General features: G+C 60.0%; 45 protein-coding genes (2 of these 45 only partly in view). 31 read left to right on the forward strand and 14 right to left on the reverse strand.

The features are described 5' to 3' along the window. The 6 genes from GSF27_RS14400 to ispB all read right to left on the reverse strand — a co-directional run. Positions 1–616, reverse strand: the 5' end (the start) of a protein-coding gene (locus GSF27_RS14400; RefSeq protein ID WP_160970355.1) for an intermembrane transport protein PqiB. 920 nt of this gene lie to the left of the window's left edge; 616 of the gene's 1536 nt are visible here — the first part of the coding sequence; the start codon lies at positions 614–616; its stop codon lies off the left edge, out of view. Further along, a complete protein-coding gene (locus tag GSF27_RS14405) occupies positions 613–1869 on the reverse strand; it encodes a paraquat-inducible protein A (RefSeq protein WP_160970357.1) in 1257 nt (418 codons plus the stop codon). Before GSF27_RS14405 ends, GSF27_RS14400 begins: the two co-directional genes overlap by 4 nt. A 6-nt stretch (positions 1870–1875) precedes the next feature. Further along, positions 1876–2028, reverse strand: coding sequence for a hypothetical protein (locus GSF27_RS14410; protein ID WP_160970359.1), 153 nt, complete (start codon positions 2026–2028; stop codon positions 1876–1878). Positions 2029–2114: 86 nt separating this feature from the next. Continuing rightward, on the reverse strand, positions 2115–4244 hold the full coding sequence (gene dinG / locus GSF27_RS14415) for an ATP-dependent DNA helicase DinG (RefSeq protein ID WP_160970361.1): 2130 nt from the start codon (positions 4242–4244) through the stop codon (positions 2115–2117). 98 nt (positions 4245–4342) lie between these two features. Further along, positions 4343–5983, reverse strand: a complete 1641-nt coding sequence (pgi, locus tag GSF27_RS14420; protein WP_160970363.1) for a glucose-6-phosphate isomerase — start codon at positions 5981–5983, stop codon at positions 4343–4345. 44 nt (positions 5984–6027) lie between these two features. Further along, the gene (ispB, locus tag GSF27_RS14425) at positions 6028–6996 is read right to left on the reverse strand and encodes an octaprenyl diphosphate synthase (RefSeq protein WP_160970365.1); all 969 of its coding nucleotides are present in this window, start codon (positions 6994–6996) and stop codon (positions 6028–6030) included. Between the two features lie 358 nt (positions 6997–7354). Between ispB and rplU the strand changes: the two genes are divergently transcribed. From rplU to GSF27_RS14450, 5 genes are all read left to right on the forward strand, one after another. Further along, a complete protein-coding gene (gene rplU, locus GSF27_RS14430; RefSeq protein WP_160970367.1) occupies positions 7355–7666 on the forward strand; it encodes a 50S ribosomal protein L21 in 312 nt (103 codons plus the stop codon). A gap of 16 nt (positions 7667–7682) precedes the next feature. Next, positions 7683–7940 (forward strand): 50S ribosomal protein L27, encoded by a 258-nt coding sequence (rpmA, locus tag GSF27_RS14435; RefSeq protein WP_160970369.1) that lies wholly within the window; start codon positions 7683–7685, stop codon positions 7938–7940. A gap of 206 nt (positions 7941–8146) precedes the next feature. After that, positions 8147–9352: an Obg family GTPase CgtA gene (gene cgtA / locus GSF27_RS14440; protein WP_160970371.1), complete on the forward strand. Its 1206-nt coding sequence runs from the start codon at positions 8147–8149 to the stop codon at positions 9350–9352. A gap of 92 nt (positions 9353–9444) precedes the next feature. Beyond that, the gene (proB, locus tag GSF27_RS14445; RefSeq protein WP_202410469.1) at positions 9445–10566 is read left to right on the forward strand and encodes a glutamate 5-kinase; all 1122 of its coding nucleotides are present in this window, start codon (positions 9445–9447) and stop codon (positions 10564–10566) included. A gap of 50 nt (positions 10567–10616) precedes the next feature. Next, positions 10617–11675 carry a histidinol-phosphate transaminase gene (locus GSF27_RS14450; protein ID WP_160970373.1) on the forward strand — a complete coding sequence of 353 codons (1059 nt, stop codon included), beginning with the start codon at positions 10617–10619 and terminating at the stop codon, positions 11673–11675. A gap of 157 nt (positions 11676–11832) precedes the next feature. Here GSF27_RS14450 and rpsT read toward each other — a convergent pair whose 3' ends face one another. After that, a complete protein-coding gene (gene rpsT / locus GSF27_RS14455; protein ID WP_160970375.1) occupies positions 11833–12099 on the reverse strand; it encodes a 30S ribosomal protein S20 in 267 nt (88 codons plus the stop codon). Positions 12100–12444: 345 nt separating this feature from the next. Here rpsT and murJ point away from each other — a divergent pair, with 345 nt between their 5' ends. The 12 genes from murJ (at position 12445) to GSF27_RS14515 (ending at position 28100) form a co-directional block, all read left to right on the forward strand. Further along, positions 12445–13989 (forward strand): murein biosynthesis integral membrane protein MurJ, encoded by a 1545-nt coding sequence (murJ, locus tag GSF27_RS14460; protein ID WP_255493853.1) that lies wholly within the window; start codon positions 12445–12447, stop codon positions 13987–13989. Between the two features lie 156 nt (positions 13990–14145). Then, entirely contained in the window at positions 14146–15117 is a 972-nt protein-coding gene (ribF, locus tag GSF27_RS14465; RefSeq protein WP_237457579.1) for a bifunctional riboflavin kinase/FAD synthetase, read from the forward strand. Between the two features lie 57 nt (positions 15118–15174). After that, the gene (ileS, locus tag GSF27_RS14470) at positions 15175–17970 is read left to right on the forward strand and encodes an isoleucine--tRNA ligase (RefSeq protein WP_160970379.1); all 2796 of its coding nucleotides are present in this window, start codon (positions 15175–15177) and stop codon (positions 17968–17970) included. Next, positions 17970–18467 carry a signal peptidase II gene (gene lspA / locus GSF27_RS14475; protein WP_160970381.1) on the forward strand — a complete coding sequence of 166 codons (498 nt, stop codon included), beginning with the start codon at positions 17970–17972 and terminating at the stop codon, positions 18465–18467. The genes ileS and lspA overlap by 1 nt, the downstream gene beginning before the upstream one ends. A 17-nt stretch (positions 18468–18484) precedes the next feature. Beyond that, positions 18485–18934, forward strand: coding sequence for a peptidylprolyl isomerase (locus GSF27_RS14480; RefSeq protein WP_160970383.1), 450 nt, complete (start codon positions 18485–18487; stop codon positions 18932–18934). A 23-nt stretch (positions 18935–18957) separates the two neighbouring features. Further along, positions 18958–19905, forward strand: coding sequence for a 4-hydroxy-3-methylbut-2-enyl diphosphate reductase (gene ispH / locus GSF27_RS14485; protein WP_160970385.1), 948 nt, complete (start codon positions 18958–18960; stop codon positions 19903–19905). Between the two features lie 166 nt (positions 19906–20071). Next, positions 20072–20677, forward strand: coding sequence for a GspH/FimT family pseudopilin (locus GSF27_RS14490; RefSeq protein WP_160970709.1), 606 nt, complete (start codon positions 20072–20074; stop codon positions 20675–20677). Further along, complete coding sequence (gene pilV, locus GSF27_RS14495) at positions 20668–21189, forward strand: type IV pilus modification protein PilV (protein WP_160970387.1); 522 nt, start codon at positions 20668–20670, stop codon at positions 21187–21189. The genes GSF27_RS14490 and pilV overlap by 10 nt, the downstream gene beginning before the upstream one ends. Further along, the gene (locus tag GSF27_RS14500; protein WP_160970711.1) at positions 21186–22301 is read left to right on the forward strand and encodes a PilW family protein; all 1116 of its coding nucleotides are present in this window, start codon (positions 21186–21188) and stop codon (positions 22299–22301) included. Before pilV ends, GSF27_RS14500 begins: the two co-directional genes overlap by 4 nt. Before the next feature lie 2 nt (positions 22302–22303). Continuing rightward, entirely contained in the window at positions 22304–22825 is a 522-nt protein-coding gene (locus tag GSF27_RS14505; protein ID WP_160970389.1) for a PilX N-terminal domain-containing pilus assembly protein, read from the forward strand. 20 nt (positions 22826–22845) lie between these two features. Then, positions 22846–27636, forward strand: coding sequence for a PilC/PilY family type IV pilus protein (locus GSF27_RS14510; RefSeq protein ID WP_160970391.1), 4791 nt, complete (start codon positions 22846–22848; stop codon positions 27634–27636). A 44-nt stretch (positions 27637–27680) separates the two neighbouring features. Next, positions 27681–28100: a type IV pilin protein gene (locus GSF27_RS14515; protein WP_237457580.1), complete on the forward strand. Its 420-nt coding sequence runs from the start codon at positions 27681–27683 to the stop codon at positions 28098–28100. 51 nt (positions 28101–28151) lie between these two features. On the opposite strand, the gene GSF27_RS14520 is transcribed toward GSF27_RS14515, so the two are convergent. From GSF27_RS14520 to GSF27_RS14530, 3 genes are all read right to left on the reverse strand, one after another. After that, complete coding sequence (locus tag GSF27_RS14520) at positions 28152–28712, reverse strand: GspH/FimT family pseudopilin (protein ID WP_255493850.1); 561 nt, start codon at positions 28710–28712, stop codon at positions 28152–28154. 87 nt (positions 28713–28799) lie between these two features. Continuing rightward, positions 28800–30173: a sigma-54 dependent transcriptional regulator gene (locus tag GSF27_RS14525; protein WP_160970397.1), complete on the reverse strand. Its 1374-nt coding sequence runs from the start codon at positions 30171–30173 to the stop codon at positions 28800–28802. A gap of 8 nt (positions 30174–30181) precedes the next feature. After that, the gene (locus tag GSF27_RS14530; RefSeq protein WP_160970399.1) at positions 30182–31768 is read right to left on the reverse strand and encodes a PAS domain-containing sensor histidine kinase; all 1587 of its coding nucleotides are present in this window, start codon (positions 31766–31768) and stop codon (positions 30182–30184) included. A 96-nt stretch (positions 31769–31864) separates the two neighbouring features. Between GSF27_RS14530 and GSF27_RS14535 the strand changes: the two genes are divergently transcribed. Further along, positions 31865–33493 (forward strand): NAD+ synthase, encoded by a 1629-nt coding sequence (locus GSF27_RS14535; RefSeq protein ID WP_160970401.1) that lies wholly within the window; start codon positions 31865–31867, stop codon positions 33491–33493. Between the two features lie 174 nt (positions 33494–33667). On the opposite strand, the gene GSF27_RS14540 is transcribed toward GSF27_RS14535, so the two are convergent. Next, the gene (locus tag GSF27_RS14540; RefSeq protein ID WP_160970403.1) at positions 33668–34585 is read right to left on the reverse strand and encodes an outer membrane protein assembly factor BamD; all 918 of its coding nucleotides are present in this window, start codon (positions 34583–34585) and stop codon (positions 33668–33670) included. A gap of 156 nt (positions 34586–34741) precedes the next feature. On the opposite strand from GSF27_RS14540, the gene rluD reads away from it, so the two are divergent. The 4 genes from rluD to GSF27_RS14560 all read left to right on the forward strand — a co-directional run bounded on the left by rluD (position 34742) and on the right by GSF27_RS14560 (position 43501). Next, positions 34742–35716, forward strand: a complete 975-nt coding sequence (rluD, locus tag GSF27_RS14545; protein WP_160970405.1) for a 23S rRNA pseudouridine(1911/1915/1917) synthase RluD — start codon at positions 34742–34744, stop codon at positions 35714–35716. 48 nt (positions 35717–35764) lie between these two features. Further along, positions 35765–36523 (forward strand): peptidoglycan editing factor PgeF, encoded by a 759-nt coding sequence (pgeF, locus tag GSF27_RS14550; RefSeq protein ID WP_160970407.1) that lies wholly within the window; start codon positions 35765–35767, stop codon positions 36521–36523. 157 nt (positions 36524–36680) lie between these two features. Then, complete coding sequence (clpB, locus tag GSF27_RS14555) at positions 36681–39299, forward strand: ATP-dependent chaperone ClpB (RefSeq protein WP_160970409.1); 2619 nt, start codon at positions 36681–36683, stop codon at positions 39297–39299. A 695-nt stretch (positions 39300–39994) separates the two neighbouring features. Next, positions 39995–43501, forward strand: a complete 3507-nt coding sequence (locus GSF27_RS14560; protein ID WP_160970411.1) for a PAS-domain containing protein — start codon at positions 39995–39997, stop codon at positions 43499–43501. A gap of 823 nt (positions 43502–44324) precedes the next feature. Here the strand turns inward: GSF27_RS14560 and GSF27_RS14565 are convergent. Then, positions 44325–45011, reverse strand: coding sequence for a response regulator (locus GSF27_RS14565; protein WP_370462613.1), 687 nt, complete (start codon positions 45009–45011; stop codon positions 44325–44327). Between the two features lie 544 nt (positions 45012–45555). On the opposite strand from GSF27_RS14565, the gene GSF27_RS14570 reads away from it, so the two are divergent. The 6 genes from GSF27_RS14570 (at position 45556) to GSF27_RS14595 (ending at position 52243) form a co-directional block, all read left to right on the forward strand. Next, a complete protein-coding gene (locus tag GSF27_RS14570) occupies positions 45556–46785 on the forward strand; it encodes a DcaP family trimeric outer membrane transporter (RefSeq protein WP_202410471.1) in 1230 nt (409 codons plus the stop codon). Positions 46786–46915: 130 nt separating this feature from the next. Continuing rightward, positions 46916–47182, forward strand: a complete 267-nt coding sequence (locus GSF27_RS14575) for a DUF4212 domain-containing protein (protein WP_160970413.1) — start codon at positions 46916–46918, stop codon at positions 47180–47182. Positions 47183–47196: 14 nt separating this feature from the next. Further along, positions 47197–48927, forward strand: a complete 1731-nt coding sequence (locus tag GSF27_RS14580) for a sodium:solute symporter family protein (RefSeq protein ID WP_160970415.1) — start codon at positions 47197–47199, stop codon at positions 48925–48927. Between the two features lie 177 nt (positions 48928–49104). Continuing rightward, positions 49105–49611 (forward strand): hypothetical protein, encoded by a 507-nt coding sequence (locus tag GSF27_RS14585; protein ID WP_160970417.1) that lies wholly within the window; start codon positions 49105–49107, stop codon positions 49609–49611. 39 nt (positions 49612–49650) lie between these two features. Continuing rightward, on the forward strand, positions 49651–51540 hold the full coding sequence (locus tag GSF27_RS14590) for a DUF294 nucleotidyltransferase-like domain-containing protein (RefSeq protein WP_160970419.1): 1890 nt from the start codon (positions 49651–49653) through the stop codon (positions 51538–51540). A 4-nt stretch (positions 51541–51544) separates the two neighbouring features. Beyond that, positions 51545–52243 (forward strand): 3'-5' exonuclease, encoded by a 699-nt coding sequence (locus GSF27_RS14595; protein WP_160970421.1) that lies wholly within the window; start codon positions 51545–51547, stop codon positions 52241–52243. Positions 52244–52259: 16 nt separating this feature from the next. Here the strand turns inward: GSF27_RS14595 and GSF27_RS14600 are convergent, their stop codons facing one another. After that, positions 52260–52712, reverse strand: coding sequence for a DUF4124 domain-containing protein (locus GSF27_RS14600; protein ID WP_160970423.1), 453 nt, complete (start codon positions 52710–52712; stop codon positions 52260–52262). Between the two features lie 478 nt (positions 52713–53190). Between GSF27_RS14600 and GSF27_RS14605 the strand changes: the two genes are divergently transcribed. The 3 genes from GSF27_RS14605 (at position 53191) to GSF27_RS14615 (ending at position 56728) form a co-directional block, all read left to right on the forward strand. Beyond that, positions 53191–54927, forward strand: coding sequence for an acetolactate synthase 3 large subunit (locus tag GSF27_RS14605; RefSeq protein WP_160970425.1), 1737 nt, complete (start codon positions 53191–53193; stop codon positions 54925–54927). A 2-nt stretch (positions 54928–54929) separates the two neighbouring features. Then, complete coding sequence (gene ilvN, locus GSF27_RS14610) at positions 54930–55421, forward strand: acetolactate synthase small subunit (RefSeq protein WP_160970438.1); 492 nt, start codon at positions 54930–54932, stop codon at positions 55419–55421. A gap of 119 nt (positions 55422–55540) precedes the next feature. Beyond that, complete coding sequence (locus GSF27_RS14615) at positions 55541–56728, forward strand: methyltransferase (RefSeq protein ID WP_160970440.1); 1188 nt, start codon at positions 55541–55543, stop codon at positions 56726–56728. Positions 56729–56733: 5 nt separating this feature from the next. Here the strand turns inward: GSF27_RS14615 and GSF27_RS14620 are convergent, their stop codons facing one another. Then, positions 56734–57671, reverse strand: the 3' portion of a protein-coding gene (locus GSF27_RS14620) for an MDR family MFS transporter (RefSeq protein ID WP_160970442.1). Its footprint extends 538 nt past the window's final position; 938 of the gene's 1476 nt are visible here — the last part of the coding sequence; the start codon falls outside the window, past its right edge; it ends in the stop codon at positions 56734–56736.

Consider the following 57671-nt stretch of genomic DNA (forward strand, 5'->3'; position numbering starts at 1 on the left):
AGGGGGCACGGATAAAAACGTCGTAATGCACCGAAAGATTGGCCGGGTTGAGGGACTGGTTTTCCACGCTGCCGACTTCAAAGCCGTTGAACAGTACCGGGTCGCCACTGCGCAGGCGGCTGTTGGTGTTGCTGTTGATGGTAAGGCGCAAACCGGGCGCGTTCAGGTCGGTGGGCGGCGGGTTGTCCAGTCCCTCAAAGCGTTTGCGTGAGCTCTTGTCCTTGCCGGGAGCAACCTTGATAAAGGCGCCGGAAAGCAGGGTATCCAGGCCGCTGACACCACTGGTGCCGATGCGTGCGCGCTCCACCCAGAAGCGGGTGTCCTCCCGTAGCAGGTGTGCATACTGCCGGTCGAGGCGGGCGTGTACTACTACACCGGCAAGGTCGTCGCGCAGGGAGAGGCTGTCCACCAGGCCCACGTCCACGCTCAGCAATTTGATGCGGGTTTTGCCGGCCACCAGGTCGTCGGCATTGGCAAACTCGATGGTAAAGGCCGGTCCCTGGCGCAATTGCTGTTGCAGCAGCAGCCAGATTCCCAGTCCCAGGGCCAGCAGGGGGATAAACCAGATGCGCGAGAAGCGTCGCGGTGGCCGGATAGTGGCCTGATGTTCAGTCATGTAAACGTCCTGTTACGCCACAGCAGGCGAGGGTCAAAGCGCTCGGCGGCCAGCATGGTGACAATGACTACACTGGCGAAGGCCAGTGCGCCGACTCCCGCTTCGACCCGCATCAGCCCCTGCAGTTGCACCAGCGCAATCAGGATGGCCACCACATAGATATCCACCATGGACCATTTGCCCATGAACTCGGCCACCCGGTAGAGCTGGGTCTGCTGGCGGCGATCCTGCCGTCGGGGTTTTTTCGCCATCCAGCAGAGATAGAACAGGGCCAACAGCTTAGCCAGCGGCACCACCACGCTGGCACAGAAGATAATAATGGCAACCGGGTAGGAGTGCAGTTCCACCAGCAGCCAGATACCGCCAAGAATGGTGCTGCTGGTCTCCTGTCCGAACTCGCTGGTAATCATGATGGGGTAGAGGTTGGCAGGAATGTAGAGCAGGCTGGCGGTGACCAGCAACGCCAGTGTGTGGTTGAGGCAGCGACGGCGGTCGGTGCGATGGCTGCGACTGTGGCAACAGGGGCAGTGGCTGGACTTTTTCAGGTACAGAAAGCCGCAGTGTCGGCAGTGTTGCAGGGTGTTGATTTCCCTCGGCACGGTCAGTCCCCGCAGGGCAGCGATCTGCCGCCAGCACTGCAGGCGATCAACCCGACTCTGCATGAGGGTAAAGCAGAGGGTGAATCCCATATAGGCCCAGAAGGCGAGCCCCAGTTGCAGGTCGGCCATGGAATGAAGTTTAACCAGGCTGACCACCAGTCCCAGCAGGAACACATCGGCCATATACCAGCCTTGCAGCAGGAACAGCCAGTGGGCAGCGTCGGTGAGCCAGGGGCTGGGGCGCTGCCGCCACAGGGGCAGGTAAGTGGCCAGGCTCAGTCCCAGCATCAACAGGGGAATGCCGACGATGGTGGCGCTGACCAGCAGTCCCATCAGGGGCATATTTTGCTGGCTGTAGGACCAGGCGGTGTAGGGCAGGCTGATCTGGTTGCTGGCGCCGGCAGCGCTGAGGTTCAGGAATGGCAGGCTCAGTGCCAGTAGCAGCAGCACCAGCGAGGTAATCGCGTAGGCCAGTACCTGCTCGTTGGCGTTGTCGTAGTGCTGGCTCAGGGGGTGGCTGCAACGGGGGCAGATGGCGCGGGCGCCGTGCTGTAGTTGTGGCAGGGTCATGACCAGGTCACAGGAGGGACAGGCGAGCGGGTTGCCTGCTGGTGCCGGTTGGTTGGCAGATGTGCTGACGCTTCCCTGAGTCATAGTGTGTCAGCCACAGGAGCCAGGAGAGGCTGGCGGGTGTTGGCGCAGCCCGTCACCGGTGTGATTGGTCTGCAGCCCGGTGGGCGATGGTTGTCGCCACCGGGACAGTGGATGCTGGCCGGCAATCAGGTCAAAACGCATGGTTGTTACCTTGGTCATGCTGCCATTGTAGGTGGATGCATGCGCGAGCGAAACTCCGGCGCTTTTTATCAGCGGGTATAACGTCGGTGTATCTCAGTGAGTTCTCAGTTGCTGATCTGCAGGGCGAAAGGCGGCAGTGAGTTGAGAATGGCCTTGCCATAGCGCTTGGTGACGATGCGACGGTCCAGCAGGGTGACGGTGCCGGTGTCGCTCTCAGTGCGCAGCAGCCGGCCGCAGGCCTGCACCAGTCGCACCGAGGCGTCCGGCACGGTGATCTCCATAAAGGCGTTGCCGCCACGGGCTTCGATCCACTCCGACAGAGAGGCTTCCACGGGATCATCGGGTACCGCAAAGGGCAGCTTGGCGATCACCACGTGGGTGCAGTAGTCGCCGGGCAGGTCCACACCCTCGGCAAAACTGGCGAGGCCGAAAATAATGCTGCCCTCGCCGTCGTCAATGCGTTTTTTGTGCTCGTCCAGCAACGCCTGCTTGGAGCGATCCCCCTGTACCAGCACCAGTTGCTGCCAGTCCCGTGGCAGGCCGTCGTAGACCTCCAGCATCTGTCGTCTTGAAGAGAACAGCACCAGGCTGCCGGCGTTGATGTCCAGCAGTTGTGGCAGGGCGTCGATTACCGAGTTGGTGTGGTCGGTGGGGTTGCCGGCATCGATGGCCTGCGGTGGCACGCTGAGCACACCGGCTTCGCCAAACTGGAAGGGGCTGGGTACCGCTTCGTAGCTGCTGTCGGAAGGGGTGCCGGCGCGCATTTGGAAGCGGTCAAAGCGCCCCAGTGCGGTGAGGGTGGCGGAGGTGACCACGGCGCCGCAGCACTGGTTCCAGAGACCATATTCCAACGTGCGGGCGGCGAGGATCGGGCTGGAGCAGACTTCAAAATCCAGGTTGCCCCCCTGTTCCACCAGCGTAAACCAGCGCGCCCGTGGCACGGCGCCTTCGGGGTCAGGGTTGGCGTAGCTGTGCCACAGTTCGGCGTTGGCTTCGGCGCGGGACTGCCAGGTGCCGATCAGGGGGTAGGCGTTTTCCAGATCCACTTTTGGCACCGGGCAGTGGCTGTCCTCCATGGACTCTTCCAGCTCCTTGGTCATCTTGCCCAGCAGCTCAGACAGCCGCTGGAAGGCGCGGAAGATGTCGAGGCTGTGAGCGCGGATGGTCTCCGGCACCACGCCGTTTTCAAAACGGTAGCGCGGTGTGTGGGCGGTAGTGTCGATACCCTCCGCCAGCGCCTGGAACATGGGGATCACCTTGTCCAGCTCCTGGCGGGCGTCCAGCAGGGCTGCCGGCAGCTGCTCGCCAAAGCGGTCGATCTGGCCGGCGCCGCTCACCTCTGCCACCAGGTTGGCAGCCGGCTTCTGGCTCTGTTCCAGCCACTTGCCGGTGGAGAGCAGGCGCGAGTGGTGCGCAAAGTGGTTGAGGGCCTTGTCCGGCAGGTGATGACCTTCGTCGAAAATGTAGATGGTGTCTTCGGGGGCCGGCAGGATGGCGCCACCACCGAGGGCCAGGTCCGCCAGCACCAGGTCGTGATTGGTGACGATGCAGTCGACACTGCCGAGGTTCTCCCGCGCCTTCATAAAACTGCAGCTGGAGACGTTGGCGCAGCGGCGGCCGGTGCACTGGCGGTGATCGGTAGTGACCCGCTGCCAGTCCTCGTCTTCCACGCCCTCCGCCCAGTTGTCGCGATCGCCGTCCCACTTGTTGGCCGCCATGGCTTCCACCATGGTCTGGTAGATCTTCACAGACTCGGCGGTCACCTGCGGGTATTCGTCTTCGTAGAGGGCCTGGGTGGGATTGGTGGCGAAGTCCACTTCGCTGAGGATGCGGTCCAGCTTTGACAGGCACAGGTAGCGACCGCGGCCCTTGGCCAGTGACACCTTGAAATGCAGGCCACTGTGGCGCAGCACTTCGGGAATATCCTTGTTGACGATCTGCTCCTGCAGGGCAACGGTGGCGGTGGAGATGACCACTTTCTTGCCCAGCGCCTTGGCCACCGGCAGGGTGGCCAGCAGATAGGCGACGGTCTTGCCGGTGCCGGTGCCGGCTTCCACCACGGCCACGTGGCCGCTGGTCTCGCGCACGCCTTCGTCGTCCAGTTCAATGGAGCCCAGGGTGCGGGCGATATTGGCGATCATCAGCTTCTGGCCCAGGCGCGGCTTGAGACTCTTGTTGTTGAGAAACTCGCGATAGGCGCCCTGGATGGTTTGCTTGAGATCGTCGGAGAGCATGAAAGGAGAGGTCTTCTGTGTCGCTGGCAAAGGGGCAAGTGTACCCCGTTTGGCCGGGGTACAGCATCACCAAAAAGTGGGTAATGATCGGCAGCGGGTCAATCGCGGGCGCTGAGGATTTTTTCCGCCAGCTGCCGGGTGGAGCCGTCCCACTCTTCGGGCAGGGTTCCGCATTGCAGGGCCTGGTCAATGCGTGTGCCCAGCTGCTTGCCCAGCTCCACACCCCATTGGTCGAAGGCGTTGATGTCCAGCAGCACGCTCAGCACATACACCTTGTGTTCGTAGAGGGCGATGAGGGCGCCGAGGGCTTCCGGGGTGAGGCGCTCCATCAGCAGGGTGTTGCTGGGGCGATTGCCGGGAATCACCTTGTGCGGCGCGAGGCTTGCGGCTTCGTCTGCGGTTTTGCCGCCGTCCAGCAGCTCCTGCGTGGCGACTTGCAGGGATTTACCATCCAGCAGCGCCTGGCTCTGGCTCAGGCAGCAGGCGAGCAGTTCACGGTGCTGGTGAGTGTGTGGGTGGTTGGGCATCAGGCTGGCAATAAAGTCCACCGGCACCATCTGCGTGCCCTGGTGCAGCAGCTGGTGGAAGGAGTGCTGGCCGTTGCTCTCCTCTGTACCCCAGATGGTGACGCCGGTGTGGTAAGCCAGTGGTTGGCCGTGGCGGTCCACACCTTTGCCCAGGCTCTCCATGTCCAGCTGTTGCAGGAAGTCGGGGAAGCGTTGCAGCTGGTGGCAGTAGGGCAACACCGCCTGGCTGCGGGCCTGCCAGAACTGGCTGTACCAGAAGGTGATCAGGGCCAGGATGACGGGCATGTTGTCAGCGGCGGGTGCGCTGGCAAAGTGCTCGTCCATGGTGGCGGCGCCATTGAGCAGTTCTTCAAAGCCCTGCCAGCCGATGGCCAGGGCGATGGGCAGGCCGATGGCGGACCAGAGGGAGTAGCGCCCTCCCACCCAGTCCCACATGGGGAAGATGTTGTCCGGGTCGATACCGAAGGAGGTGGCCTTGGCAATGTTGGTGCTGATGGCGACAAAGTGCTGGCGCAGTTGGTTTTCCGGGCAGCCGGCGGTGAGTATCCAGTTGCGGGCCGTGGTGGAATTCTCCAGCGTTTCCAGGGTAGTGAACGATTTGGAGGCGACGATAAACAGGGTGGTTGCCGGGTTGAGCCCCTGCAGCACCTGATGGATCTCGGCGCCGTCAATGTTGGCGACAAAATGCACCTTTAATCCGGGCCGGTGATAATCGCTCAGTGCGCGGCACACCATGCGGGGACCGAGGTCCGAGCCACCAATTCCAATATTGACCACATCGGTGATGGTATCGCCGTCGAAACCATTCCACTGCTGGTTGTGCAGTTGCTCCACAAAAGCACGCATTTTGGCCTGGGTGGCTTTGACTTCAGCGTGAACGGAGGGCTCCGGGATCACGCTGTTGGCGCGATAGCGCAGTGCGGTGTGCCAGGCGGGGCGCTGCTCGGTGTTGTTCACCTCGGCGCCGTGCAGCAGGCGGGTAATGGCCGAGTCCAGCTGCTGGTGTTCACAGAGATTGAGCAGCAGTTGCAGGGTGGTGTCGTCGAGGTGGCTCTTGGAGTAATCGAGAAACAGCGGGCCGGCCTGCAGGGAGTAGCGCCCTGCGCGTTCGCTGTCATCATGGAAAAGCTGCCGCAGTTGTTTCTGCCACTGTTGGCGGTGGTGCGTCAGGGCCTGCCAGTGGGTGGGGGTGCAGCTTGCTTCCATGTCCATAATCCTTTGTCTGTGGCGGCCCTGTGGTGAGTTGGTGATGTCAGTTAGTGATCGCGCCCTACGGCAAAGTGTGCCAGTTCCGTCATGGCCTGGCGGTAAGGGCTGTCCGGCAGGTGCTCCAGTTGGGCGATGGCCAGGTCGGCCTGCTCCTTGGCGCTGTCAGTAGTGTATTGCAGGGCGCCGGTGCGCTGCACAATGGCCACCACTGCCTGCAGTTGGTCCAGCGCGCCTTCGCGGATGGCATCGGCAATGAGTGCTGACTCTTCTGCGGTGCCTTGTGCCATGGCCTGGATCAGCGGCAGGGTGGGTTTGCCTTCGGCCAGGTCGTCACCGACGTTCTTGCCCAGGGTTTCGGCGTCACCTTCGTAATCGAGGGCGTCGTCGATCAACTGAAAGGCCAGTCCCAGGTGGTAGCCATAGCGTTTCAGGGCCTGGCGCTGCTCGGCGGTGGCGTCGGCCAGCACGGCGGCGGTGTCACAGGCGGCTTCAAACAGGGCGCCGGTCTTCTTGTAAATCACTTCCAGGTAGTTGGCTTCGCTGACCGTCGGGTCTTTGGCGTTCACCAGCTGCTGCACCTCACCTTCAGAGATGGTGTTGGTGGTGTCCGAAAGGATCTGCATGATCTCCATGGAGCCGATCGCCACCATCATCTGGAAGGCCCGGGAGTAGAGGAAGTCCCCTACCAGCACACTCGGTGCATTGCCCCACTTGGCATTGGCGGTGGGGCGGCCACGGCGCATGTTGGAGATGTCCACCACGTCGTCGTGCAGCAGGGTCGCGGTGTGAATGAATTCGATAATGGCTGCCAGGTCCAGGTGCTGCTTGCCCCTGGCCGGGTAATTGAGCGCATTGGCAGTCAGCAGCACCAGCAGCGGGCGCAGGCGCTTGCCGCCGGCTTCCACCAGGTAATGGCCGATATTCTCAACCAGTCCGACGTTGGAGTGCAGCTGCTCGATAATCAGCTGATTAACAGCTGCAAAGTCGGCCTCAACGGCCTTGTGAAAGGGTAGCATAGGGGGTAGGCAGATCCGGAATTCTGTTGCTCGTTCGCATTCTGGGCACGGGGGCTCAGGCTGTCAAGCGTGGTGGCTGTGGCCGGGATCCTGATTTGGCTTAACAATCAACAAGTTGGAGTTCCCCGGTGTGGAATGACGGTGCACTTTTGTGAAGCTGTTCCGCGCTTGCGCTGCCCCTGTCTTTGACGTAGAATCTGCGCCCCTGCCACAGGTCCGCCTCCGGGTGCCCTGCTGGTGAGGTCACAGAATTGAGTTAGGTATACGACGCAAGCTCTGCAAAATGTGTCCGGTAGGTTCCGGCGCTGCTTCGTGTCGTCCAATATCTGGTCAATGATCTATTTATTGGAGCATGTAAATGTACGCTGTTATCAAAAGTGGCGGTAAGCAACACCGCGTAGTGGAAGGCGAAACCCTGAAGCTGGAAAAAATCGAAGTTGCCACCGGTGAAACCGTAGAGTTTGACCAGGTGCTGATGGTTGCCTCTGGCGACGACGTCAAGATCGGTGCGCCGGTTGTGGCTGGTGCCAAAGTGACTGCCGAGGTGGTTAGCCACGGCCGTGGTGACAAGGTGAAGATCGTCAAGTTCCGTCGCCGTAAGCACTCCCTGAAGCGTCAGGGTCACCGTCAGTGGTTCACCGAAGTGAAAATCACTGGTATCCAAGGTTAATTAAGGAGTTTAAGTCATGGCTCACAAGAAAGCTGGTGGTAGTACGCGCAACGGGCGCGATTCAGAAAGTAAGCGCCTGGGTGTTAAGCGTTTCGGTGGTCAGGCGGTTCTGGCTGGCAACATCCTGGTTCGTCAGCGCGGCACCAAGTTCCACGCTGGTGAAAACGTAGGCATTGGTAAAGACCACACTCTGTTCGCAAAAGCCGATGGCGTTGTGAAGTTTGAAGTGAAAGGTGCCAACAACCGCAAGTTCGTCAGCATCGTTTCTGCTTAATTGCAGTCTGACAACATACCGGTTGCTCTGTTTGGGTGATCGGTAGCGGTTCGGGAGTTGTCCCGGCCTATGCAAAAGCCCCGTCCGAACCGATGGGGCTTTTGCGTTTATAATGCAAGTTTTCCGGAGTCGTTCCGGGTGGTCGCTGCCGGCAAGTCTGTTCCGGTCGAAGTGTTCCGGTCAGTGTGCCGTTGGAGGAAAATCTCATGAAGTTTGTTGATGAAGCGCCCATTTTTGTCGCAGCCGGTAATGGCGGCAACGGCTGCATGAGCTTTTGGCGGGAAAAGTTTGTCGCCAAGGGTGGCCCCGACGGTGGTGATGGCGGTGACGGTGGCAGCGTCTATCTGGAAGCAGATGACGAGCTCAATACGCTGGTGGACTATCGCTACCAGACCAAATTCCGTGCTGAAAATGGTCAGTCCGGTCGTGGTGCCAACTGTACCGGAGCCAAGGGCTCGGACCTGGTGTTGAAGGTGCCGGTCGGCACTACGGTATTTGATGTGGATACCGAGGAGCGCCTCGGCGACCTGACCCATCCGGGTGAGCGCCTGATGGTGGCTCGTGGTGGTTTCCACGGCATCGGTAACGCCCGCTACAAATCCTCCGTCAACCGGGCCCCGCGCCAGACCAAGCCTGGCCAGCCTGGTGAGGAGCGCAACCTCAAGCTGGAGCTGAAAGTGCTGGCGGATGTGGGGCTGCTGGGGCTGCCCAATGCCGGCAAGAGTACCTTTATCCGTTCGGTATCCTCTGCCAAGCCCAAGGTGGCGGACTATCCGTTTACCACGCTGGTGCCGAACCTGGGTGTCGTGAAGGTGCAGGCGCACCGCAGTTTTGTGATCGCCGATATTCCCGGTGTGATCGAAGGGGCGGCTGAGGGGGCTGGTCTCGGTATCCGTTTCCTCAAGCACCTGACCCGCTGCCGGGTGCTGCTGCACCTGGTGGATATGTGCCCCTACGACGGCAGTACCCCAGCGCAAAATGCCCAGGTGATCATCGACGAGCTGGAGGCCTTCTCCCCCACGCTGGCGCAGCGTGAGCGCTGGCTGGTGCTCAACAAGGTGGATCTGTTGCCGGAAGATGAGGCCGAGGCTGCCTGTCAGGCGGTGGTGGATGAGCTGGGCTGGGAAGGACCGGTGTTTCAGGTATCTGCCATTAACCGGCAAGGCACCGATGCCCTGTGCGGGCAGTTAATGGCTCACCTGGAGGGTTGCTGGGAGGAGGAAGAACAGAATCCGGAAGCCGCAGAGGCCGAGACTGCCATGCAGGAGGCCATGCAGGAAGAGGCTCGTGAGCGCATTGAAGAGCTGCGCGAGCGCCATCGTGCCCAGCGCAAGGCCCGCAAGGGCGGCGATGATGACGATGATGACTGGAATGATGATGATTACGATGTGGAGTGGGAGTACGCGCCCTGAGTGCGGCGGCTCTGTCGGGCTGTCCCTGCAGTGCTGTCCTTGCAGTGCTACCCCTGAATAATCCTGCCAACGGAATGTGACCAGATTACAGCATGAGTGTGCGAGACAAGTTGCCCGGTGCGCGGCGCTGGGTGGTAAAAATCGGTAGTGCCCTGCTGACCGCCAATGGTCGCGGGCTGGATGTGAATGCCATAGCCGGCTGGGTTGAACAGCTCGCGCAATTGCAGAAAAGCGGCGTCGAGCTGGTGCTGGTCTCCTCCGGCGCTGTGGCTGCCGGCATGACCCGCCTCGGCTGGACCGAGCGCCCCGAGGCCATTCATGAGCTGCAGGCGGCGGCCGCGGTGGGGCAGACAGGCCTGGTGCAGGCCTATGAGCAGGAGTTCCAGCGCTACGGCCTGAACACGGCCCAGGTGCTGCTGGATCACGACGACCTCTCCAATCGCGAGCGCTATCTCAATGCCCGCTCCACCCTCAAGGCCCTGACCGGGCTCGGTGTGGTGCCGGTGGTCAATGAAAACGACACGGTGGTCACCGATGAGATCCGTTTTGGGGATAACGACACCCTGGCGGCGCTGGTGGCCAATCTTGTGGAAGCGGATGTGCTGATCATTCTCACTGATCAGGATGGCATGTTTGAGGCCGACCCCCGCACTAATCCCGATGCTCCCCTGATCAGTGAAGTGGCGGCCAGTGAGCCGACCCTCGATGCCAAGGCCGGTGGCGGCGGCAAGCTGGGGCGTGGCGGAATGGCGACCAAGGTGCGCGCGGCGCGCCTGGCTGCCCGTTCCGGTGCCCACACTGTCATTGTTGGCGGTCGTATCGCCGGTGTGGTGACGCGCCTGCGCCAGGGTGAGGCGCTGGGAACGCTGCTGACGGCTGACCAGCCGCCGCAGGCGGCGCGCAAGCGCTGGCTCGCAGGTCAGTTGCAGGTGCGTGGTCGCCTGACGCTGGATGAGGGCGCGGTACGTGTCCTGAAGCAGCAGGGCAAAAGTCTGTTGCCGGTGGGTGTGCGGCGGGTGGATGGTGAATTCAATCGCGGCGATATGGTCTCCTGTGTCGATGCCGACGGCGTCGAAGTGGCTCGCGGGCTGGTGAATTACAGTGTGCAGGAGTCGCGCCGCATCATCGGTCGCCCCAGTGAGGAGATCGAGTCGCTGTTGGGTTATGTGGACGAGCGTGAACTGATTCACCGGGATAACCTGGTGGTGCTGTAACTGTTTTGCGGGCGGCGCAGCCGTCACTTTGAATCGGCAGGTTTTACCCTATGAGTATCTTCAAGAAGCACATCGATGCCATGTCCGCCTATACGCCGCCGCTGGAAGGGCGGGATCCGAAGGCGTACACCTTGCTGGATTTCAATGAGCGCACCGTCGAGGTGACAGAGTCCGTGCGTCAGGCGCTGCACCGGTTTATCGACAGCGGCCGTCTGCAGATGTACCCCTCCTACGGTGACCTGACCCGTCGCATCGCCGAATACTGTGGCGTGGCTGATGACAAGGTAATGATTACCAATGGTTCGGACCAGGGTATCGAGCTGATCATTCGCGCGGCGTGCAATGCCGGTGACGAGATCATTATTCCGGGCCCCAGCTTTGCCATGTACAGCCAGGTGGCAAAGGCGGAAGCGCTCACCATTATTGAGCCCCAGTACACCCGTCAGGGCGGTTATCCGCTGCAGCAGGTGCTGGAGGCGGTGACCGACAAAACCCGGGTGATTGTGGTTTCCAATCCCAACAATCCCTGCGGTACCCTGGTGGCGCCGGAAGATGTGGTGCGCATAGCCAAAGCGGCGCCGCAGGCGGCCATTCTGGTGGACGAATGCTACTTTGAGTACAGCAAGACCAGCGTCAAGGATCATCTGGATGAGTGCCGCAATCTGCTGATTACCCGCACCTTCTCCAAGACCTGGGGCTTGCCTTCCATTCGCCTGGGTTACATTCTCAGCCACAATGACAATATTCGCGCGCTGCTCAATGTGCGTGGCCCGTACGACGTCAACCAGTTTGCGGTAGTGGCGGTGTTGGCGGCGCTGGAGGACAAGGCGACCTCTCTGGCGTATGTGGATGAGGTGATGGGGGTTTCCAAGCCGATGCTGGAGACCTATCTGCAGGAGAGGGGGGTGGACTTCTGGCCCAGTGCGGCGAATTACCTTTGGACCTTTCCGGAGCAGCCGGAGCTGTTGAATGGTGCGTTGGTGGCAGCCCATATCCTGGTGCGTCCCAAGGCGGATGCTGCAGGCCGTATGGGGTTGCGGATTACCCTGGGTACCGAGGCACAGACGCGGGCATTGATTGAGGTGCTTGAGGGTGTGCTGGGAGGCTGACGATCTGTGATGGCGGGCTGGATCGCTGCTGGTGGTTCAGTCCGGGGTGGCAGGTGCATGTGCTACATGTGTTAAAAGCCCTGCCCCTGAAATCCGGGCAATAAAAAAGCCGGCGTAAAGCCGGCTTTTTTGTGTCTGAACCCGAAGTTGCCCTGGCTTAAGCAGCCAGCGCCTTAACTTGGGCGTTCAGACGGCTCTTGTGACGAGCGGCTTTATTCTTGTGAATAATGCCCTTGTCAGCGATGCGGTCGATTACTGGTACGGCCGCGGCGTAGGCAGCTTTGGCTGCTTCAGCGTCGCCTGCATTGATAGCGGCAACTACTTTCTTGATGTAGGTGCGCGCCATGGAGCGCAGGCTGGCGTTATGCTTGCGAGCGTTGTCGTTCTGGCGCGCACGTTTTTTGGCTTGGGGTGAATTGGCCACCGTATTGCTCCTGTTGAAATTCGGGTACAAATCAAGGACGCGACATTATGCCTATTTCGAGAGCTCTGTCAACCGCGGTGCGGGCTTTTCCGGCAAGTGGGTCGGCAGCGGGGGCGGGTTGTTTTGTGCGCTGGCGTCTGGTGCAACGCTGGCTGCCGCAGGGGGCTTTGAGTAAACTGCGGCTCTTTGTGCGCCCCTGAGTTTTGGCGCTGAGTGTGATCCGGTGTTGGCTGTGAGGGATGAGTGAAACAGGAAGAGCGGCATAATGAAGAAGAGGTGGGCGCCAAAACCGTAACCGATGGTGCAACCGTTGCTCAGGATGAGCAGCCGCCAGCCCCCCGGCTGCTGCGCTCCAGTGCGGCCGTGGGAGCCATGACCATGTCGTCGCGGGTGCTGGGCCTGGTCCGCGATGTGGTGTTTGCGCGCTTTATCGGTGCCGAAGGGGCGGCCGATGCCTTCTTTGTGGCTTTCAAGATTCCCAATTTCCTCCGCCGCCTGTTTGCCGAGGGTGCCTTTGCGCAGGCGTTTGTGCCGGTGCTGTCGGAGTATCGCACCCGCGGTTCACTGGCGGCGGTGCAGGGGCTGGTCAACCGGGTGGCGGGTTGCCTGGGGTTAAGCCTGGTGCTGCTGACGGTACTGGCGGTAGTGGGTGCGCCGCTGTTGACCACGCTGTTCGCTCCGGGGTTTCGCGGTGATGAGCTGCGTTTCGGCCTCGCCTCCGACATGATTCGCATCACCTTCCCCTATCTGTTGCTGATCTCCCTCACCGGCCTGGCGGGGGCCATCCTCAACAGCTACGACCGCTTTGTGGTGCCGGCGATTACGCCGGTGCTGCTCAATGTGGTACTGATTGGCGCTGCGGTGCTGGCGTCGCCTTATTTTGACCCGCCGGTACTGGCGTTGGCCTGGGGGGTTCTGGCAGCGGGGGTGGTGCAGCTGCTGTTCCAGATGCCTTTCCTGATGCAGCTGGAGTTGATGCCGCGGCCGAAGGTGGAGTGGTCGGATCCCGGAGTAAAGCAGGTGTTGACCCTCATGGTGCCGGCGCTGTTCGGGGTTTCCGTGAGCCAGATTAACCTGCTGCTGGATACGGTACTGGCGTCCCTGTTGCCGGCCGGCAGTGTCTCCTGGCTCTATTACTCGGACCGGCTGGCAGAGCTGCCGCTGGGTGTGTTTGCCATCGCCATCGCCACCGTGATTCTGCCGGGGTTGTCGCGCCAGCATGCGGGCAATAATCCGGCGCAGTTCAGTGCCACGCTGGAGTGGGCCATCCGCATGGTGCTGCTGGTGGCGGTGCCGGCGGCGCTGGCGCTGATTGTGCTGGCCGAGCCCATCCTGATGACCCTGTTCCAGTATGGCAAAACCTCCATCCACGATGTGGCTATGTCGGCCTGGAGTCTGCGGGCTTACGCTATCGGTTTGACCGCCTTTATGTTGATCAAGGTGCTGGCGCCGGGTTTCTACGCCCGCCAGGACATGAAGACCCCGGTGCGGATTGGCATTATCGCCATGGTGGTCAATATGGGCTGCAATATCGCCTTTGTGGTGCCGCTCTATTTCTACTGGAACATTGGTCACGCCGGGCTGGCCCTGGCCACCTCTGCTTCCGCGCTGCTGAATGCCGGACTCCTGTGGCGTGGCCTGCGGCGCGAAGGTGTCTATCAAAGGGTGACACCCTGGCGGCCCCTGCTATTGCCACTGGTGGGAGCGTCGGTGCTGATGGTGCTGGCGCTGTGGTGGCTGATGCCTGCGGCTGGCGAGTGGGCTGGCTGGGCGTGGCAGCAGCGGGTAGGGCAGTTGGCGCTGGTCTGTCTGGCGGGTCTGGCTGCCTATGGTGCAGCCCTGTTGCTGCTGGGTCTGCGCCCCCGCCACCTGCGGCCGGCTGTGACCTGAGCCCGCTGCAGCCGGGGCCCGGCTATGGCCTGGGGCCCCGGCTCTCGTCTGGCTCTGGGCTTCCCAAGTGGGGTATACTCTCGCCCCACTGTGCCGGCTGAACGGGGCGGTGGAAGGCCGGGCAGGGCGCCCGCCGGACGGAATTGAATCAACCTGTTGAGCCGATCAGTGACCCAGTTGTTACAGCAATTTATTCGTGGCCTGCACAACCTGCGCCCCGAACATTACGGCAATGTAGTGACCATCGGCTCCTTTGATGGTGTGCATCTGGGGCATCAGACCATACTGCGGCAGCTGGCAGACAAGGCGCGCGAGTTTCAGGTGCCGGCCACGGTGGTTATTTTCGAGCCGCAACCCCACGAATTCTTCTCTGCCGAGCAGGCCCCGGCGCGACTGATGCGTCTGCGCGAGAAGGTGCTGGCCTTGCTGCAGGGCGGTGCCGACCGGGTCTGCTGCCTGCATTTCAACCAGCGCATGCGCTCCCTGTCGGCGGCAGAGTTCGTCGAGCAGGTGCTGGTGGCGAAGCTGGGTGTGAAGCACCTCATCATTGGTGACGACTTCCGCTTTGGCAGTGGTCGCAGCGGTGACTACGAGTTCCTGATGGAGGCTGGTCGTCAGTATGATTTCGGTGTCTCGGATACCGAGACGTTTGAGATCGGCGACGAACGGGTCAGCAGTACCCGCATTCGCCAGGAGCTGGAGCAGTCCCACTTTGCTACGGCCGCGCAGCTGTTGGGTAAGCCTTACACCGTGGCGGGGCACGTGGGTTATGGCCAGCAGCTGGCACGGCAGTGGCAGGTGCCCACTGCCAATGTGCAATTGCGCCGCTATCGCTCGCCGCTCAATGGGGTGTTTGCGGTGTCGGTGACCTTGCCCGATGGCCGGGTGCAGCAGGGTGTGGCCAATGTGGGCGTGCGTCCCACCATCGGTGACCAGATCCGGCCGATCCTTGAGGTGCACCTGCTGGAGTTCAGCGGCAACCTGTACGGCCAGATGATTACCGTAGAGTTCCTGCACAAGTTGCGGGAGGAACAGAAATTTGAATCCCTGGAGATGCTGCGGCAGCAGATCCTCAGGGACGTGGAAGCGGCCAGGCACTATTTCGCCGGCCAGGCGCAAGCGCATTGAGCCTGCCGGTTGCCGCTGCCGTAAACCCGATTTGATAACACCTGATTAGACAGACCTATGACCGATTACAAAGCCACGTTGAATCTTCCGCAGACCGGATTTGCCATGAAGGCAAACCTGGCACAACGCGAGCCGCAAACCCTGAAAAAGTGGCACAAGGAGGGGCTCTACCAGAGCATCCGCCAGGCCCGTGCCGGTCGTGACCAGTTCATCCTGCACGATGGCCCTCCCTACGCCAACGGCGATATTCACATCGGACACTCGGTCAACAAGATCCTCAAGGACATCATCATCAAGTCGAAAACCCTGAGTGGTTTCGACGCGCCCTACGTGCCCGGCTGGGACTGTCATGGCCTGCCCATTGAGCACAATGTAGAGAAGAAGGTGGGCAAGGCCGGCGTGAAGGTGGATTTCAAAACCTTCCGCCAGAAGTGTCGCGACTACGCCCGCAAGCAGGTAGAGGGCCAGAAGGCCGACTTTATCCGCCTGGGTGTGCTGGGTGACTGGGACAACCCTTACCTCACCATGGACTACGGTGTCGAGGCGGACATCATTCGTGCGCTGGGCAAGATTGTTGATAACGGTCACCTGCACCGCGGCTTCAAGCCGGTCTACTGGAGTGTGGTGGGCGGCTCGGCGCTGGCGGAAGCGGAAGTGGAGTATCAGGACAAGGTTTCCTCCTCCATCTATGTCTGCTACCCGGTGGCCGATCAGGCGGCATTTGCCGGGTTGGTGGATGGGCTTGACGGCAGTGGCGATGTCTCTGTTGTGATCTGGACCACCACACCCTGGACCCTGCCCGCCAGTCAGGCGGTGAGTGTGAATCCCGAGCTGGACTACGTGGTGGTGCAGGCCGGCGACCGTCGCCTGCTGGTGGCGGAAGCGTTGCAGGAGTCTGTGCTGGCCAAGGCCGGTTTTGAAGGTGCCGCTGTGGTTGGGCGTGTCAAAGGCGAGCAGCTGGAAAGCCTGCAAGTCTGTCACCCGTTCTATGACAAACAGTTGCCGGTGATCCTCGGCGACCACGTCACTACCGACGCCGGTACCGGCTGTGTGCACACGGCACCCGATCACGGTGTGGACGACTTTAACGTTGGCCGCAAATACGGCATCGGTACGCTCAACTATGTGGACGACCACGGCATCTATCGCAACAGCGTGGAGCTGTTTGCCGGCGAGCACGTCTATAAAGTGGACGAAAAGGTACTGGAGGTGCTGACCGAGCGCGGTGTACTGCTTCACGCCAGCAAGTTTACCCACAGCTACCCCCACTGCTGGCGTACCAAGACGCCACTGATCTTCCGTGCTACGCCGCAGTGGTTTGTCAGCATGACCCAGAAAAACCTGCTCAACGATGTGAAGCAGGCGTGCAACGATGTGCAGTGGATCCCCGACTGGGGCCGCGCCCGTATCGACAGTATGCTGGACTCCAGCCCCGACTGGTGTATCTCCCGCCAGCGCACCTGGGGTGTGCCCATTACCCTGTTCATCCATAAAGAGACCCAGGAGCTGCACCCGGAAACCAGTGCGCTGATCGAGGCGGTGGCGAAGAAGGTGGAAGCGGCCGGGATGGATGCCTGGTTTGACCTGGATGCCGCCGAACTGCTGGGCGCCGACGCCGATCAGTACGACAAGGTTACCGATACCCTGGATGTGTGGTTTGACTCCGGTGTTACCCACTACTCGGTACTGCAGAAACGCGACAACCTGCGTTTCCCGGCGGATCTCTATCTGGAAGGCTCCGACCAGCATCGCGGCTGGTTCCAGTCCTCCCTGAAGACCTCCATGGCCATGAACGGTGTGCCGCCTTACCGGCAGGTACTGACCCACGGTTTTACCGTGGATGAGAAAGGCCACAAGATGTCCAAGTCACTGGGCAACGTCATGTCGCCGCAGAAGGTGGTGAACGAGCTGGGTGCGGATGTACTGCGCCTGTGGGTCTCCGCCACTGATTTCAGTGGCGAGATGCGTGTGTCCGACGAGATCCTCAAGCGTACCGCTGACTCCTATCGCCGTATCCGCAACACCGCGCGCTTCCTGCTTTCCAACCTGGCCGGCTTTAACCCGGCCACTGATGCATTGCAGCCGGAAGAGATGCTGGCACTGGATCGCTACGCCATGGAGCGTGCGGCACGCCTGCAGGAAGAGATTGTGGCAGCCTACGACAGCTACAACTTCCACAGTATTTACCAGAAACTGCACAACTACTGTGTGGTGGACCTGGGTGGTTTCTACCTGGATATCATCAAGGATCGCCAGTACACCACCAAAACCGACAGTGTGGCCCGTCGCTCCGCGCAAACGGCCCTGTATCACATCATCGAGGCGTTCAGCCGCTGGATAGCGCCGATTCTCAGCTTTACCGCTGATGAACTGTGGGAGCAGATCCCTGGTGAGCGCAGTGGTAACGTATTTGTGGCTGAGTGGTATGACCTGCCTCGCTTGCCTGTTGGTGTGGCCATGTCCGCTGACTACTGGGAGCTGATCTCCGACGTCAAGGATGCGGTCAACAAGGTGATTGAGGCCAAGCGCAACGCCGGTGCCATTGGCGGTTCACTGGAGGCGGCGGTAACTCTCTGCTGCAGTGGTGAACTGGCTGAGCAGTTGAATGCGCTGGCCGATGAACTGCGTTTTGTATTGATCACCTCTGCGGCCAGGGTTGCAGGCCCATCCGCTGAGGCAGAAGAGACCGAAGTGGAAGGTCTCTCCGTATTGGTGGAGAAGGCTTCCGGCGTGAAGTGCGTACGCTGCTGGCACTACCGTGAGGACGTGGGCCAGAGCGACGATCATCCGGAGCTCTGTGGCCGCTGTGTTGACAACGTCGCCGGTGCCGGCGAGCAGCGTCAGTTTGCCTGATGGGTAGTGTTAACTTTAAAGGTGCCACGCGCTGGTATGTATTGGCGGTGGTGGTGCTGGTGATCGACCAGCTCACCAAATGGTGGGCCAGTGCCGGACTGACCTATGGTGACCCGTGGGTGATTACCGGATTCTTTAACCTCACCCTGCTGCACAACACCGGCGCTGCCTTCAGTTTCCTCAGTGATGCCGGAGGTTGGCAGCGCTGGTTCTTTGGTGTGGTGGCCATTGCCGTCAGCGTAGGTCTGGTGATCTGGCTGGCGCGGTTGCAGGCCGGCAAAACCCTGGAGGCGCTGGCGCTGGCGCTGGTGCTGGGCGGTGCCGTTGGCAACCTGGTGGACCGTGCGGTGCTGGGCTATGTGGTGGATTTTCTGGTGGTGCACTATCGCCACTACTACTGGCCCGCTTTCAATATTGCCGACAGCGCTATCTGCGTGGGTGCGGCACTGATGATTTACGACTCCCTGCGTGGCTCCCGGGCCGCCGCGGACAATTGATGTTGAAGTAGAAAGTTATGACCGATTTAACCGTAGGCGAAGGCACTCAGGTGACCCTCAATTTTGCGCTCAAGCTGGAAAATGGCGATGTCATTGATTCCAACCTGGGACAGGAGCCGGCCACGTTTGTGGTTGGGGATGGCAATTTGCTGCCGGGTTTCGAGAAGGCCCTGCAGGGTCTGAAGGCCGGTACCAATGACACCTTTGTGATCAAGCCGGAAGATGGCTTTGGCCAGCGCAACGACAACAATATCCAGGAGATGCCCCGTAACCAGTTCTCCGACGAGCTGGAGCTGGTAGAGGGGCTGATGCTCTCCTTTGCCGATGCCCAGAATGCCGAGCTGCCAGGACTGGTAGTGGCGTTTGATGACAAGACGGTAACCGTCGACTTTAATCACCCGTTGGCCGGGCGTAACATCCTGTTTGAGGTTGCCATCGTTGATGTGCAGCCCGCTGTGACTCACTGATCCTGATACCGTTGGCAAACCCCATGACCACATCTGTACCGCAAATCCATCTCGCCAACCCGCGCGGTTTCTGTGCCGGTGTGGATCGCGCCATTGATATCGTCAATCGCGCACTGGATGTGTTTGGTGCGCCCATCTATGTGCGTCACGAAGTGGTGCACAACAAGTTTGTGGTCGACACCCTGCGCGAGCGTGGCGCGGTGTTTGTGGATGAACTGCACGAGGTGCCGGATAACGTCATCGTCATCTTCAGCGCCCACGGTGTCTCCCAGGCGGTGCGGAAAGAGGCGGATGAGCGCGGGCTGAAAGTGTTCGATGCTACCTGTCCGCTGGTGACCAAAGTGCATATGGAAGTGATGCGCTACTCCCGGGACGGCTCCGAGTGCATTTTGATTGGCCACGAAGGGCATCCCGAGGTCGAAGGCACCATGGGGCAGTATGACAATAGTAATGGCGGTGCCATCTACCTGGTGGAAGATGAGGAGGATGTGCAGAAGCTGCAGGTGCGTGATCCTCAACAGCTGAGCTACGTCACCCAGACTACCTTGTCCATGGACGATACTGCCCGGGTCATTGACGCCCTGCGCAGCCGCTTTCCCGATATTCGTGGCCCACGCAAGGACGACATCTGCTACGCCACCCAGAACCGCCAGGACGCAGTCAAACAGCTGGCACTGGAGAATGACCTGGTGCTGGTGGTGGGCTCCCCTAACAGCTCCAACTCCAACCGCCTGCGGGAGCTGGCAGAACGCTGCGGCAGCAGTGCCTACCTGATCGATGGCGCCGGGGATATCGATCCGGCCTGGCTGGACGGTAAGACCGCTATTGGCATTACCGCAGGTGCTTCAGCGCCGGAAGTGCTGGTGCAGAGTGTGGTGCGTCGCCTGCGGGAGCTGGGGGCAGAGGCTGCCCTGGAGGTCGCCGGCAAGCCTGAAAACGTGCGTTTTTCCCTTCCCAAAGAGTTGCGTTAACTTCCCCCTGGCGAAACTGGCCGGCGACTCCCGGAGTGACCTCTATCACACTCCGGGCGTGACCTCTCTGTAAAGTTCCCGTCTGCTCCTGCCGTTTGTCGGCTAAAGTGGTCACTGGTCTGTATTCCGCAGACTGGTGACAGGGGGCTTTGTAGTATCTATAGCTATGAAAAAATTATCTTCCGGTTTTACCTTGATCGAACTCATGCTCGCGCTGGTGGTGGCGGGGGTACTGCTCTCCTATGGCGTGCCGCAGATGTCCCTGCTTATCAATAAAAGCCGGCTAACCATGTCCCACAATAACTTCCTTGGCGACCTCAATGTGGTGCGTTCCGAGGCGGTCAAGCGCAGCGCCCCTGTGGCCATCTGCGCCTCCAGTGATGGGGCTACCTGCAATACCGCCAACTGGGAAGAGGGCCGTATTGTTTATATCGATACGGTGATTGACGGGGTCATGACGGCCAGTGACGGTGAAACGGTATTGAAGCAGATGCGCGGTGCAGAGCAGGGCATCACCATTCGCGGCACGAGCTTTACCTTTACCCGTGCCCTGGGCTTCACTGGCGGGGCCTCAACCGCCTTCAATAATACGATTGTCTACGGGCCTGACGGTCGGCCCAGCCACCGGGGGTCCTTCCGGATCTGTGGTAAAGGTATTTCCCGGGGGATCAATCTTTCGATACTGGGGCAGCCACAGAAGGCCGTCGATACAGACAGCCCGGCTGATGGTGTGATCGATGACCTCAACGGAGACAACCTGGTATGTCCATAAGCATCCCGGCCAAACGCCAATCCGGCTTCTCCATGCTGGAGGTTCTCATTGCCATCCTGGTGCTGGCCATCGGCCTGCTCGGTGTGTCCGCGATGCAACTGTCCAGTCTCAAGGTTAACCAGGGTGCCTATTACCGATCGCAGGCGGTTATGGTCGCCAGCGAAGTACTGGATCGTCTGCGTGCCAATCGCGACGCCTACCTCGGGGGGGCCTACGATGGTGCAGATACCAGCGGTATCGTGCCTGGTGCCCAGGCCTGTGTGACCGACGCCGCAGGTTGCACGGACGCCGCGCAGGCATCCCAGGATATCCGTGAGTGGGCCGCCTACTTCAATGATCTGGCCGGTGTCGGCAACAGTTTCAGGCCCCTGTTACCGGGTGGCCGTGTGCAGGTCGTCCGCGATGTGCTGACCAATAACGTAACGGTGACCGTGAGCTGGGGACAGGAGACCTGGACCGGTGGAGTGCGTCAGGCCGGCACCGCCCAATACCAGTTGGTGGTAAGAATATGACCGTAACGGAGCACAAGCACAGCCGCGGTTTTACCGTGGTTGAACTGATGATTGCGCTGACCTTGGGAGTCCTGCTGTTAATGGGCCTGGTGCAGATTTTCCAGAGTTCCAACAACCTGTCCCGCACCGAGACTGGCCTCTCCCGTGTGCAGGAGGTGGGGCGCTATGCGATGGACCTGATCGCTTCCGACATCCGCATGGTGGGTTACTACGGCTGTGCCGATCCCAACAACCTCGACGTCACCATTATGGCTGAGCAGGGGGCGGGTGATTTTGCCACCAGTTCACTGGAGGGCTTTGAGGTCAGCTCCTCCGGAGTGTTTGCTCCGGCTGTGGCTGTTGGCGACACCCTGGCGGGTATCCAGAGCGGTACCGCAACCACCGGTGCGATTACGGCACGGCCTGGCAGCGATGTGGTGCGAATCAAATACGCCGAGCTGACCACCGCCAGCCTGGTGGGTAACACTGATCCCAATAACGCCAACGTGGTCTTTAACGGCAACCCGACCTGTATCGACAAGGATGACCTGGTGGTCATCTCTGACTGCAGCTCCGCCCATATTTTCCGCAACACCAATAATACCTGTAACGATGACGGTACGCCGAACGTTAACAACAGCGGCAGTGTAACCTTCGCCCATGCCATCTCCGGCGGCGGCCCTTATGGCGGTAATAACACCAACAAGATTGAGCCCGGCTACGGCCCGGGGGCGAGCCTGCTCAGTTATCGTGATATCACCTACTTCGTCGGCGACACCGGTCGCAATACAACGGCCGGTGACCCTATCTATGCGCTTTATCGCATCGTCAATGGTGGAGCCACTGAAGAGTTACTTGAAGGGGTTGAGTTCATGAAGCTCCAGTATGCAGAGCGATTGGACTCCGGCAACCTGCGCACAGTCACTGCCAGTGACGCGACGCTCAATATGCTCAGTGTGTCTTCGGTCAAGTTGGGGATGTTGATTCAGGATTTTGACAACACCCTGCCGCAAGCGGATACCACCAGCTATGAAGTGGCCGGTATCAATGTTTCCGCTGCAGCCCATAGTGGTGGTAAGTACATGCGCAAGGCGTTTTCTACCACCGTCAAATTGCGCAACAGGAGGAATTGATTATGCCGAGGCAGCAATCCCTGCCGTCCCGCGAACGGGGCGTGGTGTTGGCAGTCGCTCTTATTCTGTTGCTGGTGATTACCCTGATCGGGGTGGCCAGTTTCCAGACCACTGGTCTGGAGGAGCAGATGGCAGCCAACTCGCAGTTTAACAGTATGGCATTCCAGGCCAGCGACACCGCTATTGAAGAGGCCCTGGATGATCTGGCCTATCTCGATGACGCCTATGTGGCGGGGGATCAGGGTACTGCCTGGCCCACCAAAACTATCACAACCCCGGGGGCCCAGATCTCTGCGCTGGCAACAGCGGAGTTTGTCGAGTTGACCAAAAACGTGGTGGAGAACAACAGCGCCTCCAGCGTCAGTATCGACGGTGCCAGCTACGCCTTTTACAACTACGAAGTTCACGGCACAGCCACAGTCCCCAATTCCGGCACCACCAACACCAATGTGCAGGGCGCTTATGTTATGGGCCCCGGTCCTGAAGACCCGACCAAGTACGGGCGTATCGCAGATCGACCATAAGGCCAGGTAAGGAAAATATTATGCTGAAGAATCGATTGACCCACCTGGCCGCCGGCTTTCTCTACGCTTCATTGGGGCTGGTGCCTGCCTACGCGGATGACACCGAGATCTACTTTGGCGGTGCTGCTATCGGGGCATCCGGTGAAGAAGTGCGCCCCAACGTGCTGTTTGTGCTGGATACCTCCGGATCCATGACTTTTACTCTTGATCCGGACGCTGACTCCGGCAATGGCGAACGTCTCGCAGCGCTGAAGCAGGCCATGAACGCCACGCTGGACAGTATCAGTAACGTCAATGTGGGGATCATGCGGTTTACCGCGCCTGGTGGTGCAGTGCTCTATCCGGTACGTAATGTTGACGATCTGGCGGGTGAGCCGACGGCAACAGTGTCCAGCCGTGTTGCCGCGGCCGAAGATGACGCTGTAGAGATTCTCTCCAGCGGTACGGTTACCTTGTCAGATGCTGATCTGGAACTGGTAGAGAACTACTCTGCCAGTGCTCAGAAGGCCAGTTTCAGTGTGATCGATCCGGTGAATGACCTGGCGGAAGAGGTGCTGGAATCATCGGGAGCGGCAACTCCCGGGGATATGATTAAAACCGCCGGCACGGGAACCGTCAGTGTTGATCTGGAATTGATGTACGACACCGACGCCCGTCACAGTCAAAAGGTAGGTCTGCGTTTTGCGCCGGTAGTCGGAACGGGCTTGCCATTGGGCAGTACGGTCTTGTCGGCCGAGTTGCAGATGCGACAGACCAATCGTTTGGCTTCCTCAGGCTCACAGGATGACTTAAGCGTTGATATCTTCGGTGAACTTAACGATTCGGGTTCTTTTACCGCCGACCCGTTCAATATCACCAATCGTGCTACCACAGGTAAAAGTGTTGTCTGGAATATCAATACTCCGGGCAGTGCCAGCGCACTGCTGCAGAGTGTGGATATCAGTCCGGTGGTGCAGGAAATACTGGCTGCGCGCACCACCAGCGACGATGCCATGACTTTCATCCTGGCAGAGAATGCAGGCAGTGCCGGCGGTCGGCGGGAGATGGCCAAGACCAACGGCACAGAAACCCCGCAGCTCAATATGACCTACACCACAGCCGCCAGTGGTGAGTTGCAGGCGGTTGGCTTGCGTTTTACCGAGGTAGATGTACCCAAGGGCGCCACCATTACCCGCGCCTATATCGAATTTACTGCGGCCACCAGTAGCGATGATACGGCTGACTACACCGTGGTTGGGGAAGCCAGCGGCAACGCCGCACAATTCCAGGCTGTCAGTGGTGACATCAGCGGCCGTACCAGCACTACTGCCAGCACCCTGTGGAGTGCTGATGCCTGGGAGGCCGGAAACACCTACAGCACCAGCGACCTTACCGATGTGGTGCAGGAAATCGTCGGTCTCAGCGACTGGTGTGGTGGTAACACCATGGCGTTTATGGTGAATGGCAGTGTGGGTGGCGGACGCCGGGTGGCGGCTGCGTTCGAGAGCTCCGCAGCAACGGCGCCAAAGCTGGTGATTGAGTACGATGTCGACTCGCTGCCGGCGACTGGCAGTTGTGCCCGCGTTTCCAGCAGTTACCAGCTTATCAACGATGCGGATGATGCCGAACAGGCGAAAACAACCGGCAGCGATGTTGTGCCCAGCCTGGCAGGTACGCAACTGAACCTGGATAGCAGCAACCTGCTGGTGGGGCTGCGTTATAGCGGCGTATCGATTCCGCAGGGCGCAACCATTATCAGTGCCCACCTGCGTTTGCGGGCGACCAGTAACGGCAGCGGCTCCACCACCATCGCCATTGCGGGAGAAGATGTCGATAATGCGCCCGGTTTTACCACCGATAAAAAGGATATCTCTGATCGAAGCCTGACTACCGCGGTCAACTGGACTACCAGTGACTGGATCGATGAGCAGTATTACGAGACAGCGGATATCAAAACGGTCTTGCAGGCCATTGTGAACCGCGCTGGCTGGTCCGCCGGGAACGCCATGGCCTTGATCCTGCGGCACAGTAGCGGCACTGCTAAAGCCGCATACACCCGCGACGCCGCAGCACTGAGTGCAGCACAGCTGATCGTTTCCTACACCACCGACGGCTTCTCGACCGACCAGGTGCTGGTGCGGGACCGGCTCAAGGAGATCGTCAACAACGAGCTGGTCGCCCAGGGTTCAACGCCGATTGTGGATACCTACTACGAAGCTGCCCGTTATATGCGTGGCGAAGGCGTGGTCTACGGCAAACAGCGCAGCAGCAGCAGATGGGATAAGGCTTCTAGCCGGGTCTCAACCTCGCTTTCCTGGACCGGTGGCAGTCTGGTACGTCCGGCCGGTTGTACGGATGCCAATCTGGGTTCCAGTGATTGTGCCGGTGAGTACATCAGTGGCGATGCCGTCTATACCTCGCCCATGGAGTACAGTTGCCAGGAGAACCACATTGTTTATCTCACTGACGGCCAGCCTCATGGCGGTCCGGAGGATGAGAGCCTGATTACCGCGATGACCGGCGGCTCGTGTGCTGATGCAGACCTCATAACTGATGATTACTACAGGCCATTTGGCAAATGTGGTGAGGAGATCGCGGAATTTCTGGGCACCAAGGATCAGGCTCCCGGGTTGGCGGGGGATCAGTTGATCAACACTCATACCATTGCGCTGGTTGGTGGTGCCACCCCCTGGCTGGCCAGTATCGCCGAAAAAGGTAATGGCAGTTCCTATTCGGTAACGGGAAGTTCGGTTTCCGAGGTGGCGGACACGCTGGTAACGGTCTTTAAGTCCATTCTCGGTGGAGTAATGGATATTGATACCAGTTTTGCGGCACCATCGGTCTCCGTAAACCAGTTTAACCGCCTGACCCACCGCAACGAGATTTACTACGCGGTGTTCAAACCGTTGGAGGAGCCCAACTGGCCGGGTAACGTGAAGAAGTACGGTTTGAAAGGTGCGTCCGTGGATATTGTTGATGCCAACAATAGCCTGGCCGTCGATGAGGATACCGGATACTTCAAGGACACCGCCAAGAGCCTGTGGTCCAGTGTCACAGACGGCAACAGCGTCAGACTGGGTGGTGCCAACTCGAAAATGCCCGATCCGGACAATCGCAAGCTGTATGTCTACCACGCTAACTCGTCGGTGACGACGCTGACAGACACGGATAACCTGCTGGTGGATGGCAACACCCTGATCACCAAGGCGATGCTGGGAATTGATGCCGCAACGGACGCTGAGCGTACGGAGCTGATCCAGTGGATTCGCGGTAATGATGTGGATGATGAGGATGGTGATCCCACCACCACCAGCCGCCACATCATGGCAGACCCGCTGCACTCGCGTCCGACCATTGTCACCTACGACTCTGACCCTAATGGGGATGGCAACGAGTCGGATGCGGAATACTACCTGTTCTTTGGTACCAACGGCGGCTTGTTGCACGCCATAAGTGCCGGGACAGGCGCCCAGTCAGGGGTGGAAAAGTTTGCCATTGTGCCCGAAGAGTTGATGGCTAACTTTAAGGACTACAAGGCCAATCAGGCTGGTGCTACCCGACCCTATGGACTGGACGGATCGCCTACGGTTTGGATCAAGGATGTGGACAGCGATGGCAAGATCGAGGCCGCCGATGGTGACCATGTCTACCTCTATATCGGTATGCGTCGTGGCGGTCGTAACTACTACGCCTATGACCTCACCAACATCAATTCGCCCAAATTTATGTGGAAGATTGAAGGCGGCACGGGCGACTTTGGTGAGCTGGGGCAGACCTGGTCCAAGCCGCTGTTGACCAAGATTCGCTATAAAGCCAGCTCGGGTAACGACATCATTACCAAAAATGTGCTGGTGTTTGGTGCCGGTTATGACACCAACCAGGATGAAGTCGATGTCGTCACCGTGAGCAGTATGGGGCGTGGTGTCTACATGGTGGATGCAGAAACCGGTGACCTGCTCTGGAGCGCAGGCCCCGGCTTCTCAGGCAACGCCGAAAACGTGGCCGACATGAAATACCCGGTTCCGGCCCAGTTAACCGGTGTGGATATCAATAACGACACCATTCTGGATATGCTCTATTTCGGGGATACCGGGGGCCAGGTGTGGCGCGTCGACTTTGATAACAACGGCACCAAGAGTCGCGCGCAGTTCTCAACAGTTACCCGCATTGCCACGCTGGCAGGCAATGACGCGGCCAACGCCCGCCGCTTCTATCACGGCGCTGATGTGGCATTGACACGGGTGGGATCTGAAAAATACCTGACAATTCTTTTGGGTTCCGGTTACCGGGCGCACCCGCTGGAAAAAGCCGTCAGCGATCGTTTCTATTCACTCAAGCAGCCTATCAGTGCAGACTCGGCCTACAGCGTTACCGAGAGTGATCTCTATGACGCGACAGAGAACCTGATTCAGGACGGCAGCGATGATGAGAAGGCTGCGGCTACTACCGAGCTGGCGCAGGCCAAGGGCTGGTATATCACCATGGAGAACGAGGGCGAAAAAGTGTTGTCCCGCCCCGCCGTCTTTAATGGCAAGGTGTTGTTCTCGACCTATGAGCCTAAGGCTTCCGTGAAGAAGTGTGTGGCAGTGGTAGGCCTTAACCGCGAGTACATTGTCAGCGTGCTGGATGCCACCGCAGTGGTCAATCGGGGTGATCTGGATGATGATCTCACCAAGGCCGATCGCTCGGCGGATGTTTACCTGCCGGGTATTGTGGACGATCCGGTGTTGATCATGACAGAGGAGGGGTCGCAGTTGTATCTGGGTACCCAGAAGAGTGACCTTGATTTGCCGCTGGATCGTGCTGTGCGAACCTTCTGGTACCAGGAATAACAGGATAAAAACAACTTATGATAAAGCGTAGTAGTGGATTTACTTTGATCGAACTGTTGATCGTTATAGTGATATTGGGGATTTTGACCTCGGTAGCCCTTCCCGGGTATCAGGATCACGTGCGTAAAACACGCCGCGCTGATGCGCAGGGCGCGTTGACGGGGTTGGCCCAGGCGATGGAGAGGCACTTCACCTCCAATGTGACCTATGCCACGGGTTCGGCTGCCACCGTGCCCACCATTTTTGCAACCCAGGCACCGATCGATAGTCCAACCAAGTACTACGATTTGCGGGTGACTGCGTCTACCGCGACCACCTATACCCTGCAGGCGATTCCAATCGCCGGCACCTCGCAGGTTGAGGACGGGCGCTTGCGGCTGGATAACTTTGGAAACAGGGCCTGGGATCGTAACGCCAATGGCGCTTACGATGCGGATGAGCTGTGCTGGGCAGAAGAGTGCTAACCCTTCCCTTCCAAAGTACGAACGTAATGGCGCCCCTGCGGCGCCATTTTTTTAGCATTTCGAAGCACTGTAACGGCGCTCCTCCCGCCGCAATCGCCCAATCCGGTTGATCACCAGCACCGCTATAACGTCAGTGGCTTGTGCCGGACAGATCTCCATGGTGCCATTCTGGTTGAAAACGTAGCCACGGGGATCGTAGGCGATGTGGTTGCGGTTGCCGAACGCCCGCCAATTAATGGACCAGTCATTGGGCAACATAACCAGCTTCAGTAACTGATCCGCTCCATCTTTATCAAACAATCCATCTCCTTCGGGATCGGCGAAGACCATGAGCTGGCCGCTACCCCACGCCGCGTCACAGCTGTCACCTGACGAGCTGGGGCAGAGCGTCGCCGGACGGCCGCTGAACACCGCCTTCTGTTGCGTGTACCTGAGAATAGCGATGACCTGATTCACACTGGCGCTGCGGGTCTGCCTGTTCAGCAGTGGCTGCAGGGACGGCATGGCGATACCCAGCAGCAGAGCGGACAGGGCCAGCACGATAATCAGTTCGATCAGTGTCAAACCCCGTTGCGGTCTCTGCCGGCAACAGGAATCGGGGTGTAGTGCCATCGTTGTCTCCTCCCTGAAATCAACGATGGGGCATTTTGAACGGGACGAGCGCAACTGTCTTCGTCCCAAAGTAGGAGTGTGGCGGGATCAGTTCTCTTCTGAATCGAGATCCAGTTTCTTCAGCCGGTAGCGGAAGGAGCGAAAACTGATGCCCAGTTTCTGCGCGGCCGCAGTGCGGTTCCAGCGGGTGCTCTCCAGCGCTGCCAGAATGACCTCTTTTTCGATCTCTTCCAGATACTCATCAAGGTTGCTGACGCTGTCGTACTCACGGGAAGAGCCCCCCAGGGGGATGCCTGAGGGCTGGCTGATCTGCGGCAGTTGCAGGTCTTCAGGGCGGATGCGATCGTTTTCGCAGAGGGTGAAGGCCCGCTCCAGGATGTTTTCCAGCTCCCGGACGTTGCCCGGAAAACTGTAGCCGCTCAGGGATTGCAGTGCCGGCGCGGTCAACTCCGCCGCAGGCAGGTCAGCCTCGGAGGAGAACTGCTGCAGGAAGTGTCGGCTCAGCAGTTCAATATCTTCCTTGCGCTCACGCAGGGGAGGGATGTCCAGCTGAATCACATTGATGCGGTAAAACAGGTCGCTGCGAAACTTCTCCCGCTCCACCTCGCGGGCCAGGTCCTTGTGGGTGGCGCTGAGGAGGCGGATATCCACCCGGATCTCCTGTTCGGCGCCAATGGGGCGCACCGCTTTCTCCTGGATGGCGCGCAGCAGTTTGACCTGCATGTCCAGCGGCAGGTCAGCGACTTCGTCGAGAAACAGGGTGCCGCCGTTGGCCGCCTGAAACAGTCCCTGCTTGTCACTGCTGGCGCCGGTAAAGCTGCCTTTTTTGTGGCCGAAGAATTCGCTCTCCATCAGCTCCCGGGGGATTGCGCCGCAGTTCACCGGGATAAACGGCCCCTCGGCGCGGCCACCATGGTAGTGGATGGCGCGGGCCACCAGCTCTTTACCGGTACCGGATTCGCCACTGATATAGACCGGTGCCTGGCTGCGGGAGACCTTGGCAATCTGCTGTCGCAACCGCACCATGCCGGGTGCATTCCCCAGCAGGGAGGACTCTGGCAGGTCCATGCCGGGGGCACTGGCTTCCTGGTTGAGTCGGAGAGCGGTCTGGATCAGGGTGCGCAGTTGTTCCAGTTCTACCGGCTTGGAGAGAAAGTCGAAGGCGCCGGTTTTCATGGCGCTGATGGCGGTGTCCATGTTGCCGTGGGCGGTGAAGACCGCTACCGGCAGTGTGGGGCGGTATTTCTGAATCCACTGCACTATCTCCAGTCCATCACCGTCCGGCAGGCGCAAGTCCGTCAGGCAGAGCTGGTATTCCGTATCGCTGTTGAGGTGGCGCAGCCCTTCCGTGACGGTGGCGGCGCAGCTGACTTCCACACCCATACGCAGCAGGGTGATCTCCAGCAGTTCACGGATATCCGGTTCGTCATCAATAATCAGGGCGTGTGTGGCATTGGTCATGGCTGTGGTCAGAAAATACGATCGGGATGGGCGAAGTCTATACGAAAACAGCTGCGATTGTCGGGACGGCGCTCGTAACTGAGCGTGGCGTGATTGGCCTCACACAACTCCCTCGACAGGTACAGCCCCAGTCCCGAGCCACTGGCTTCAGTGGTGAAAAACGGCTCGAAGATGTGCGCCAGGCTCTCCTCCGGGATGCCGTTGCCAGCGTCGATCACCAGCAGGTAGGGCAGGCGTGAATCGCTGTCGATACCGGTTTCATAACTGACATTGGCATTGCCACAGGCCTGCTGGCTGTGGCGCACGCCGTTATCCGTCAGATTGGTGAGGACCTGCCGCAGGTGACTGGTGTCCACCCGCACTTTCAGTTCCGGGTCACTACTGTGGTTGTGAATGGGAATTTCAACATCGCTCTGTTGCTGATAATCCTGCCGGAACTGTTCGAGCCAGGCCGGCAGCTGCAGCAGCTCGGTCTGGGTGGGGCGTCGCCGCGACAGCTGCATCACATTTTCGATAATCTGGTTCACCCGGCGGGCATTGGTGCCCACAATCTCCACCAGCCGCTGGTCGGCGCGGTTCAGGTCCGGGGATTCGGCCAGCAGCTGCCCGGCGTGGCTGATAGCGCCCAGGGGGTTGCGGATCTCGTGGGCGATACTGGCAGTGAGGCGGCCCAGGGAGGCCAGCTTGATATTCTGCGCCTCGCGGTTCAGGCCGCGGGTGTCCTCCACAAAGATCAGTGTGTCCTGGTCGTGGTCGGTACTCAGTTCGGCAAAGCGCAGGCGTACCTCTGTCTGGGTCGGGCCCACCTTTAAATCCGGGGCGCGGGTATCGGGGTGAAGCCGCCAGCTGGATGCCAGTTCGGCCACCTCCTCAATGTCGCCGAGGTGGCGTTGCGGGGACTGCGGCCAGTGGAGCAGGCGCTCGGCAGATTGATTGATCAGCTCAATACGGCCATCGGGTTTGGCGACGACGATACCGGTCTGCATACGTTCGATGATGGATTGTGCCATCTGCTGTATGCGCTGCGCGTGGGCCGCCTGACGGGAAAGCTCCTCCGCACTCTGGCGCAGGCGGCGACTGAGGTAACCAAACGAGAGCGAGCAGGCGAACAGCATGGCCCCCAGGATGCCGGCCACAAAGATCTGCCGGCTGGATTCCAGGCTGAGGCGGTCCAGGTAGAGGGTCTGGGTCAGCACGGCCAGACTGGCAAGGGCGGTGAGGGCTGTACTCACCTGCCGGCTGAGAAAAATGCCTCCGGCGGCCACCACCACCAGCTGTAGAAAGCCGAGACCGCTGCCAAGCCCTCCACTGGCATGGATCATCAGGATCAGCGCCAGTACATCGACAAACAGTACCAGGAACAGTTGTTCTTCACGGGGGGAAAACTCCCTTCGCCAGAGTATCACCAGCGTCAGCAGGCAGGCGGCGGAGTAGATCAGGGCGGTGTAGAAGAACAGCGATGGATCCTGCACGCCCAGGGTCGCTGGAGTTACCCCGGCGACAAACATTGTCAGCAGCAGGCCGCCAAGCCCCAACCGGTAATAGGCGTAGATACGTAGCAGGGGATAGTTCAGGTCTACGGCTTGGGTGGTCATGGGTTTTGCTTAATCCTTGCGTTTGGCCGAAAATAGCGCCCGCTCCGACGCTGCCATTGCCGGAGCCGGAGTCAGTATCTAACCGGAGTAAAAAATATGCCAACCCTAAAGATAGTCCTGGCCCAGGTAAACCCTCTGGTGGGGGATATCCAGGGCAACACCGAGCTGGTGCTGGATACCGTGCGCCAGGCGCAGTCCGAGCATGGTGCGGATGTGGTGGTGTTTCCGGAACTGACCCTGACCGGCTATCCACCGGAAGACCTGCTGTTGCGGGCCAGCCTGGAGCTGCGCATCAATCGCGCCCTGCAGACCATCTGTGAGGCGTCTTTACAGGCTGCCGTGGTGCTGGGTTATCCGCGGGTGGTGGCGGGTCGCGTCTTCAATATGGCGGGTGTGATTGACGGTGGTGAAATTACCGCCGAGTACGCCAAGCAGCACCTGCCCAACTACCGCGTGTTCGATGAAAAGCGCTACTTCGTGCCCGGTGACACACCCTGTGTGGTGCGGCTGCGGGGTATCAAGGCCGCCATCTCTGTCTGTGAGGATATCTGGCAGATGGAGCCTATGCTGCAGGCCAAAGAGGCCGGTGCCCAGATTATGCTCAACCTCAACGCCTCGCCGTTCCACATCGGCAAGGTGGATGAACGCCGCACCCTGCTGCACGACCGTGCCCGCGAGGGACAGATGCCCATCGTCTATGTGAATCAGGTGGGCGGACAGGATGAGCTGGTGTTCGATGGCGCCTCCATGGTGGTGGACGGTGACGGCGAGCTGCGGGTGCAGGCACCGGCTTTTGAGGAGTCCCTGCTGGCGGTGGAGCTGGAGGTAACCAACGGCCACTGCAAGATCCAGCAGACCAACATTGCGCCCGAGCCCGAGCTGTTGGCCAGCGTTTACCAGGCGCTGGTGCTGGGGGTGCGGGATTACGTCAACAAGAACCGTTTCAAGGGCGTGGTACTGGGACTCTCCGGCGGCATTGATTCGGCCCTGACCTTGGCCATCGCTGTGGATGCCCTGGGTAAGGATCGGGTGGAGGCGGTGATGATGCCGTTCCGCTATACCTCTGACCTGAGTAAAAATGACGCCGCCGATGAAGCCACACGGCTGGGTGTGCGCTATCAGTCCATCTCCATTGAGCCCATGTTCGAGGCTTACATGGCGGCCCTGGCGGATGAGTTTGCCGGTACCAGTCGCGACACCACCGAGGAGAACCTGCAGGCACGCTGTCGCGGTACCCTGTTGATGGCACTTTCCAACAAGAAGGGCTATCTGGTGCTGACCACCGGCAACAAGAGCGAGATGGCGGTGGGCTACTCCACCCTCTACGGCGACATGGCCGGTGGTTTTGATGTGCTCAAGGATGTGCCCAAGGTGATGGTGTTTGAGCTCTCCCGCTACCGCAACAGCCTGGGTGAAGTGATTCCGGTGAGCGTCATCGAGCGTCCGCCGTCAGCGGAACTGGCCCCGGACCAGAAAGATGAGGATAGCTTGCCCCCCTATGAGGTGCTGGATCGTATACTGGAACTCTATGTAGAGCGGGACTGCAGTGCTGCCGCCATTATCGAAGAGGGCTTCGAGGCGGATGTGGTGAACCGGGTTCTGCGTCTGGTGGATCTCAACGAGTACAAGCGCCGCCAGGCCCCGGTGGGACCGCGCATTACCCAGCGTGGCTTCGGTCGCGATCGCCGCTACCCCATTACCAATGGGTGGAAGTTGGGGGAATAAGGGCAGGGGCGCTACGCTTCCAGGAGCTAGGACGCTTCGCTACAGGACGCTGGCGCTACAGGACGCTGGCGCTACAGGACGCTGGCGCTACAGGCTAGGCCCTGGTCCCTAAAAACAAAAAAGCCCTGTGGCGCAAACCACAGGGCTTTTTTGTTGGGAGGAGTTGTTTAACGATCAGGCCGGGTTGGCAGCTTCATCGTCAAAATCCTCGTCCCGGAATTCCGGATTGTAGATGGCGCGACTGTCGAATCCGGGTGGATCTTTTTTGTCGAACAGGCCGAAGGTGAGGTAGCTGATCCAGGAGCGGTCACCGAGGCGGTTGGTGTGCTGGTAGTTGAACTCGCCGTCCACCAGTGCCGGGTGCTCCGGGTAGTTGAGCTTCAGCGTGGCCAGCGCCTGCTGCGCCAGGTCGTCCAGTCCCAGCACGTGGTAGCTCTGGATCATCACTGCCAAGCCGTCCGGTACCGCCGGGGTCTGCTGGAAATTCTCCACCACGTAGCGGCCGCGGTTGGCGGCGGCAATAAAGGCACCGCGCTTCATGTAGTAGTTGGCGGCGTGGATCTCGTAGCGGGCCAGCAGGTTACGCAGGTAGATCATGCGCTTGCGGGCATCCGGGGCGTACTGGCTGTTGGGGAAGCGGGCCAGCAGCTGGGAAAAGTGGGCAAAAGACTGCCGTGCAGCCCCCGGATCACGCTGGGTCAGGTCGGTGGGCAGGAAGCGTTCAAACATGCCGTTACCTTCCGTGAAGGAGGCCAGCCCCTTCATGTAGTAGGCGTAATCCACATTGCGGTGTTGGGGGTGCAGGCGGATAAAGCGATCCGCTGCCGCCGAGGCCGCTTCCGGCTCAAAATTGCGGTAGTAGGCGTAGATCAGCTCCAGCTGGGCCTGTTCGGCGTAGGTGCCGAAGGGGTAGTTGGACTCCAGGGACTGCAGGTTCTCAATGGCCAGATCCCACTGGCTGCTCTTCAGCTGACGCTGGGCGGCGTCATAGAACTCTTTTTCGGTGGCGTACTTGGGGCCTTTCTCATCATTTGAGGAACAGGCGACCAGGAACAGGGCGCTTAACAGCAGGATGGCAACTCGGGCGCGCATAATTTCGCTCTACTTCGTCGTGGCGGAGGGCTTTTGTACATGATTATTGCCGGCCGCTTGATTAAACTACCCAGCTCGCTGGGAAGGGCGTATTTAAACACAGAGCACGGCCAGACCAAAGCGAGCATGATTTCTCTTATTTCAGGTAATCCCAACATGGCAGACAGAATTCAGCAGACCGCAATTGTTCCCCGCGAGATGATGGGCAGCAGGTTGGATTTTGCCGCTGGCGAATTGTTCCCCGGTTTCTCCCGTTCCCGCATCCAGAGCTGGATCAAATCCGGGGCCCTCACCGTCGATGGCCGGGTGGCCAAGCCCAAGGACAAGGTGATGGGGGGCGAGCAGCTGCAGCTGGACGCCGAGCACGAGGAGCAGGGGGACTGGCAGGCCGAGGCCATCGCCCTGGATATCATCTATGAGGATGACCAGATCCTGGTGATCAACAAGCCCAAGGGCCTGGTGGTGCACCCGGCGGCCGGCAACCGCAGCGGCACCCTGCTCAATGGGTTGCTGCACCACTGCCCGGAGCTGATTCACGTGCCGCGGGCGGGCATTGTGCACCGACTGGATAAAGACACCACCGGCCTGATGGTGGTGGCCAAGACCCTGGAGGCCCACGCCGACCTGGTAGCCCAGTTGCAGGAGCGCAGCGTCAGCCGGGAATACGAAGCCGTGGTGGTGGGGGTGATGACCGGAGGCGGCAGTGTGGATGAGCCCATGGGCCGTCACCCGCGCCAGCGGCAGAAGATGGCGGTGGTCAATTTTGGTGGTAAAGAGGCCATTACCCACTACCGTTTACTGAAGCGCTTTGCCAACCACAGCCATGTGCGGCTGAAGCTGGAGACCGGCCGTACCCACCAGATCCGTGTGCACATGGCGCACATCGGCTACCCGCTGGTGGGGGATTCCACCTACGCCGGGCGGATGAAAGTGCCCAAGGGGGCGACTCCGGAGTTGCTGGAGTTCCTGCGTGGCTTTGGTCGCCAGGCACTGCACGCCGCCCAGCTGGGCCTTATTCACCCTGTAACCGGTGATTATATGGAGTGGCAGGTACCTCTGCCCGAGGATATGCAACAGCTGCTGGCGCTGCTGAAAGCGGATGCCAAAGAGCAGGCGGAACGCTGGAATTAATTGTGTTGCCCCGGCGCTACCAATGCGGGGCAGGCGAGGAGTGCATTGATGACCATGGAAGACTGCATTATTCCCGACTGGCCCGCGCCCTCCACGGTGCACGCGGCCATTACCACCCGCCGTGGCGGTTGCAGCAAGGCCCCCTATGACAGCAACAACCTGGCGGCCCACGTGGGTGATCAGAGCGAGGATGTGCAGGCCAATCGGGTGCAGCTGCAACAACAGCTGCAGCTGCCGGCCGAGCCGCAGTGGCTCAATCAGGTGCATGGTATCAAGGTGGTGGAGGCAGAGACTGACGGGCAGGTGCGAACGGCAGATGCGTGCTACAGCCACCAAAGTGGCGTGGTCTGCAGTGTACTGACCGCCGACTGCCTGCCGTTGCTGGTGTGTGATCAGCAGGGCACCCGGGTGGCGGCGATTCACGCCGGCTGGCGCAGCCTGGCCGATGGCATTATCCGCGAGACCATCGCCACCTTTGCCGATCCTGCGCAATGCCTGGTCTATCTCGCCCCGGCCATCAGCCAGGCCCATTTCGAGGTGGGAATCGACGTGCTGGAAGGCTTTTACGAAGGCGCCATCAGTCCCTCCCACTGCGAATCCATCTCCGCTGCCATCCGCCCCAGCGCACGCCATCCCATGAAGTTTCACGCCGACCTTTACGCCCTGGCCCGCGCCGAGTTAACCGAGCTCGGAGTGACGCAGGTGTACGGCGGTACCCACTGCACTTTCGCAGAAGCCGATCTCTTCTATTCTTATCGCCGGGATGGGGATACCGGCCGTATGGCCAGCCTGATCTGGCTGGCCTGATCCGGTGAGCTGCCCGCATTTGCTGTATATCAATCAACTGGCAAAAATGGCGCACGAATTACGCTTTTAGTGGTTGATTTCTGCCATGCTGACCCCATCTAGCGTGTAATCCCGGCCCAAGGGTGCCGGCAACGACGTTTATCAGGTGGGAGACCTCATGCGCATCGACCGTTTGACCAATCAGCTGCAACTGGCGCTTTCCGACGCCCAGTCCCTGGCCGTAGGCCGCGATCACAACCAGATTGAACCCGTGCACCTGCTGCAGGCCTTGCTGGACCAGCAGGGTGGTGCGGTGCGTCCGCTGCTGGTCCAGGCGGGCTTTGACATCACTGCTTTGCGCAATGGCTTGGCCAAGGCGCTGGACGGTCTGGCGCGGGTACAGAGCCCTACCGGTGACGTGAATATGTCCCAGGAGTTGGCGCGCCTGCTCAACCTGGCGGACAAAAAGGCCCAGCAGAACGGCGATGCCTACATCTCCAGCGAGTGTGTGCTGCAGGCGGCCATGGATGACGGGGCCAGTGCACTGGGCAAGATTCTCAAATCCTGCGGCGAGGCAGGCAAACTCAATGAGGCCATCACCAAGGTGCGCGGTGGCGAAGCGGTCAACAATCCCGACGCCGAAGGCAACCGTCAGGCGCTGGATAAATACACCATCGATCTCACCGCCCGTGCCGAAGCCGGCAAGCTGGACCCGGTGATCGGTCGTGACGACGAGATCCGCCGGACCATCCAGGTGTTGCAGCGTCGCACCAAAAACAACCCGGTGCTGATCGGCGAGCCCGGTGTGGGTAAGACCGCCATCGTGGAAGGTCTGGCCCAGCGCATCGTCAACGGCGAAGTGCCGGAAGGTCTGAAAAACAAGCGTCTGTTGTCACTGGATCTGGGCGCGTTGCTGGCGGGTGCCAAGTTCCGCGGCGAGTTCGAGGAGCGCCTGAAGTCGGTGCTCAACGAACTGGCCAAGCAGGAGGGGCGCATCATCCTCTTCGTCGACGAGCTGCACACCATGGTGGGAGCCGGTAAAGCCGAAGGCGCGATGGACGCCGGCAACATGCTCAAGCCGGCACTGGCCCGCGGTGAACTGCACTGTGTGGGTGCCACCACCCTGGATGAGTACCGTCAGTACATCGAGAAGGACGCCGCACTGGAACGCCGCTTCCAGAAAGTACTGGTTGACGAACCCAGTGAAGAGGACACCATCGCCATCCTGCGCGGTTTGAAAGAGCGTTACGAAGTTCACCACGGTGTGGATATTACCGACTCGGCGATTATTGCCGCGGCTAAACTGTCGCAGCGCTATATCACCGACCGCCAGCTGCCGGACAAGGCCATCGACCTGATCGACGAGGCCGCCAGTCGCATCCGTATGGAAATCGATTCCAAACCCGAGGAGATGGACCGTCTTGAGCGGCGCCTGATCCAGCTCAAGATTGAGCGCGAGGCGGTAAAGAAAGAAGACACCGATTCGGCGCGCAAACAGCTGGAGATTCTTAGCGGCGAGATTGAAAAGGCCGAGCGTGCCTTTGCCGACCTGGATGAAGTGTGGCGTGCGGAAAAGGCCGCCCTGCACGGTTCGGCTGGTATTAAAGCCAACCTGGAGCAGGCGCGGATGGATCTGGAAGCCGCGCGCCGCGCCGGTGACCTGGGGCGCATGTCCGAGCTGCAGTACGGTGTTATTCCGGAGCTGGAAAAGCAGCTGGAAGCCGCCAGCCAGGCGGAAAATATCGAGATGAAACTGCTGCGCAACCGCGTTACCGATGAAGAAATTGCCGAAGTGGTCTCCAAGTGGACCGGCATTCCGGTGAGCAAAATGCTGGAAGGCGAGCGCGAAAAACTGCTGCGCATGGAAGAGTTCCTGCACCAGCGGGTCATCGGTCAGGGCGAGGCGGTGGTGGCGGTCTCCAATGCCGTGCGCCGCTCACGGGCGGGACTGTCGGATCCCAACCGCCCCAACGGTTCCTTCCTGTTCCTCGGTCCCACCGGTGTGGGTAAAACCGAATTGTGCAAAGCGTTAGCTGAGTTTCTGTTTGATACCCAGGAAGCGATGGTGCGGATCGACATGTCCGAGTTTATGGAGAAGCACTCGGTGGCTCGCCTGATCGGTGCGCCGCCCGGCTATGTGGGTTACGAAGAGGGTGGTTACCTAACTGAAGCGGTGCGCCGCAAACCATACTCCGTGCTGCTGCTGGATGAGGTGGAGAAGGCCCATCCGGATGTGTTCAACATCCTGTTGCAGGTGCTGGACGATGGTCGCCTCACGGATGGTCAGGGGCGTACCGTGGATTTCCGCAACACGGTAGTGGTCATGACCTCCAACCTCGGTTCCGACGCCATCCAGGAGATCGCCCGCAACAAGGCCTTTGAGGGAATTTCCAGCGAGGGCAGTGGCGAGAACGAGGTGCGCTATGAAGCCATGAAGTCAGCGGTCATGGATGTGGTGGGGGGACACTTCCGCCCCGAGTTTATCAACCGTATTGATGAAGTGGTGGTGTTCCATCCGCTGGGCAAGAGCCAGATTCACGGCATTGCCACCATCCAGCTGGACCTGCTGCGCAAGCGACTGGCGGAGCGCGAGCTAGGCTTCGAGGTGGACGAGTCCGCCATGAGCAAGCTGGCGGAAGTGGGCTACGATCCGGTGTATGGCGCCCGTCCCCTGAAACGGGCTATCCAGCAATACATCGAAAACCCGCTGGCGCAGGATGTACTGGCCGGCAAGTTTGCGCCGGGCGATACCATTCATGCGAAGCTGGAGGGTGACCGGATTGTCATGAGTCACTGACTGCGGGTAACGCTGGCAATAAAAAACGCGGCTTCGGCCGCGTTTTTTATTGCCCGGCCACTTTGTTGCTTTGAGATCAGCCATACTTCCCGGCTGTCATTGCGAGGAGCGCAGGGACGAAGCAATCCATGTATGGCCGCGGCCCTGGGCGCGGAGTGAACATGGGTTGCCGCGCTGCGCTCGCAACGACGGGTGTGGGGTATGGAGGGGGGCACCAACCTACACCACAAGAGCCACCACATTCTTCAGCCGTCATTGCGAGGAGCGCAGAGACGAAGCAATCCATGTATGGCAGCGGCCCCGGGTTCGGAGTGAACATGGGTTGCCGCGCTACGCTCGCAACGACGGGTGTGGGGGGGCACCAACCTACACCGCAAGAGCCACCACACTCTTCAGCCGTCATTGCGAGGAGCGCAGGGACGAAGCAATCCATGTATGGCAGCGGCCCAGGGTTCGGAGTGAACATGGGTTGCCGCGCTACGCTCGCAACGACGGGAATCGGGGATTTCTGCCGAGCCTGTGTTCCGGAAGGGCGTAACGCCAAACAAGTTCGTCAGAGGATCAGGTGAATTACTGTCCGCCGAAGCGCCCGACCTAGGTCGAATGGGACAGCTGGCGGTTTTTGGTTAGACTGGGCGGACGTTTGCTCCGCTGTACGGGGTGGCGTGAACCGTTTTTTCACTCCAGGGCACGGCATGGACAGTCAGTTACTCATTATTCTGGTATGCCTCTACAGCGGCCTGCTGTTTGCCATCGCCTGGGTTGCGGAGCGCTTTGGCCACGGTCTGCACAAGACCTGGCTGCGGCCGCTGATCTACACCCTGTCGATCGGCGTTTATTGCAGCTCCTGGACGTTCCTGGGGGCTGTGGGGCAAGCGGTTCAGGACGGCTGGATCTTCTCGTCCATCTATCTTGGTCCCATCCTGCTGATCACATTTGGCTGGCCCTTTTTGCGTCGCCTGCTGGTGGTCAGCTCCCGTAACAAGGTCACCTCCATTGCCGACTTTATCGGCTCCCGTTATGGCAAGAGCCAGCGCCTGGCGGCCACCGTTACACTGGTATTGGTTATCGGTACCTTGCCCTATATCGCGCTGCAGCTGCGGGCGGTGGGTATCGCCTGGCAGGGGATTCACTGGACCGAAATTGTGGAGACCCGTTTTGACGGCTGGTCGAGCCTGATCGCCGCCCTCGCCATGGCCTGGTTCAGTATCCTGTTTGGTACTCGCATTATCGACGGGCCGGATCGCTACCGCGGCATGATAACGGCAGTGGCCCTGGAATCGGTGGTGAAAATCATCGCCTTTGTGATGGTGGCGTGGTTGGCGATACGCCTGTTACAGGCGCCGGGGCTGGAAGTCTCCGATATGGTGCCCAACTTCCGCACCGAGCAGCTGACCAGTCCGCTGTTTATCACCCAGGTGCTGCTGGCGGCTTGTGCCATTGTCTGTCTGCCACGGCAATTTCACGTCATGGTGGTGGAGTACCAGCACCGTACCGACCTGCGTTACACGCGCTGGCTGCTGCCACTCTATCTGGCGCTGTTTGCGGTTCTGGTGTTTCCCATGGCACAAGTGGGCGCACAGCTGTTCAGTGGCCTGGCCATAGCGCCGGACAGCTATGTACTCACCCTGCCGCGCTGGGCCGGTGCCGAGACCACCCTGGCTACCACCTTTATCGGTGCGCTGTCGGCAGCCACCGGTATGGTGGTGGTGGCCACCATCGCCCTCTCCATCATGATCTCCAACGAACTGATTGTGCCGCTGTGGCTGCGCTCCAGTTCCCAGCGCGGCAAGAGCGCGGCCGACCTCGGTGCGTCACTGCGCCTGATCCGCCGTATCTCCATTATCGCCGTGCTGGTGCTGGCCTGGGCGCTGGAGCGGGTGCTGGCCAACTCCAAGGGTCTGGCCAGTATGGGCATCATCTCCTTTGCCGCCTGTGCGCAGTTGATGCCGGCGGTGGTGGCGGCGCTCTACTGGCCGCGAGGCCACGCCAATGGCGTGGCTGTCGGCCTGCTGGTGGGCATGCTGCTGTGGTTCTATTGCCTGCTGCTGCCGGCCCTGCTGCCGGCGGATCATCCGTTGATGATTGCGGGGCTGGGAGGCCTGAGCTGGTTGCGGCCCAATGCCTTGTTTGGTCTCACCGGTCTCGATCCGGTGAGCCACGGCGTGTTCTGGAGCCTGTTGCTCAACACCTTGGTGTTCCTGCTGGTGTCGAAACGCTCCACCTTCCGCCTGCTGGATGTCCGGCAGGCCGATGCCTTTACCCGCCTGCGCTGGCGCATGCGCCGTCAATCGCTGGATATGGAGCCCTCCGGCATCGAGGTGCAGCAGCTGCACGCGCTGATGGAGCCGCTGTTCGGTGTCGAGCGCACCCTGGATATGTGGCGTGAGTTCGAGCAGGAGGTGGGGCATCGTCTGCTGCCACACGATCAGGCGCCACGCTTTGCGGTGACCGCCATCGAGAGTGACCTGGCGGCGATTATCGGCGCGGTCTCTGCCCACAAGGCGATGCAGCTGCTGGTTAGCCAGCAGCCACTGCAGCTGCAGGACTTTGTGTCGCTGGTGGGCGGCAGTTCCCGCCAGCTGCAATTCAGCCAGACCTTGCTGCAGACCACCCTGGAGACTATTCCCCAGGGCATCAGCGTGGTGGACAAGGACCTCAAGCTGGTGGCCTGGAACCAGCAGTACCAGCAGATGTTCGACTACCCCAAACGACTGCTCTACGTGGGTTGTGATATTGAAAAGATCTACCACTACAACGCCATGCGCGGTTACATCGGCAGTGGTAACGATCCGGTAGAGTCCACCGTGCAGCGGCGCCTGGAGCAGTTGCGATCCGGCAGCAGCCACCGCATTGAAAGGGTATTGCCCAATGGGCGGGTGATCGAGATTCGCGGCACGCCACTGGCCAACGGCGGCTACGTGACCACCTACACCGATGTCAGTGATTACCACCTGATGCTGGACCAGCTGGAGGTGGCGAAGGAGACCCTGGAGGACCGGGTCGAGGCGCGCACCGCCGAGTTGCAGGAGGCCAACACCATGCTGCAGCGGGAGAACGACCTGCGGGCGCGGGTGGAGCAGGAGCTGAAAGCGGTGCACGCCAGCAAGAGCCGCTTCCTCGCTGCTGCCAGCCACGACCTGCTGCAACCGATCAATGCGGCGCGGCTGTTTGTCTCCTCCCTCAGTGCCAAGGTGGGCGAGCAGCCCTCCGGCCTGCGGGGGGATGTGGACTACCTGGACGATGCCCTGGCGCAGGCTGAACAGCTGATCAGCTCCCTGCGAGAAATCTCGCGGCTGGAGTCGGGCAAGGAGCAGCCCAAGCGCGAGCACTTCGCCCTCGATACCCTGCTGCGGCAGCTGGCCAGTGAGGCGCAGGCACTGGCCTCCACCCGCGAGTCGCTGGCGTTTCGCTGGGTGCCGTCCTCTGTGTGGGTCAACAGTGACGCGGTGCTGCTGCGCCGGGTGCTGCAGAATTTTGTCTCCAATGCCCTCCGCTATACGCGGCAGGGCAAGGTGCTGCTGGGCTGCCGGCGCCACCGCGATCATGTGGTGGTGGAGGTGTGGGATACAGGCCCGGGTATTGCCGAGCAGGACCGGCAGCGAATCTTTGAGGAGTTCGAGCGCTTGCCCTCCAGTGGTGGTGGCAATCAGGGATTGGGGTTGGGGCTCTCTATCGCCAAGCGCATTTCCCTGCTGCTGGGACATCCCATCAGCGTCGACTCGGTGCCGGGCAAGGGCTCGGTATTCCGCATCTCCGTCAGCCTCGGCGAACCGCAGCAGCAGGTGCGCACCAAACCGGTGGCGGAGGGCTTTCTGGGCGAGCTGTCGATTCTCTGTATCGATAACGAGCCGGTGATCCTGGCGGGCATGAAATCCCTGCTGGAACAGTGGGGGTGTCGTGTGGTGCTGGCGACTGACCTGCGTGAGGCATTGTCGCGCTGGAGCGATGACAGTGCGCCGCAGCTGGTGCTGGCGGATTTCCATCTCGACGAAGAGACCGGCCTGGATGTACTGGAAGCGCTGCGTTATCACTGGCAGGAGCCGATTCCGGCCATCGTCATCAGTGCCGATAACAGCGATGAGGTTCGTCACCAGGTGCAGGAGGCCGACTGCCTGTTTCTCGCCAAGCCGGTACAGCCGGTGGCGCTGCGCAACATGATGCGTCGCGCTCTGCGGCGTCAGCGCTTGCTGGTGGGTTAGGTACGTCTCGGCTAATCGTCCTTGTGAGCGTCGCGTCGTTGTTGGTTCCCGTAATCCTTCAATCCGGAACCCCGTCGTTGCGAGCGCAGCGCGGCAACCCATGTTCACTCTGGATCTCGGGCCGCTGCCAGACATGGATTGCTTCGTCTCTGCGTTCCTCGCAATGACGGTCGGGGAGTGTGTGGCACAGGTTCTTACTTCGCAGCGGCCGGGCCGCAACCTCCAAACCCCGTCGTTGCGAGCGCAGCGCGGCAACCCATGTTCACTCTGGATCTCGGGCCGCTGCCAGACATGGCTTGCTTCGTCTCTGCGTTCCTCGCAATGACGGTCGGGGAGTGTGTGGCACAGGTTCTTACTTCGCAGCGGCCGGGCCGCAACCTCCAAACCCCGTCGTTGCGAGCGCAGCGCGGCAACCCATGTTCACTCTGGATCTCGGGCCGCTGCCAGACATGGCTTGCTTCGTCTCTGCGTTCCTCGCAATGACGGTCGGGGAGTGTGTGGCAGGTTCTTGCTGCGCCGCGGCCGGGCCGCAACCTCCAAACCCCGTCGTTGCGAGCGCAGCGCGGCAACCCATGTTCACTTCGGCCGGTCTCCAGGTGCCAGGCATGGTTTGCTTCGCCGCTGAAAACCGCGTCTCGCAATGACGGTCGGGGAGTGTGTGGCACATGTTCTTACTTCGCCGCGGCCGGGGTCGTAACCTCCAAACCCCGTCGTTGCGAGCGCAGCGAAGCAACCCATGCTCACTCCGAAAGCCGTTCAGGTGCACAGCACAGGATGGATTCACTGTTCCCGAGAAGAGCGGTGAATAGTTGAGGGAAGGCTGTTATTGCGGGCTTTTACGAAACTCATCCAGCGATTGCACCGGGTGCACCGCCAGCTGGCCGATGGCCACCGCGGCCTGGGTGCGGGAGTGGACTCCCAGCTTGCGGAAGATCTCGGTCATGTGCGCCTTGATGGTGGCTTCGGTGACATTGAGCTCATAGGCGATCTGCTTGTTCAGTAAGCCCTGGCTCACCATGGAGGCAACCCGGAACTGCTGTGGGGTCAGGCTGGCAAGGGCGTCGGCAATGGAGAGTTCCTCGTCACCGGCAATCGGTGTCTGGTCTACCCCCGCCGGCAGCCAGGTGGCGCCACTGAGCACCGCTTGCAGGGCTTCCATCATGGTATCGATGCCGGCACTCTTGGGCAGGAACCCCGCGGCACCGTGGTCGATGGCGCGGCGCATGATCTCTGGTTCCTCATGAGCCGAGACCACCATCACCGGCACATTGGGATGATGCGCCGTCAGGTACACCAGCGCACTGAATCCCTCGGCGCCCGGCATGTGCAGGTCCAGCAGTATCAGGTTGGCTTGTGGCGTCTGTTCCACCATTTGTTGCAGACCGGGAAAGTCTTCGGTTTCCAGAACGGAGGGGCTGTCGAGGCCGCGCGTCAGCGTAGCACTCAGGGCCGAGCGGAACAGGGGGTGGTCGTCAGCAATAATAATGCAGGTTGAGGGATTCATTGCCATGCGCGGATATCTTGCTTTTTATTGTGCTATCGGAATGGGCCTCAGTATGCGGGATGGTCTTCGAAATTGCTACGACTGATGTGACAGGTGCCAGTGTTGCAACGCGGGACGCAGGTAGGCAGATGCCAGGGGTTTTCGTGCCAGGCGTTGAGAGAGGAGGCGGGTATCTTGTCTGGCAGTAAAAAGCGCCGATAAAAAAACAGTCTCCCGAAGGAGACTGTGCAGAGTAAGACTCTCAGTTGAGTATAGAGTGAACCTGAGGGTTCGAGATCGCTTCCTGCTGGCAGGACGCCACCTCTGGTACAGCAGACCGGGTCGCAGTCCTGTCCCGATCACAGCGACAGTATTCAATGGCTCCGCTTCTGCTGCCATTAGACTTTGGTCGGTTTGTAGTCCGGCTTCCGGATTGAGTTCCCTTCACCCTCTTAGACTTTGGTCGAGGCATAGACTAATGGTTAATGTTTCTGTTGATCTCTCCTGCTAATACTTGACGCTCGATAAGAATAACCAATCCAACAACAAGAAAAGCGGAGAGGATATGGACATGACACATCTGTTGAAAAAATCCCCACTGGCGTGCGCCATCGGTGCGTGCCTGTTGATGTCTGTGGCGCCGGCCATGGCTGCTGACGGCGACGTCGAGCAGCGTATTCAGTCGCTGGAGCAAGAGATTCAATCCCTAAAGAGTCAGGTGTCTCAGGGCGGAAGTTCCGCAGGGGCGCCGGTGAAGGCAGCGAAAAGTAGTAGCCTGACTTTTGGTGGTTACCTGAAAGCGGATTACCGCAATGTGTCCGGTGACCTGGCATACCAGGATTACTGGCGCGGTAACAACCCCGGTGAAAAAGATACCAATCACACTGGTTTCAATGTTAAAGAAACTCGTCTCAACTCGACCTATACCAATGGCGATGTCAAAGCCTTTGTAGAGATGGATTTTTATGGTGGTGATGGCAACGAGGTTGCCACCAACTCCACCAACCCGCGCCTGCGCCATGCCTTTATTCAGTACAAGAACTGGATGGTAGGGCAGTACTGGTCGACCTTTACCCCGGCCATGACCTTCCCTGATGCGCTGGACTTTGGTGGTCCGATTGTGGCGGAAGTGTTTGTGCGTCAGCCGCAGATTCGCTACACCATTGGTGGCTTCAGCATTGCGCTGGAAAATCCGGAAACCTGGGGCGATGGGCAGGTGGATGGGAACTCGGCAGGTGGTGGTGCCAGTGGTGTTGATGCCGATGAGGCTTTCCCCGATGTAGTGGCTACCTATAAGTTCGGTGGCGATTGGGGTTCCATTCAGGTCGGTGCGCTGGTTCGCCAGATTGACAGCGATACCAATGCCGGCGGCGCCGCCGATGATGAGCTCAGCGAGACCACGGTTGCTGCCAACATTGGTGGCCTGATCAAGATTGGCTCCAAAGATGATCTGCGTTTCCAGGTTAACGTCGGTGAGTCAGGTCGTTACGTCGGTGCCGGTATGGTGGGCGATATTGTGGTTGATCCCGATACTGGTGACCTTGAGGTTGAAGAGACCGTGGCTGCCAATGTTTCCTATCGTCACTTCTGGAATGCCGATTGGCGCAGCACGGTCTACTACGGCATTGCCCAAACCGATGTGACCGAGCTGGAGCGGGCACATGCCGGCGTCAACCTGATTCGTCAGTTGACCCCGGATCTTTCTGTGGGTGTGGAAGTCGGTAACTTCGCCGTCAACGACGACAATGGTACCGATGCCGATTCCAATTATTTCCAGATGTCCTGGAAGTACAACCTGTAATTTCCGCAGTGTAATAAACGGCACGGTGCCGGACACGGCGCCGTGCTCCTAGACCAATGTCCAATGGTTGCTGGCAAGGTGTTCGGCGACACTGGTACGGTCAAATAACAATAAGTTGGAGGAAGCTCTCATGGCTTTTAAGTCAGAAGACGATGCCAAGGCTTACTGGAAAGAGAACCTGAGCCTCATGGTCAAGTTGATGATCATCTGGTTTGTAGTCTCTTTCGGTTGCGGCATCCTGTTGGTGGATGTTCTCAATAATATTCAGATCGGTGGATACAAACTGGGCTTCTGGTTTGCCCAGCAAGGCGCAATCTACACCTTTGTAGTACTGATCTATTACTACGCCAGAAAGATGGGCGCCCTTGACCGTAAATACGGCGTCCACGACGAATAATAAGAGGTGAGATCATGGATCTGAAAACAATGACCTACATCGTTGTAGGTCTCTCATTCGCACTCTATCTCGGTATCGCCTTCTGGGCGCGTGCCGGTTCCACCAAGGACTTCTACGTCGCGGGCGGCGGTGTACACCCCATCTCCAACGGTATGGCGACGGCGGCTGACTGGATGTCTGCAGCTTCCTTCATCTCCATGGCCGGCCTGATCGCCTTTATGGGCTACGGCGGTTCCGTGTTCCTGATGGGCTGGACAGGTGGTTACGTTATCCTGGCCATGCTGCTGGCACCTTACCTGCGCAAGTACGGCAAGTTTACCGTGCCGGAGTTTATCGGTGACCGCTTCTACTCCCGTACGGCGCGTATCGTGGCTGTAATCTGCCTGATCATCTGTTCTGTAACCTACGTTATCGGCCAGATGAAAGGTGTGGGCGTGGCCTTCTCCCGCTTCCTGGAAGTGAGCTACGAAACCGGCCTGCTGGTGGGTATGGTGATCGTGTTCTTCTACGCCGTACTCGGTGGTATGAAGGGGATTACCTACACCCAGATCGCCCAGTACTGTGTATTGATCTTTGCCTACACCATCCCGGCAATCTTTATCTCCCTCAACCTGACCGGCAATCCACTGCCGCAGCTGGGCCTGGGTAGTACGTTGACGGGCACCGACACCTATCTGCTGGATAGACTCGATCAGGTGGTGACGGAGCTGGGCTGGGCCGAGTACACCACAACGCCGCGACTGAGCATGACCAACATGTTCGTCTACACCCTGTCGCTGATGATTGGTACTGCCGGTCTGCCGCACGTGATTATTCGCTTCTTCACTGTGCCTAAAGTGAAGGATGCCCGTTCTTCCGCCGGTTGGGCGCTGGTGTTTATTGCCATCCTCTACACCACTGCACCTGCGGTGGCTGGTATGGCTCGCCTGAACCTGATCAACACCATTGAGCCGGCTTCCGGCAAGCACATCACCTACGATGAGCGTCCACAGTGGTTCAAAAACTGGGAGAAAACCGGTCTGTTGCAGTACGAAGACAAGAACGGTGACGGTCGTATCCAGTACACCGCCGATGCCGCTACCAACGAGATGGTGAAAGTGGATAACGACATCATGGTGCTGGCCAACCCCGAAATTGCCCGCCTGCCAAACTGGGTAATTGCGCTGGTGGCCGCCGGTGGTCTGGCTGCTGCACTCTCTACCGCTGCAGGTCTGCTGCTGGCGATCTCCTCGGCCATCTCCCACGACTTGCTGAAAGGGGTATTTGCACCGCAGATCAGCGAGAAAACGGAGTTGACCGCATCCCGGATTGCCATGGCGCTGGCCATTTGTGGAGCGGGCTATCTGGGATACAACCCGCCTGACTTTGCCGCAGGTACGGTGGCGCTGGCCTTCGGCCTGGCTGCTTCCTCTATCTTCCCGGTACTGATGATGGGTATCTTCAGTAAGCGTGTGAACAAAGAGGGTGCTATCGCCGGTATGGTGGCGGGTATTGCCGTAACCCTGCTGTACGTGTTCCAGCACAAAGGCATCATGTTTATCCCCGGTACGGAGTACCTCGGCAGCATGAGCCCCAACTGGTTCCTGGGTATCGAGCCTAACGCCTTTGGTACCATCGGTGCGATCGTGAACTTTGCGGTAGCCTACGGTGTGTCCCTGGCCACCCAGCAGCCGCCACAGGAAGTTCAGGAACTGGTTGAACATATTCGTGTTCCAACCGGTGTGGCAGATGCCCACGGGCACTGATTTACCCTGACTCCACACAGAGGCCCCTGCGGGGGCCTTTTGTGTGTCTGCCTGTTAAAAATGAACCGTTGTGAGTTGACCGCGTTGCTGCACTGCCAGCATAGTGATCATTGTTAATCCGTGATAAGCCAGTCGTTAAACGCTTATCTTCCTTGTCAGAATAATGAGAGGTGTCTGTTGAGCATCCTGACAAACAAACATGTCGTGGTCGCCCTGATCGTAACTCCCATCCTCGCCGTACTCGGCTACTTCATGGTGGATTCCATGGTGTCGGAGAAACCACACGCCGCCAAGGCGGGTGGGCACTATGAGCTGGTGGCACTACCCAATTGCCGTTACCAGAGTGGCCAGTGCGTGATGAAAAATGGCGACTTTAAACTAACTCTGACGGCTTCCGGTGCCGCCGGTGGCAACCTGCAGTTACGTCTGGAATCTGTCTTCCCGCTGGACGCCGCGCTGATTTCACAAGTGAGCAGTGACGGCAGCAATCCGCCACAGCCCATGCGTGCAGATGATCCCGAGGGTCTGGTGTGGCAGTTGCAATTACCCCCACAGGCCAGCGGTGCAGAAGTGCGCGTGGCCGTTGCTGTGAACCAGGCCTGGTATTACGGCGAGGCGCCACTGCTGTTTACCGAGTATGCCACTGTCTTTGGTAAGGATTTTCGCCGGGAGGCGGAACACTGACACGCCACGCGTGGACTTTCTCTGGCTGGAGTGAAGCGGGTGAACGAAGAGACCAGGCACAATCCCGAACTGAATGCGATTCGCGAGTTCCTGACACAGTGCATTCCGTTCGACCAACTGAGCGACAGGGAGCTGGATGCTATCCTGCCCTCGCTGGAAGTGACTTACTTCCGCCGCGGCCATGTGTTCAAACCGGATGACGATGGTGGCCTGCGTATCGTACGCAGTGGCGCTGCCGAACTGCGTACCGAGAGTGGTCAGCTGGTGGATCGTTTCGGTGAGGCGGTGTCGTTTAACCTGCGCGGGCTGGCGCAGGAGCAGCCCGACATCCGCGCCACCCTTATCGAGGACTCGCTGATCTATCTGGTGCCCGAGGCCCGCTATCAGGAGCTGCGCAAGGAGCATCGCGAGTTTGATCGCTTCTTCCACAGCCAGCGCAGCCGCCGGGTACGACGGGCGGCAAGACGGGAAGATGCTTCCTCTGAGATGACGCGCGGTATTCGCGACATCATGAGCCAGCGTTTGATTACGGTGAGCCCCAACCAATCCATCCAGTTCACAGCCCAGCGCATGACCGAGCACCGGGTGTCATCGGTGCTGGTAATGGAGGGGGAGGCGCTAAGGGGAATTGTTACCGACCGCGACCTGCGTTCCCGTGCGGTGGCAGAAGCCATCGATATGTCGCGCCCCATTGCCGACATCATGACGGCTGCGCCGGAAACCCTCTGCAGCGACGCTACCCTGTTCGACGCCACCCTGTTTATGACGCAGAAGGGCTATCACCACATTCCGGTGGCGGACCGCAATCCCGATGCGGCCGGGGAGTCAGATTGCTGCACGGGCAAGGTGCTGGGGATTCTCACCTCTTCAGACCTGATGCTGGCGCGTCGTAACGATCCTGTGCACATGGTGCAGCACCTGGGGCGCAAACGCAGTGCGGCCGAGATCAAGGGCATTCTGTCGGCGATTCCCGACCTGCTGATCCAGTGGGCCGAGGCCGGTACACGGGTGCACCAGGTGAGCCATATGCTGACCGCCATCAGCGATGCAGTGACCATTCGCCTTATCCGCCTGGCGGAAGAGGAGCTGGGGCCGCCGCCAGCCCCCTACTGCTGGCTGGGCTTTGGTTCCCAGGGGCGGGAGGAGCAGTTGCTGGGTGGTGATCAGGACAACGCCCTGGTGATTGCCGACAGTGTCCGCGAGCAGGACCTGGAGTGGTATCGACAGTTGTCGAAGCGGGTGTGCGACGGCCTCGACGAGTGCGGTTACATCTATTGCCCAGGCGGCATTATGGCCACTACGGACGAATGGCGTCAGCCGCTGCGCAACTGGCGTGAAACCGTGGATCGCTGGTCTCGCAGTCCCACGGCCGACGCCTTGATGCGGGTTTCCATCTTTTTTGATATCCGACCTGTGTATGGCGATGAACAGCTGGGCTTGCAGTTGCAGCAGCATATGTTGCAGCGCACCAGAGGCAACTCCATCTTCCTCGCCGCGCTGGCGGAAAACGTGCTCGATTCGCCGCCGCCGCTGGGTATCTTCCGGCGCTTTGTGGTGGAGCACGATGGTGAGCACCGCGACCAGCTGAACCTGAAGAAGCGGGCGGTGATTCCCATTGTCGATATCGTGCGTATTCACGCCCTGGCCAACGGCTTGCCACAGGTGAATACCTTCGCCCGCCTCAAGGCGCTGGCGGAGTCCCGCAGTATGAGCATTAGTGACAGCCGCAACCTGCAGGATGCGCTGCAGGTGATCATGCAGACCCGGCTGGAGGCCCAGGCCCAGCAGCTGGTGGCGGGACAGCGAACCAGCAACTATCTCAACCCTGACGAACTGTCGAAACTGGTGCGCAAGCAGTTGCGCGATGCCTTTGGCGTGGTCAAGGACGCCCAGCAGACAGTGCGACTGCGTTACCGCCCGGGGCTCTGATTCCATGCCGCGGGGATTTTCACTGGAGGTGCGCAGGGCCTACTGGGAGTTGCTGCGCAAGAGCCGCAACCGTCCGCAGGAGCAGCGGGCGGAGTTGCTGCATGACATCTGGCGCAAGTCACCCCTGAAAAGCCGTACCCCCTGGCGGGAGCAGGAGTTTCTGGTGGTGGATGCGGAGACCTCGGGCCTGCAGGTAAAAGATTCGGAGTTGCTGAGCCTGGGGTGGGTGGTGATCCGCGACGGACGGGTGCCGCTGCAGTCAGCCCGCCATATCCTCATCCGCCCGGAAAAGGGAGTGGGTGAGAGTGCCACGGTGCATCAGTTGCGCGATTGTGAGCTGGAAGAGGGAATGACCGAGGCCGAGGCACTGCTGGAGCTGCTGCAGGCCGCCTGCGGGCGGGTACTGGTGTTTCACCATGCGCCGCTGGATATGGCCTTTCTGAATCGCGCCTGCTGGCGCAGTTTCCGCCTGCCGCTGTTGATGCCGGTGGTGGACACCATGGCCATTGAGAAGCGCACCCTGGAGCACAAGCATGTGCCGTTGGTGCGCAATACCTTGCGCCTCAGCACTTGCTGTTCCCGTTATGGACTGCCGCCGGGAACCGTGCACAACGCCTTGAGCGATGCCCTGGCCACCGCCCAGCTGTTGCTGGCGCAGGTGGCTCATAAAGGGGGGGATGTGCGTCTGGGGGACCTGCTGTAACTCCCGTTGCCGAAAATCAGCAGTTGAGGTCGACGATCTGCTGGTTGGCCGTTTTCTGCTCCTGAATCTCGTTGGGAGTCAGGTAGCGATAGCTGTCGCCGTCCGGTATACGGATACGGGGGGATGATCCCAGGGTGTCCAGGTTTTTGCGGGCGGATTCGCAGGCCGCTGCATCCTTGGGTGGCTGGTCACCATCGGCTTTGCTGTCAGCACTGTTGCTGGCAGTGCTCTCCTCGCTCTGCCCGTCTTCCTCGTTGTCGTCCTCGTCACCACCCGGGTTCAGGTTAGTGGTGCGTACGGTTTCCGTATCTTCGGTTTCCGATTTGGGAGGGGTGGCGCTGTAGTGTGTGACCCCGTTCTTGTCTTTCCACTTGTAAAATTCCTGCCCCGCCTGGGCACTGAAGCCGAGCACCAGACAGGTGGCTGCGACCAGCAGGGGGAGGGCGGCGAAGGGACGTTTCTGTTCCATGATTGTTATCATCCTCACGAGGCTTTGTGTCGCTATTATTGCCGGAGAAACCGGTGGCTTCCAACGACTTGTTCTCATCGCCATCACCAGCGGGCTGCGGCCGGAGCAGTAAAAGGCTGCAAACGGTGTAAAACCCGCGCAGTGCCTTGACTTGACGGGGGTTGGATTGCGACAATGCCGCTCTTCACTAGATGGCCCGTAGATTGCTACCGTACCCTCGGTTATTGGTCTGCACCCATGAACAAATTACGTGGTGCAGGCATCTACCTCCGCAAGCTATCCGCTTGCAGAACCATCCCGTTAGCCTGGGCGCGTCCACCAACGCGGCCAGCCCGCTGCGCCGCAGAGTTATCCCACAGGCGGTGTATTCGGGCAAACTTTAGCCATTTTGTCATTGAGCCCGGCCACGGTCTGACGTGGATCGGTCCTCCCCCTTTTGGGGTTTGGCAGTCACATTATTGAGTTAAGGGGAACACAGGTGGAAATGCTTTCCGGCGGCGAAATGTTAATTCGCTCCCTCCAGGAAGAAGGTGTTGATCTGATCTTCGGTTATCCCGGCGGTGCGGCGCTGCATATTTACGATGCGCTGTTCCAGCAGGACAAGATTACGCACATTCTGGTTCGACACGAGCAGTGTGCCGCCCACGCGGCAGACGGCTATACCCGCGCTACCGGCAAGGTAGGCACGGTACTGGTGACCTCCGGTCCCGGTGCCACCAATGCCATTACCGGTATCGCCACGGCGTTTACGGATTCCATCCCCATGGTGGTGATCTCCGGCCAGGTGCCTGCCGAGAAAATCGGTGAGGATGCCTTCCAGGAGACCGACATGGTGGGTATCTCGCGTCCGATCGTAAAGCACAGCTTTATGGTCAAGCACGCCTCCGAGATTCCGGCCATTATCAAAAAGGCCTACTACATCGCCAATACCGGCCGTCCCGGCCCGGTGGTGGTTGACGTGCCCAAGAGTACCGTGAATCCGGCGGAGAAGTTTCCTTACGACCCGCCGAAGAAGGTCAAGCTGCGCTCCTATACGCCCATCAGCAAGGGTCACACCGGCCAGATCAAAAAGGCCGTAGAGATGCTGCTGAAGGCCAAGCGCCCGGTGATCTACTCCGGTGGCGGTGTGGTGCTGGGCAATGCCAGCGAACAGCTCACTGAACTGGCCCACAAACTGAACTTCCCGGTGACCAACACCCTGATGGGGTTGGGCGCGTTTCCCGGTAACGACAAGCAGTTTATTGGCATGCTGGGTATGCATGGCACCTTTGAGGCCAACACGGCGATGCACCACAGTGACCTGATCCTGGCCATTGGTGCGCGTTTTGATGACCGGGTGACTAACACCCCGGGCAAGTTCTGCCCCAACGCCAAGATCATTCATATCGATATTGATCCGGCCTCCATCTCCAAGACCATCGCTGCCGATGTGCCTATCGTGGGCGCCGTGGACAGCGTACTGGCAGAGATGCTGGAGCTGCTGAAAGAGTCCAAACAGAAGCCGGACGAGAAAGCCCTGGCCTCCTGGTGGAAGCAGATCAACGAGTGGCGTGAGCGTCACGGTATCTACACGGCTTCGCGTTACAACACCGAAGGCGACATGATCATGCCGCAGGACGCCATCAAGGCGCTGTACGAAGTCACCAATGGTGATGCGGTGGTCTGTTCCGACGTAGGCCAGCACCAGATGTTTGCGGCCCAGTACTACCTCTTCAACCGTCCGCGTCAGTGGGTTAACTCTGGTGGTCTCGGCACCATGGGCTTTGGCCTGCCGGCGGCCATGGGTGTGGCCTGCGCCATCCGTGACAAGGATATCGTGGTTGTTACCGGTGAGGGTTCCATCCAGATGTGTATCCAGGAGCTCTCCACCCTGCGCCAGTACGGCCTGCCGGTGAAGATCGTCTGTCTTAATAACCAGGCCCTGGGCATGGTGAAGCAGTGGCAGGACATGGTGTACGACAGCCGCTACTCGCAGATCCACTACGAAGATTCGCTGCCGGATTTCTGCAAGCTGATGGAAGCCTACGGTCACGAGGGTGTGGAGATCTACACCAAGGATGAGCTGAAGCCGAAGCTGGCGGAAGCCATGGCGAAGAAAGACAAGACAGTCTTTATCAACATTCATGTTGACCCATCCGAGCACGTTTACCCCATGCAGGTTGCGCCGGACGGTTCCATGCGGGATATGTGGTTAAGCAAGACGGAGCGCACCTGACAATGAGACATATTATTTCTGTACTCATGGAGAATGAGGCCGGAGCTTTGTCGCGGGTTGTGGGTCTGTTCTCCCAGCGCGGCTACAACATTGAGTCACTCACCGTGGCGCCCACCGAAGACGCGACCCTGTCGCGCCTGACGCTGACCACCATCGGCGACGATCACAAGATCGAGCAGATCACCAAGAACCTCAACAAGCTGATTGATGTGGTGAAACTGGTGGACCTGACCGAGGGCCAGCACATCGAGCGTGAGCTGATGCTGATCAAGCTGAAGGCGGTGGGCTCCCAGCGCGCCGAGATCAAGCGTTGTGTGGATATCTTCCGCGCCCAGATCATCGATGTCACCAGCTCGGTCTACACTGTGCAGGTAACCGGCACCAGCGACAAGCTGGATGCCTTTGTGCAGGCAGTCGGTGATGCGGTGATTCTGGAGGTGGTACGCACCGGTGTTTCCGGCATCGCCCGCGGCGATAAGGTCTTGCGCCTTTGAGGCTGTGACAGATGGCGCCGTCAGGCGCCTGAGCAGTGCAAAAGCCCGGTAATCACCGGGCTTTTTTGTGGGGTCTGTCTGGCGACAGGCCCGGGGCCCAGAGCAGGGGAGAGCGGGTGTTGTCCGATCTTGATGACCGATTCCGGCAGTTGGACCGGGTGCTGGCACAGACTGCGCGCTGGTGGCAGCCGCAGCTGTTCCATTCCCGGCACTGCCCCTGGCGACAGGCTGCGCCGGACCTGGCTGAGGCGCTGGAGCGGTTGTCGGATGAAGAACTGTCGAACCTGCAGGCGCAGCCCGGGGAGCTGCAGGCCTGGTTGCACCCCTGGTTGCCGGAGCTGGCCCTGCTGTCAGAGCTGGAGCGGGTCCCGGCCTGCAATCATTCCCTGCCATCCCCGTCAGCCCGGTTGGAGGTGGGGGTGCCCGGGCGCAAGTGGCAGCAGCTGCAGCATTTTGCCGCCGCCTGGCAGGGCGGCAGCGAGCCACTGCTGGAGTGGTGTGCCGGCAAGGGGCACCTGGGGCGCCTGTTGGCGCAGCAGTGTGGCTGTGCGGTCACCAGCCTGGAGTGGCAGGAAGCCCTCTGTGGGGAGGGGCAACAGCTGGCGCAGCGCCACGGGCTGCAGCAGCAGTTTGTCTGTGGCGATGCCCTGCAGGCGGCCAGCGGTGAGTTGTTGGCCCTGCATCCCCAGGCGGTGGCGTTGCACGCCTGCGGTGACCTGCACCGGGCCCTGTTACAGCACTGGTGCAGCAGTGACAGCCTGCGTTTGGGGCTGGTGCCCTGTTGCTACCACCTGACGGCGGACAGTCTTTATGTCGGGTTGTCGGCGGCGGCGCGGCAGGCGCAGGTGCGGTTGCGACGGGTGGATCTGAGCCTGCCGCAGCGGGAGACCGTGACGGCCGGTGAGGGGCAGCGTCAGCGCCGTCACACGGAGATGGTGTGGCGTATGGCATTTGACGAGTGGCAGCGGGAGCAGCGCGGTTGGGATGTCTATCTGCCGGTGCCCAGTGTTCCCTACAGCCTGTTAAAGGGCGAGTTTACGGATTACCTGCGACTGATGGCGGCCCGCCGGCACGTACCGGTCACGGGCGGGGTGGATGCTGAACTGTGGCTGCAGCGCGGTGCGGAACGCTATCGCAAATTGCAGCGCTGGGAGCTGGTGCAGCAGCTGTTCCGGCGGCCGCTGGAGTTGTGGCTGCTGCTGGACCGGGCGCTCTACCTGCAGGAGAGCGGTGCCCGGGTGTCCCTGCTGGAGTTCTGTCCCCGGGAGCTGACGCCCCGCAACCTGATGCTGCTGGCGGAGCGCTGAGGCGACTATCGGGCGGCGGTTTTCCTTTGCCGTTTGCGGGGTTTCAGCAGCAGGCTGGGGAGCATGGTGGCCAATATCAGTACACCGCTGGCGATAAAGGTATCGTGGAAGGCCTCGGTCAGCGGTTGCGCCACCCCTGTGGCTGTGTGCAGGTCCAGCCGGTAATCCAGGAATACACTGGTGAGGTTGACCCCGAAGGCGCCCCCCACCTGGCGGGTAAAGTTGATGGTGGCGGAGCCGTGGGTGAGCTGCTGTTGCTCCAGTGTGGTAAAGGCAGACATGCTCAGGGCGGGCATGGCCACTGCCATACCAATGCGTCCCAATACCAGCCACCAGCAGATAGTCACCAGCGCCGTGGTACTGTCGGCCCACTTCATGATGTAGAACGAGATGCCCAGCAGCAGCATGCCACTGAGGATCATCCAGTGTGGCGGCAGTTTGTCACTCAGGTTGCCGCACACCGGAAATGCCAGTCCCAGGATGATGCCTGCCGGCAGCAGCGCCAGGCCTGCGTCGATGGGGCTCATGCCCATGGCGGTCTGCAGGAACAGGGGGATCAGGTACATGCCGCCAAACAGCGCGCCGCCGTAGAGGAAGGTAATGCCGCCGGCGACACAGAAGTTGCGGTTCTGGAACAGCCCCAGGTCCATCAACGGGCTGTCGGTATGGCGTTGCCGCAGGTAGAACAGGGTGGCGGTAACCAGCGAGCCGGCCAGGCAGGTCAGCGTTGACCAGTGCTGCCAGCCCTGGCGTGAGCCGCTGTTAAACATGAGCAGCAGCAGGGAGACCGCCAGGCTCAGCCAGATCAGGCCGGTCCAGTCCAGGCGGCCCACCTTTTCGTTCTTGTCCGGGCCCGGCAGGTAGAGCAGCGCCAGCGGCAGGCTGATCAGCGACAGCGGCAGGGGCAGGAAAAACACCGAGCGCCAGCCCAGGTGCTCCACGG

It is taken from the genome of Pseudomaricurvus sp. HS19 (assembly GCF_009857815.1).
In the GTDB taxonomy this organism is placed as follows: Bacteria; Pseudomonadota; Gammaproteobacteria; order Pseudomonadales; family Cellvibrionaceae; genus Pseudomaricurvus.

Excerpts from the sequence above, each read along its gene's own strand:
- GSF27_RS14405 (WP_160970357.1), bottom strand. The coding sequence starts at position 1,869 with ATGACTCAGGGAAGCGTCAGCACATCTGCCAACCAACCGGCACCAGCA.
- GSF27_RS14410 (WP_160970359.1), bottom strand. The coding sequence starts at position 2,028 with ATGACCAAGGTAACAACCATGCGTTTTGACCTGATTGCCGGCCAGCAT.
- dinG (WP_160970361.1), bottom strand. The coding sequence starts at position 4,244 with ATGCTCTCCGACGATCTCAAGCAAACCATCCAGGGCGCCTATCGCGAG.
- pgi (WP_160970363.1), bottom strand. The coding sequence starts at position 5,983 with ATGGACATGGAAGCAAGCTGCACCCCCACCCACTGGCAGGCCCTGACG.
- ispB (WP_160970365.1), bottom strand. The coding sequence starts at position 6,996 with ATGCTACCCTTTCACAAGGCCGTTGAGGCCGACTTTGCAGCTGTTAAT.
- rplU (WP_160970367.1), top strand. The coding sequence starts at position 7,355 with ATGTACGCTGTTATCAAAAGTGGCGGTAAGCAACACCGCGTAGTGGAA.
- rpmA (WP_160970369.1), top strand. The coding sequence starts at position 7,683 with ATGGCTCACAAGAAAGCTGGTGGTAGTACGCGCAACGGGCGCGATTCA.
- cgtA (WP_160970371.1), top strand. The coding sequence starts at position 8,147 with ATGAAGTTTGTTGATGAAGCGCCCATTTTTGTCGCAGCCGGTAATGGC.
- proB (WP_202410469.1), top strand. The coding sequence starts at position 9,445 with ATGAGTGTGCGAGACAAGTTGCCCGGTGCGCGGCGCTGGGTGGTAAAA.
- GSF27_RS14450 (WP_160970373.1), top strand. The coding sequence starts at position 10,617 with ATGAGTATCTTCAAGAAGCACATCGATGCCATGTCCGCCTATACGCCG.
- ileS (WP_160970379.1), top strand. The coding sequence starts at position 15,175 with ATGACCGATTACAAAGCCACGTTGAATCTTCCGCAGACCGGATTTGCC.
- lspA (WP_160970381.1), top strand. The coding sequence starts at position 17,970 with ATGGGTAGTGTTAACTTTAAAGGTGCCACGCGCTGGTATGTATTGGCG.
- GSF27_RS14480 (WP_160970383.1), top strand. The coding sequence starts at position 18,485 with ATGACCGATTTAACCGTAGGCGAAGGCACTCAGGTGACCCTCAATTTT.
- ispH (WP_160970385.1), top strand. The coding sequence starts at position 18,958 with ATGACCACATCTGTACCGCAAATCCATCTCGCCAACCCGCGCGGTTTC.
- GSF27_RS14490 (WP_160970709.1), top strand. The coding sequence starts at position 20,072 with ATGAAAAAATTATCTTCCGGTTTTACCTTGATCGAACTCATGCTCGCG.
- pilV (WP_160970387.1), top strand. The coding sequence starts at position 20,668 with ATGTCCATAAGCATCCCGGCCAAACGCCAATCCGGCTTCTCCATGCTG.
- GSF27_RS14500 (WP_160970711.1), top strand. The coding sequence starts at position 21,186 with ATGACCGTAACGGAGCACAAGCACAGCCGCGGTTTTACCGTGGTTGAA.
- GSF27_RS14505 (WP_160970389.1), top strand. The coding sequence starts at position 22,304 with ATGCCGAGGCAGCAATCCCTGCCGTCCCGCGAACGGGGCGTGGTGTTG.
- GSF27_RS14510 (WP_160970391.1), top strand. The coding sequence starts at position 22,846 with ATGCTGAAGAATCGATTGACCCACCTGGCCGCCGGCTTTCTCTACGCT.
- GSF27_RS14520 (WP_255493850.1), bottom strand. The coding sequence starts at position 28,712 with ATGGCACTACACCCCGATTCCTGTTGCCGGCAGAGACCGCAACGGGGT.
- GSF27_RS14525 (WP_160970397.1), bottom strand. The coding sequence starts at position 30,173 with ATGACCAATGCCACACACGCCCTGATTATTGATGACGAACCGGATATC.
- GSF27_RS14530 (WP_160970399.1), bottom strand. The coding sequence starts at position 31,768 with ATGACCACCCAAGCCGTAGACCTGAACTATCCCCTGCTACGTATCTAC.
- GSF27_RS14535 (WP_160970401.1), top strand. The coding sequence starts at position 31,865 with ATGCCAACCCTAAAGATAGTCCTGGCCCAGGTAAACCCTCTGGTGGGG.
- GSF27_RS14540 (WP_160970403.1), bottom strand. The coding sequence starts at position 34,585 with ATGCGCGCCCGAGTTGCCATCCTGCTGTTAAGCGCCCTGTTCCTGGTC.
- rluD (WP_160970405.1), top strand. The coding sequence starts at position 34,742 with ATGGCAGACAGAATTCAGCAGACCGCAATTGTTCCCCGCGAGATGATG.
- pgeF (WP_160970407.1), top strand. The coding sequence starts at position 35,765 with ATGACCATGGAAGACTGCATTATTCCCGACTGGCCCGCGCCCTCCACG.
- clpB (WP_160970409.1), top strand. The coding sequence starts at position 36,681 with ATGCGCATCGACCGTTTGACCAATCAGCTGCAACTGGCGCTTTCCGAC.
- GSF27_RS14560 (WP_160970411.1), top strand. The coding sequence starts at position 39,995 with ATGGACAGTCAGTTACTCATTATTCTGGTATGCCTCTACAGCGGCCTG.
- GSF27_RS14565 (WP_370462613.1), bottom strand. The coding sequence starts at position 45,011 with ATGGCAATGAATCCCTCAACCTGCATTATTATTGCTGACGACCACCCC.
- GSF27_RS14570 (WP_202410471.1), top strand. The coding sequence starts at position 45,556 with ATGACACATCTGTTGAAAAAATCCCCACTGGCGTGCGCCATCGGTGCG.
- GSF27_RS14575 (WP_160970413.1), top strand. The coding sequence starts at position 46,916 with ATGGCTTTTAAGTCAGAAGACGATGCCAAGGCTTACTGGAAAGAGAAC.
- GSF27_RS14580 (WP_160970415.1), top strand. The coding sequence starts at position 47,197 with ATGGATCTGAAAACAATGACCTACATCGTTGTAGGTCTCTCATTCGCA.
- GSF27_RS14595 (WP_160970421.1), top strand. The coding sequence starts at position 51,545 with ATGCCGCGGGGATTTTCACTGGAGGTGCGCAGGGCCTACTGGGAGTTG.
- GSF27_RS14600 (WP_160970423.1), bottom strand. The coding sequence starts at position 52,712 with ATGGAACAGAAACGTCCCTTCGCCGCCCTCCCCCTGCTGGTCGCAGCC.
- ilvN (WP_160970438.1), top strand. The coding sequence starts at position 54,930 with ATGAGACATATTATTTCTGTACTCATGGAGAATGAGGCCGGAGCTTTG.